Origin of the sequence: Ruminococcus sp. AM42-11 (genome assembly GCF_003480145.1) — a bacterium.
Lineage (GTDB): Bacteria > Bacillota > Clostridia > Lachnospirales > Lachnospiraceae > Blautia_A > Blautia_A faecis.
In genome coordinates, this window is sequence record NZ_QUIO01000033.1 from 1 (window position 1) to 52,284 (window position 52,284).

The 52,284-nt window shown below is 41.5% G+C and carries 25 protein-coding genes, 4 pseudogenes and 1 riboswitch; all 29 genes and pseudogenes read right to left on the minus strand.

All coding sequences use genetic code 11. The features are described from left to right. Window positions 1-170: 170 nt before the first annotated feature. Entirely contained in the window at window positions 171-1,241 is a 1,071-nt protein-coding gene (locus tag DW904_RS16770) for a Gfo/Idh/MocA family oxidoreductase (protein ID WP_118447377.1), read from the minus strand. Continuing rightward, window positions 1,242-2,333: a saccharopine dehydrogenase NADP-binding domain-containing protein gene (locus DW904_RS16775; RefSeq protein WP_117457270.1), complete on the minus strand. Its 1,092-nt coding sequence runs from the start codon at window positions 2,331-2,333 to the stop codon at window positions 1,242-1,244. Between the two features lie 28 nt (window positions 2,334-2,361). Further along, window positions 2,362-6,219 (minus strand): amino acid adenylation domain-containing protein, encoded by a 3,858-nt coding sequence (locus DW904_RS16780; RefSeq protein WP_243110459.1) that lies wholly within the window; start codon window positions 6,217-6,219, stop codon window positions 2,362-2,364. After that, window positions 6,216-7,805 (minus strand): condensation domain-containing protein, encoded by a 1,590-nt coding sequence (locus DW904_RS24145; RefSeq protein ID WP_233441585.1) that lies wholly within the window; start codon window positions 7,803-7,805, stop codon window positions 6,216-6,218. The genes DW904_RS16780 and DW904_RS24145 overlap by 4 nt, the downstream gene beginning before the upstream one ends. A 15-nt stretch (window positions 7,806-7,820) precedes the next feature. Continuing rightward, window positions 7,821-10,919 (minus strand): amino acid adenylation domain-containing protein, encoded by a 3,099-nt coding sequence (locus DW904_RS24150; RefSeq protein WP_243110460.1) that lies wholly within the window; start codon window positions 10,917-10,919, stop codon window positions 7,821-7,823. A gap of 179 nt (window positions 10,920-11,098) precedes the next feature. Then, on the minus strand, window positions 11,099-12,280 hold the full coding sequence (locus DW904_RS24155; RefSeq protein ID WP_243110461.1) for a class I SAM-dependent methyltransferase: 1,182 nt from the start codon (window positions 12,278-12,280) through the stop codon (window positions 11,099-11,101). A gap of 130 nt (window positions 12,281-12,410) precedes the next feature. Next, the gene (locus DW904_RS24160; protein ID WP_243110462.1) at window positions 12,411-15,524 is read right to left on the minus strand and encodes an amino acid adenylation domain-containing protein; all 3,114 of its coding nucleotides are present in this window, start codon (window positions 15,522-15,524) and stop codon (window positions 12,411-12,413) included. A gap of 14 nt (window positions 15,525-15,538) precedes the next feature. Then, window positions 15,539-17,128, minus strand: a complete 1,590-nt coding sequence (locus DW904_RS16790; protein ID WP_118582933.1) for an AMP-binding protein — start codon at window positions 17,126-17,128, stop codon at window positions 15,539-15,541. A 1-nt stretch (window position 17,129) separates the two neighbouring features. Next, window positions 17,130-17,816, minus strand: a complete 687-nt coding sequence (locus DW904_RS16795) for a 4'-phosphopantetheinyl transferase superfamily protein (protein ID WP_118582936.1) — start codon at window positions 17,814-17,816, stop codon at window positions 17,130-17,132. 10 nt (window positions 17,817-17,826) lie between these two features. Further along, a complete protein-coding gene (locus DW904_RS16800; protein ID WP_117457265.1) occupies window positions 17,827-18,552 on the minus strand; it encodes an alpha/beta fold hydrolase in 726 nt (241 codons plus the stop codon). Window positions 18,553-18,649: 97 nt separating this feature from the next. Next, window positions 18,650-19,234, minus strand: a complete 585-nt coding sequence (locus tag DW904_RS16805) for an accessory gene regulator B family protein (protein ID WP_005344227.1) — start codon at window positions 19,232-19,234, stop codon at window positions 18,650-18,652. Beyond that, window positions 19,234-19,392: a cyclic lactone autoinducer peptide gene (locus DW904_RS16810; protein ID WP_005344225.1), complete on the minus strand. Its 159-nt coding sequence runs from the start codon at window positions 19,390-19,392 to the stop codon at window positions 19,234-19,236. The genes DW904_RS16805 and DW904_RS16810 overlap by 1 nt, the downstream gene beginning before the upstream one ends. Window positions 19,393-19,493: 101 nt before the next feature. Next, window positions 19,494-20,789: a sensor histidine kinase gene (locus DW904_RS16815; protein ID WP_005344219.1), complete on the minus strand. Its 1,296-nt coding sequence runs from the start codon at window positions 20,787-20,789 to the stop codon at window positions 19,494-19,496. Further along, on the minus strand, window positions 20,786-21,523 hold the full coding sequence (locus tag DW904_RS16820; RefSeq protein WP_117457264.1) for a LytTR family DNA-binding domain-containing protein: 738 nt from the start codon (window positions 21,521-21,523) through the stop codon (window positions 20,786-20,788). Before DW904_RS16820 ends, DW904_RS16815 begins: the two co-directional genes overlap by 4 nt. Window positions 21,524-21,611: 88 nt before the next feature. After that, window positions 21,612-21,851 (minus strand): helix-turn-helix transcriptional regulator, encoded by a 240-nt coding sequence (locus tag DW904_RS16825; RefSeq protein WP_008688092.1) that lies wholly within the window; start codon window positions 21,849-21,851, stop codon window positions 21,612-21,614. A gap of 393 nt (window positions 21,852-22,244) precedes the next feature. Next, a riboswitch (cyclic di-GMP riboswitch) is annotated at window positions 22,245-22,320 on the minus strand. A gap of 731 nt (window positions 22,321-23,051) precedes the next feature. Beyond that, window positions 23,052-25,790: a YodL domain-containing protein gene (locus tag DW904_RS16840; protein WP_118582939.1), complete on the minus strand. Its 2,739-nt coding sequence runs from the start codon at window positions 25,788-25,790 to the stop codon at window positions 23,052-23,054. A gap of 81 nt (window positions 25,791-25,871) precedes the next feature. Next, window positions 25,872-33,554: a DEAD/DEAH box helicase family protein gene (locus DW904_RS16845; RefSeq protein ID WP_118582942.1), complete on the minus strand. Its 7,683-nt coding sequence runs from the start codon at window positions 33,552-33,554 to the stop codon at window positions 25,872-25,874. A 68-nt stretch (window positions 33,555-33,622) separates the two neighbouring features. Next, window positions 33,623-34,711 carry a DUF5688 family protein gene (locus DW904_RS16850; RefSeq protein ID WP_117457260.1) on the minus strand — a complete coding sequence of 363 codons (1,089 nt, stop codon included), beginning with the start codon at window positions 34,709-34,711 and terminating at the stop codon, window positions 33,623-33,625. A gap of 6 nt (window positions 34,712-34,717) precedes the next feature. After that, window positions 34,718-34,858, minus strand: coding sequence for a hypothetical protein (locus DW904_RS23025; protein WP_008688072.1), 141 nt, complete (start codon window positions 34,856-34,858; stop codon window positions 34,718-34,720). A gap of 88 nt (window positions 34,859-34,946) precedes the next feature. Next, complete coding sequence (locus DW904_RS16855) at window positions 34,947-41,234, minus strand: SpaA isopeptide-forming pilin-related protein (RefSeq protein WP_118582945.1); 6,288 nt, start codon at window positions 41,232-41,234, stop codon at window positions 34,947-34,949. 65 nt (window positions 41,235-41,299) lie between these two features. Next, a complete protein-coding gene (locus DW904_RS16860) occupies window positions 41,300-43,375 on the minus strand; it encodes a DNA topoisomerase 3 (protein WP_118485835.1) in 2,076 nt (691 codons plus the stop codon). Beyond that, window positions 43,376-44,797, minus strand: coding sequence for a CD1107 family mobile element protein (locus DW904_RS16865; protein ID WP_330421645.1), 1,422 nt, complete (start codon window positions 44,795-44,797; stop codon window positions 43,376-43,378). After that, complete coding sequence (locus DW904_RS16870; RefSeq protein ID WP_243006457.1) at window positions 44,760-45,113, minus strand: DUF4315 family protein; 354 nt, start codon at window positions 45,111-45,113, stop codon at window positions 44,760-44,762. Before DW904_RS16870 ends, DW904_RS16865 begins: the two co-directional genes overlap by 38 nt. Then, window positions 45,094-47,865 carry a peptidoglycan DD-metalloendopeptidase family protein gene (locus DW904_RS16875; protein WP_347562182.1) on the minus strand — a complete coding sequence of 924 codons (2,772 nt, stop codon included), beginning with the start codon at window positions 47,863-47,865 and terminating at the stop codon, window positions 45,094-45,096. The genes DW904_RS16870 and DW904_RS16875 overlap by 20 nt, the downstream gene beginning before the upstream one ends. Before the next feature lie 175 nt (window positions 47,866-48,040). Next, a pseudogene (locus tag DW904_RS16885) lies at window positions 48,041-48,325 on the minus strand (conjugal transfer protein TraE); the annotation flags it as partial. 308 nt (window positions 48,326-48,633) lie between these two features. Beyond that, a pseudogene (locus DW904_RS16890) lies at window positions 48,634-50,834 on the minus strand (conjugal transfer protein TraE). Then, window positions 50,716-51,180 carry a PrgI family protein gene (locus DW904_RS16895; RefSeq protein WP_117457256.1) on the minus strand — a complete coding sequence of 155 codons (465 nt, stop codon included), beginning with the start codon at window positions 51,178-51,180 and terminating at the stop codon, window positions 50,716-50,718. Before DW904_RS16895 ends, DW904_RS16890 begins: the two are co-directional and overlap by 119 nt. A 23-nt stretch (window positions 51,181-51,203) precedes the next feature. Next, window positions 51,204-52,072 (minus strand): annotated as a pseudogene (locus DW904_RS16900) (CD0415/CD1112 family protein). 12 nt (window positions 52,073-52,084) lie between these two features. Continuing rightward, a pseudogene (locus DW904_RS25855) lies at window positions 52,085-52,177 on the minus strand (Maff2 family protein); the annotation flags it as partial. Window positions 52,178-52,284: the final 107 nt, after the last annotated feature.

The window sequence follows — 52,284 nt, forward strand, 5'->3', positions numbered from 1 at the left end:
CGACTATTTTTACTTTTTCTACTGGTTCTATCTTACTCTTTCTGAACATGAAAATACCCCCATATAGGACTTTTATATTTCATTGTCCTATATGAGGGTAGCATATCAAAATCCGTTTAACACTTTTGAGGGGACTTCTTGATTCATAAATATCATTACATCTGAATTATTTATTTTACAATCTCCGATATTTTAATAGGTTTGGTCGTGTATGCATGTATAATATTAGCAGATCCTATACTGTTTCCCAAATCTTTCCATGCCTGACAAACAGATATCAAAAATTGGGCATTGCTGTCCATTTTTTTTCCAAGATAGAAGTCTCTATAAAAATCTTCCAAAAATAGTTTTATACTATCAGGCCATGTATCACTGAACATTTCCCTAAAACATTTTCCTTCGTCATTGTGCATTTCTTCATATACTGGGAGATCTAAATATTCATCGTCTGCTTCTAAATGAAACCCACCATCTGCAGCAATACATTTTCGTATACGTGGTTCCCACATAATATCACTATTCGTTCCAATCATAGTTAAATTTCCACATTCCGTGTATAACGATATTTTATGAAATAAAAGTACGCTGTTTTCCGGATCACTTGGATCCATTTGATTTTGAACATTTATACAGATTGGTATATTATATATCGAACCATATATTATACAAAATGGGGAATTCTTGTACGTTTCTTCTACTCTCTCAAATTTCCATGGTCTTAACCCGCCTATCGCTCTTCCCAAAATATCTATAAGCGGGAAAAGCACATGCACACTACATTCCGCATTAATATATTGCACGTCGTTTTTTTCCCTCAATTTTCCTGCAAGAAAAATAAATTGTTTTACATTGGAAAGTTGCGGATAAAAAGTATTTAGTCTATACATGCAGCAGTTCTTCTGAGCAATCTTAATACACATTATGTAATCATCTATATCAATTGGATGTTCCTGTATCACATTTATACCTTTCTCAAGTAATGAATGCACTATTGTGCTTCCTTCTCCATTTACTACAGTTGATTTTATCACAACGCAGACTACATCCACATTTTCTTTCGTAATCTCATCAATATCTGTATATAGAATTACTCCATATTTTTTTGTCCATTGTTTCGACCATTCGCTTCCTCTCGATAGAATCCCTACAAGTTTATATTTACATTTTATTTTATCTATTGCTCTAATATAGAATTGTCCGAATCCAACCCCACAAACAATTATCCGAAGTCTCTTTTCCATTTACAATTCGCCCTCCTCGTAATTCAAATCATGCTCTTGCATCTTTTTATCATTTTCCTTTAATCCAATTAGTATTTCCTCATTTATCAACGAATTCATGACTATTTCTGCATCCAATATTTCAAATGGCCAATATATGCCTTTTTGACATATTCCCGAACATAATGCTTCAGCACAAAATGCTGCGATTCTTCCATTAATTTTATACGAGTCCAAAGCCTCATATCCATAATTCTTTTTCTCAGTAACAGTTTCTATCTCTAGCCAAATTCTATACCACGTTTTGCTCTCTTCTCTTTTGTTTTCTAGTTTTCTTTTTACATTTTCAGCAAGCCTATTGACATACTCATATTCTTGACTAATCATTAACTTCAAGAGTGCTTCTTGTATTATATTCCTATATTCTGAATTCGTTTGTACATTGTACCAATGCAATTCATCAATTCTACTATATTCCGCACTCAAATAAATTTCGTCTGGCAAATATTCCATTATTTCTGCTGTATCCGGAAAAATTAATGGTACTCTTTCTGTTATATTCTCTGTTTTTTTTATTTGTTGATGTGAATAGTATGAATCAATCTTACCGAATTGAGAAAACGTGCTTAAAAGGAAATCAGCACATGCTGAGGCTGTTATATGTTCGTTACCACCGGCAAAAATATTTACTCTCCTGATTTCACTCTCCTGCTGTTCTTTTCTTATCCATACAGGAAGAATCCCCGATAATCCGGGGAAACTTCCTGCACCAATTATCATAGTGCTTTCATAATTGTAGAGTTCTTCTTTATCTATGCCTATGCCAAATGTATCTATATAATCAATGTTATGCTCACACACTACACTTGCTATCTCTCGTGAAAGGTAATATGACGGTCCAGTGCAGTTAATGACAATACTGCAATTTTGGCAAAACTTTATTAGTTCTTTCCTATTCCGCACATCAACTTGAACATATTCTATATCTGTATCCGCATTCATGTTTACTATTTTTCTCTGACCACATTTCAGCGGATATTTTCCTTTTAAATAATTTACCACATATTGCCCAACACCTCCTCCACATCCTAATATTCCAATCAGCTTATTCACGCTTTTATCACTCCTTTCACAAAAATTGCTACAGCCTCTCTTCTTTCAATATTCTTTCAGCCACTTTATCTGCATATGAACCTGTCATGCAGGTCAAATGCTCCCCTTCTATTAACTCAGATGTTATATTTCCCACTGTGGCTTCTTTCCAAAATCTTTCATTATCCGTGGGTTCAACTGGTAAAAAAGAAGAATTTTTATTGCGACAACTTAATACTAACGCATTTCCTACATAAATACCTGCATCATACATAATTACAGCGCTAAAGCTGTGGCAAAACACTTTGTATAAAGTATCTAATCTTTCCTTTGAATAACCAGATGTTTCTCCTTTAGTCGCAGGAAGTGTATTATACAGCTCTAATAAGCGTTCAGCATGTGTCTTCTTTATGAGTTTACCATAGCACTGACTTACAGGTAAAAATTCTCCTTCCAAACTTACTAGTTCTTCATTAGAAACATTATCTCCATATTTTTCACCTAATTCTTTAATTGCTCTTTTCAATAATTCATCCTCTACTGTATGCCCCACTTTATACGTATCTGCTCCAATTATCATTCCAAAAGCTCTTTCCATCAGTAGCTCATTATTTACCATTCTTCTGCTAGGCGTAGTATCAACGCTTATTAACGAATGCACTGTTTTCCCAGCTTCCGTCAAAATCTTAGCAGTTTCAAGTGCTATAAGTCCTCCCATACAATATCCAACCAAATCGTAGACTTCTTTTTCTGTGTCAATTAATATTTTTGCATACTTCTCACCCAAGAATTGTATCAATTTTTCAGGCTTAACAGATAAGTATTCTTCCATATCATTACACTGCAAAGCCAATAAGCTTCCTTCAGTCGAATGTAAAAAGGGAATCACTTGATTATATGGACTTATTGTACCCGTTCCATCATGTATGAGTACTAATGCTTTATTATTGTTTCCCTGTTTCAAAATTATTAAGCTTTCCTGTTTTTCTTTCGTTTCCTCTGACGGTAAACCTTCCATTAGCTTTTTACTAATTCCTTCAATAGTTGGTGATTCAATTAAAGCGATCATTAGCTTATCCCAATCCCACGCTTTTGCCTCTTCTATCTTTTCTTTCATTTTTGCTACAACTTGTGCGACTAAGAGTGAATCTCCACCTATCTCATAAAAGTTTTCATTTTTCCATATTTTTTCTTTTTTCAAAGCATCACACCATATTTGTGCTATTGCTTTTTCTAAATCTGTCGATGGTGCCTCGCCTTGCTCAGTTGTCTGTGTTAATGTTCCATCTAAATGATTTCTAAGAATATTTCTATCTATTTTCCCATTCGCAGTTAGCGGAAATTCCTTCAGTACCTCTATATGAGATGGCAACATATATTCCGGCAAATTATTTGCCATGTAATTTTTAATTTCACTTGGATCAATTCTTCGCCTTTTTGAATTAAATTTACAAACAAAGACCGTTTGTCCTATTACTTTTAACGTGCTATCCTCCTCCGGAAACGCAGCCAACAATTCTATGTCGGATTTCTTGAATAACTTATTCCATTGATCCTGCTGAAGAAAAATCTGTTCATTTTCTGCTCTAAAATCTTCTACTCCATTTAATCCATTCAGAAATTCTATCGATGTCATCAATGCATAATTATTGCCTGTGGCATCTATAATAATTAGATTTCCATTCGGAGCAGCTATTTCCTTAAACTGCCCTAACACTTTTACCTCATTATTCGCATTGTGAAGTACATTATTGCAAAGTATTACATCAAAATATGATGTTGGAATATCTTGTTTCCAATAATCAATATTGATATCATATAAGCCAAATTTTACCCACGGATATTTTTTAAATCGCTCTTGTGCCTCATTTAAAAATGAACGTGAAATGTCCGTAAATAAATATTCTACATTATATATTTTTAGTGCTTCAATTAAATCTATACTCACTCCACCTACACCAGCTCCAATTTCTAATATCCTGAACTGCTTTTGTGGATATTTTTTTGTGAAATGCTTTACAAGTACCAGCATATCTTCAACTACAACCCTATTAGTACACTTACTAACAATATTATCCTTGTACGCTGCTAATGCTACTTTAAAACTTCCTTTTGGGAAAAATAAGTCTATAGGATCCAGTTTTCCTCGCAATAAAGGTAATAAATTTGTACGCGTTTCTCCAAAAAAATTCATCATTAAATCATTATAATGTACCTTAGAATCAACTTTTAACCACTGTTCCCAAGAATGCTCGGCTAAATCTCTTGTTATCTCTTTCTTAATCCTATACTGATTTTTGTCATTCTTTACAACATATCCTTCCGTTTCTAATGCCTTTAGCCATCTTCTAATCAAAGGTTCATAATATTCATGCACCTTTAATGAATTAAATATCTCTTTTATCGGATACCATGTGTTTCGATCCGTAAAAATTTCTACTTTGTAAAAGGTCGCCAGCATATCATAAATTGCAGTCTCATTAGACGCATGTAGCCAGTCAGCAAAATCTAAGATATTTGCCTCAAACAGATTGCTATCTTGGTTGAAGCTTTTGTTTTTATTTTTTATATCATTTATTTCTGCTGTATTATCAACAACACTTTTTTCTATTTTAGGCTGTACGAAAGCACCTATTATATCGTCATTTTCTGTTGCTGTAACAACAATAGATCCCTCTACATCCTCGCACTGATTTATAACAGATTCCACTTCATTCAACTCCACTCGGTGTCCTCTGATTTTTACTTGATAATCTTCTCGCCCTAAAAATTCAATAACACCATCTGTTCTATATCTTCCCATATCACCAGTGTCGTATAAACGTTCTTCTAGCTCTTTATGGAATACAAATTTCCGGCAAGTAAGAGAATCATCTTTAAAATATCCAAGTGCCAAGCCTTTTCCACTTATATAAATCCTTCCTTTTACCCAATCCGGGCATTCTCTCATTTCATCATCCAAAATATAAAATTTTTGATTTGAGAGCGGTATTCCATAAGGAATACTTTTTTCATATACATAATCAGGATTAATTTCATACGCAATCGACCATATACTTGCTTCTGTAGCACCACCTAAACTAATCATCCTCGAATTACCAAATATTTGTTTCATTCTCTTAGGAAGCTGTACAGGAATCCAATCCCCAGAAAGCATAATAAGTCTTAATTTTTCTACCTTGCGTTTTTTCTCTGCTTCCAAATATGATAACAACATTTGCATTTGTGCCGGAACAGAATTCCAAATAGTAATTTGGTTTTCTAAAAGCAGCGTTCCCCATTCCGAAACATTTTTCTCATCGGTTGGCAGCACCAGTTTCCCACCAACTGCAAATATTCCAAAAATATCAAAAACTGATAAATCAAAAGCTAAATTTGAAATTCCCAGCACACTATCATTTTTTGTAATATTATACCGTCTTATCACATCATTAATTGTGTTCATTGCCGATGCATGTGATATGACAACGCCTTTTGGATTTCCTGTAGTACCGGACGTATATATTATGTATGCGGCCTGATTGGTATTTGTATTAAGTACTTCTACTTCCAGAGCATCCGCAACCACCATATCTTCTACATAAATTTTTTCCGCACAATCCAGTAAATCTATGTTTTTATTCGATGTGATAATAAATTTTGCTTGGGCATCTAATTCTATTTTATTTTTTCTATTTCTTGGTTGTCCTATGTCCACAGGTAAATATGTTCCTCCTGCCAAAAGGACTCCTAAAACAGACGCAATCTGCCATATTCCCTTTTTTAACTCAATTGCAACGATATCTGCAGTCTTTATATTTTTTCTAAGGAGCTCCTTTTTTACAGATGTAGCATATTCACCTAGTTCTTTATATGTATACTCTTTACCATTTGAACACAGCGCAATTTTACTAGGATATTTCTTCACACTTTCGCAAAATCCCTCGTGGAGAAGTTGCGGAATATATGGATAGTTGACTTCCTTTTTTTTCTAATTTCTTTCATATCAGAAGGCAATTTGATTACATTTTTATCTGCCAACATATTTTGAGTATCAGTATAAATAAGCATTTCAGAAAATGTTCTAAAAGCCATTTCAATCATTTTTTTAGGGAAAGCCTTTTCTCTAACATCCCAATTTACTAATATTCCTTCTTTATATTCCATTACTTGGCAATCTATTAAAACCTGCGGAGTCTGACTGATTTTATAAATTAAGTTTCCTTTATGATTTGTACTCTCTTTTCGTGAAACCATGCTTAGTGTACTTGTAAACACATATGGAATAATTACTTCTTTTTTCTTTAATCTTGTCATCTCTCTTAACACTTCTATGCCACTATACGACATATGTTCCATGTCATTCCATAACTGTTTTTGTATAAACTGTACTCTCTGTATAAATGACAAATTATAATCTTGACATATCTCCAAAATATTTATTTTTGTGAAATCCCCTATGATGCTATAAATATCTGGATGCACTTGCTCACGATTAGCCATAGTAACGTTAATGCTGAATCGTTTCGAATTTGACCAGTATGCTAATACTTCTGCATAGCATGCTAAAATCAGTCCAGATAAAGTGATATTATTATCATCTGCCAGTTTCTGTAACTCCAAATAGCGTTCTTTTTCAATATAAGTATTTAATTGACGAATAGAGGTATCTTTTAAATCTTCTTTAACCGGTAAATCTGGAGCTTCCGGCATTGTTGAAATTCTCTCTTCCCAATACTGTTTATCTTTTTTCATGGTTTCCGAATACTGTGGATGCTTTTGTCTATTATGCTCATAAACAATTACATCTCTAAAAGACAGTTCTTTCGTAAAAGTCTTCTTTTTATCACCAAAATAATTATCCTCCAATTCGTCAACAATAATATTTATACTCAAGAAATCCGCAATTAACATATCTAGCGAAATGTGTAAAATTGTAACGTCCTCTAATTCAGATATTTCCAAATCAAATAACGGCCACTCTCCAACTTTATATTGTTTCATTACCAATCTATCTCGGATTTCATTTAATTTGTTTTTTCTTTCATCTGGTGAAATATCCTCAATTTTCCATTTTTCTATAGCCGGTACTTCGTAATCCTGTAATATTTGTTGTTCTTTATTATTCTTAATCACTGCATGAAGCATATCGTTATTTTTCACAACATTTTCCCATGCTCTTTCCAATTTTTCTAAATCAAGTTTAGGAAATTCGTATTCTGCATAAATTTTACATCCAATTCCACCATATTGATAAGTTCTGTTTCGTCCTATTACATATGCTACTTGTATATCTGTCATTTCAAACGGCAAAAATCTTTGGGTTTTATCGCATACAACTTGACCCTTGTGTGATTTTAAATAGGTAATAATATCATCTTTGTAAGCCTGTAGTTCTTTTCGCGCATCATCATCAATGATACCTTTCGGGCCACTAAATTGAAGCTTATCTTCATTCAAAAATAATTTCACACCTTTTTCTTGGTATTTTAAAATAATTTTTTCTGCTGTCATTTCTTCTCCTTCTTTCTAAAAAAATCCTTCTTCTATAGAAGTTACAATATTACTTCCACTTTTCTTACTATTATCTTTTACTTTTTTCTGTACAAACTCTGATAATTGTTCTACTATTGGAAACTCCAAAACATCTCTTATCGTGATTTCTATTATATATTTCTCTTTTATTCTATTTGCCAAAGTAATTGCTTTAAGAGAATTTCCTCCACTCGAAAAGAAATCGTCCTTCAAACTTACATCTTGGCATTTCAATACTTCCTTCCATATTTCACTAAATTCTTTCTCCTCCTTTGTCATTGCTCGATTATTAGATTCAAAAGTCTTTTGAAACTCTATTGCCTTTCTTTTAAGTTCCTTTTTATCAATTTTCCCATTTTTCGTTGTGGGCATTTCTAATAGAGCGATGAAGTTTTGTGGAATCATATATTTGGGTAAATAGTCACGCAAATAATTTTGAAAATAGGTCTCGTTTATTTCATAATCCGAAACGTAAAATCCAACAAGTTTATTATCTTTAATATTTACGACCTGACTTATTTTTACACCATGAATCCAATTCATAAAAGTTTCAATTTCGCCCAGTTCTACCCTATACCCATTGATTTTCACCTGATTATCCAGTCTTCCAAGAAATTCAATATTACCGTCATTCCAATACCGTCCCATATCTCCGGTACAATACAGCCGTTCTCCAGTTCTATCTAAGACAACAAATTTTTCCTTTGTTTTTTCTTTATCGTTTAAATATCCCTGTGCAATGCCATCTCCGGCAATATAAAGTGTTCCCGGTACCCAGTCAGGGCAATCTTCCATATTCTGATCCAGAACATAATACTTCTGGTTTGCAAGCGGTTTCCCATACGGAATACTCTTCCAATCTTCCGGCACAACCTCTGGAATCTCGAAATGATTAGACCAGATACTGCCTTCTGTTGCTCCTCCAAGAGCAACAATCTCAACATTCTGGAACAGATTACGGATTCTCCCTGGAAGTGAAACAGGAACCCAGTCACCACTCATCATTACTAACCGCAGCGATTGTGAAGTTACCTGCCTTTGATATTCCTCATATTCTGCCAGCATTTCTACAAAAGCTGGCACGCTGTTCCATACGGTAATATTCTCATGATTCAACCAGTGAATCCAATGCGCTGGATCTTTTCCATATTCCGGATCCGGAAGAACCAATTTCCCACCTGCGCCTAAAATGCCAAAAACATCATAAACAGACAGGTCAAAATGAAGATTGGAGATTCCAAACGCCGTATCCTGTTCTGTAATCTGATAGCGTGCATTGATATCCAGTATCGTATTCACTGCATTATGGTGAGTAATCATTACTCCTTTCGGCATCCCGGTTGTTCCCGACGTATAGATTACATACGCAAGGTCTCCCGCCTTATTCTCCTGTGCTTTGTATTCAGAATCGGTTTTTAATTCAGACACAGAAATACAATCCCACTCGTGCAGCCATTCGGTATCCTGATCATACGCCTGATTCTGCACAAGAATGATTCTTGTTCCACTATCACGGAGAATCTTTTCAACTCGTTCTCTCGGATTATGGATATCTATCGGAAGATATGCGGCTCCGGCAAACATGATTCCATAAACAGCAACTACCTGCTCCCACCCTTTTTCCATAAATACAGCTACCGTCTCTTCTTTTTTTATTCCCATGCTCTGCAACTGCCCGGAAATGTAAAACGCTTCTTCTTTTATCTCCCGATATGTCATCCGCCTGCTGCACGTTACCAGCGCCTCCTTATCCGGAAATTTGTCTGCCGACTCCAAGAATAATCCATCCAACGTTTTCTCTTCAAATTCAGCCGCCGTTTCATTCGCCTGACGCCGTTTTTCTGAAATTTCCGCTGTTACCAGACTTGCCGTTTTTTCCTGCATGATCTCCGGATGAACTGCTAGCGTATGAAGCAGGCCGGTATATGCCCGGAACATCTCATCTAGCATTCCTGGATAAAATAATTCGTCCACGGAATCCCAAAACAAGCATAAACAGCCATCCATTTCAACCACCTGATGATCCAGCCACACCTGCGGCGTCTGTGAAATGTTATAGTTCAGTTTTCCAAGCCACTTTCCTTCATTCCACTGCTCCACGCCAAGACCACTGGTAAACACTACCGGCATAATAGCGCCCCGCATATTTCCAGTCTTTTTCTTTAATTCGCGCTCCAGTTCAACCGCGCCATAAGCTGTATGCTCCAGATCTTCTGTAAGCTGCTTCTGAATTGCCTTTGTCCTTTCCGCAAAATTATTCCCTGCATTCTTTATCTCCAGCAATGTCAGTGTTGTAAAATCTCCAACCAGATTGTTCACTTCCGGATGCAATTGTTTCCGGTCAAACTGCGTCAGATTAAGTGTAAAATCCTTATTACTGCTCCACAAGCGGAGAGTCTCCGCATAAGCACTCATCAAAAGAACAGAAGGCGTTACCTCCAGTCTTCCCGCCGCGTCTTTTACAGACTGCCATTCTTTCTGTGACAGTTTTGCGCTCCGGCGACAGAAACGCTGCTCTGTAATCTGGCTTTCGTTCTTTGCAAGTGGCAGATCCGGTGCGTCCGCAAAAGTCTCCACCCGGTCTTCCCAATATTTTTTATCTTTCTCATAAGCAGAGGTAGACTTTATCTGCTCCAGTCCCAGCACGTAATCCCGGAAAGACAAAGTAATCGACATTTCCGCTTTTCCATTTCGATATACTTCTGCCCACTCATCTAAGAGATGGAACATACTCCAGCCATCAAAGATAATATTGTCAAAACTGATATGGATTCTATGCTTCTGGTCCTCTATTTTAGTGATTCGCACATCAAACAGAGGCCATTCATCTGTCTGAATTACCTGATGAGACATCTCTGCCCGTTTTTCATCCAATGCCTTTTCTTTTTCTGTCACTTCCAATTGTCGGATATCCGTCACGTCAATATGATACTGGGGAGTATTCTCCAGTATGCGCTGCATACCATCCGGCTGGATAATAACACGCATCATCCCGTGCCTCTGTATCAACAGATTCCATGCCGTCTCTGCGCACTCAGTATCAAGGCCGTCTGCATCCAGTTCAAAATAACAGTGTGTTGCAACATTTCCCAATTCATACAATCCGCTTCTGCCAAGCCAGTAAGCATACTGCACATCGGTTAATGGGAACGAATGATATGCTTCCTCCAGATTCGGTTTGATCTGCAGTGTATCTTCTTCTTTCTGTTCGGACTGTTCAATAGCTTTTGCCAGAGATTTTACGGTCAGATTTTCAAAAATCGTACTGATCGTTATTTTGCAGCCGAGGTTGTCTGTACTTCCGAGATCAACCTTGTGGCAATCAGCGAGTCTCCCCCAAGGCTAAAATAATTATCTTCAATTCCGATATTTTCATATCCAAATAATTGTTTCCAGATATCTAAAAGCTTTTCTTCTGTTTCTGTCGTTGCCTTTGAAAATCGGATAACCGCAGTTTCTTCTTTAAAATCTTCCCGCAATTGCTTCCTGTTAATCTTCCCATTGGACAATGTTGGGAGCTGCTCCATGAAATGATAGTTCTGTGGAACCATATACTCCGGCAGTTTTTCTGACAGATATTCCCTTAGTGCTCCATTATGATAGGACAGGACAGACGCCTGCTGTCTGCTGCAGCATATACATCTTCCATATCTCTCTGTCACAGCACAGTCTTCGCCCAATCCTGCCTCTGATAAACATTCTCTCCACAGCAGGCAGTCCGGGGTAACCAGCCCTGCTTCTTTTCTCTTGTCCTGAATATCCGCAAAACCATTTTCCAAAAAAGCCGCTGTAAGTTCCTGAAGGTATGTCCTTACCACAAGGTCAGTCATCAGCAATATTCCGTTTGGCTTCAGTAATTCCGCTACTTTCTTTACCGCATCCGCAGCATCAATATTTCTATGTAAAGCATTTACCGATATCACAACGTCATAACTATGCAAGGACATCTGCTGCTTATCCATGCCTTCTTCCAGATTCAGCATCTCAAACTCGACTCTCTCATATCCCGCAAGTTCTTTCTCTGCTTCCTGCAGAAAATATTTTGAAGAATCCGCATATGTATAAGCCACGCTTACATCTTCCAGTGCATTCAAAAACTGTCTTGTAATTGCAGTGTCCCTTGTACCAATTTCTATAATCTGGAGTGGCTCTTTTCTGCGTTCTTCTGCCAGAAGCCTTAATCCCTGCACCAGTCTTTCCACTGTTTCCTCGCAGCCCGGAATCCTCCGAAGCAGCATATTCGGAGCCAAAGCCGGCTCTTTCTGGTAGAATACGTCCAGCGGGACTTCATTCCCAGTAACCATATGCTTCAGATACGGCTTCAGTTTCTTAAAATACGTTTCCGCATCTCCAGCTTTTTCCGGTACAGCCACTTCCTTCCCGGTACGCGATAGTCTGCCGTCCTCTTCTCTCAGGATTCCTTCCTTCTTTAAAATTTCCAACCATCTTGCCACAGTATTCTTCTGTGTTTCCGTAATGCTCCCTTTTCAAAATTTCCTTTTGCGAAAGAACTTCCTTCTCTGATACAAAAACGCCTAACTCTATGAGTGTCTCCAGCATAAGCTGTACACATCTCTGGTCTGCCTAGGCAAGGAAATTTTTGTATGCTGTCTTCCGTTCCTGCTGCATCTGCCAATTGCTGACATCATCCTTCAGTTCTTTCCAGCCTCCGCCAAAGATATCTGTGCCGTACAAATACGTTGTAACTTTAGAATCTTCCTGTATCGGCGCTCCGATATAAGCAGCCAGCGTTTTATTGCCATGACCATCACTAACTGTATCAACAACTGCATGAGCCACACCCGGAAACTCCTGAATCGCATGTTCAATTTCTCCCAATTCAATCCTGTGTCCACGGATCTTTACCTGATGGTCTTTTCTTCCCAAAAATTCAATTATCTCATCATCCCAGATTCTTCCGAGATCACCGGTCCGATACCATCTTCCATACTGATCTGTGATAAATTTCTGCCCCGTAAGCGCAGAATCTCCCCTATATCCTTTTGCTACACCAAAACCGCCAATCCAGAGTTCGCCTTCTGCCCAGTAAGGGCAATCCCTTCCATACTCATCCACAACACGATATGCCTGATATCTGAGTGGCTTTCCATAGGGAATAGATTTCCAGTTTTTCGGCATCGGCAGGGTAACATTCTGATAATTGGACCAGATACTTGCCTCTGTAGCTCCTCCCATAGCGACAAACTGGCAATCCTCTGTCCATGCCGCAACCCTCTGCGGGAGATCCATCCCAATCCAATCTCCGGAAAGCATAACCGCCCTGATCGGCAGTTTCTGTTTCATGGATTCCGCCCGTATCAAAAGCATATCCAGAAGCACCGGCACTGAATTCCAAACGGTAATCTGATATTTCAACACTTGTTCCAGCCAGTAATCCGCATTCCTTCTCTCCTGCTCTGGAAGCAATACCAATGTTCCTCCTGCGCCTAAAATTCCAAAAACATCATATACCGACAGGTCAAAATCCATAGCTGATACAGCCAGCGCCCGATCTGCACTTGTTACATGGTACTTTTCATTAATATCCTGAACCGTATTCCATGCGCTTTCATGCGCAATCTCTACACCCTTCGGAACACCTGTAGAGCCTGACGTCATGATGATATAGGCGCTGTCCTTCGGCGACACCTCTGGCAGTCTCACATTTTCCTGTCCCTCTTCCATACCTTCCATCACAAGGATTTCCGTACCTTCCGGCCAGTCCAGTTTTTCGGATAATTCCCGATTCGTGACCACATAGCGGACTCCCGTCTTCTCATGGATTAACGCTCTCCGATCTTTAGGCTGGCTTAAGCTGACCGGAAGGTATGAATTTCCGGAAAGCAAAATTCCTAATGCCGCCTCGATCTGTTCTATCCCGCGCGGCAGGGTAAGTGCAACCGGGACGCCCTTAATATCCTTTTCTGAAATTCCTGCCGCCACTGCTGTTGCCCGTGCTTTTAATTCCCCATAGGATACCGATCTTCCGCTTCCCGCATCAATAAGCGCAATATCTTCCGGGCAAACTTCCGCATGGTTCATAACAGCCCAATGCAGGCATTCCACACGCTCCGGCACTCCTGTACGCGCTGTATCTTCAATTTCTCTTTTTCTTTTTTCAGGAAGCACATCAAATCTCTGATTCCAGTCCTTCTTTCCCAATTCATGCAGAAGAATCTCAAAACTCTCCAACATATCCGGGATCATATTCTCCGGGAATAACTCATCCACGCTGTCCCATGTAAGCTGTACGCCATTTTCATCTTCATAACTCTGAAAATCATTCCACACCTGCGGCGTCTGGGAAATCATATAGGAAAACTGCCCCAGTTCATTCCGGAACGTATCATTTACCAACGGCGTTCCCAGATTGCAGGCAAAAACAACCGGCGCCACTGCCGATGCGTCCCCACACATCTGCGCAATGTCTCTCTGTACTTGCACGCCGGAATATGCCGTATACTTCATATCCTCATGAAGCTGCTTCTGAATCCTGTCCAACAATTCCGCAAAAGTCGGATTTTCTTCGCAGTTAATCTCCAGCAATAACAGAGTAGTAAAATCTGCTATTACTTCCTCTAACCCCTGCTGCTCTGTTTTCCGGTTAAAAAACGGAATGTTAATAAGGAAACAATGATTCCTGCTCCATCGTTCCAGAACCACCGCATATGCAGTAAGAAGAACCATTGCCGGAGTTGTCTGGTATTTTTTTGCCCGCATTTGCAAATGATCCCATTCTTCCTTTTCGATTCGCACAATCCTGCGGTTGAACACCGTTTTTTCCACTTCTTGCGGACGTTTTGCCAATGGAAGGTCAGGGCCTTTTGGCAAATGCTCTAAACGATTCTTCCAGTATTTTTCTGCGTTTTTCCGTTCCTCCCCTTCTTCCTGTTTCTGCCGTTCTAGATAGGAAGCAAAATTCCACCCTTTTGATTCTTTCGGCAGGTTTTCCCCTCGGTAAGCAGATGCCAAATCCCTCAATAATATCTGCAGACTCTGTACATCAGCAACCAAAAGTGCCATGTCCACATGAAGGCGTGCCTTATTTTCAGGAAAAAGCGTAAGCTCTATTCCTGCTACTTCGCCTTCCTCAATCTTTAACTTCCGATGGGATAAACGTTCTCTGACAGATACTGCCATTGCCTCTGCTTCCTCAGATGACATCCGGGAAAAATCATGAACCTTTATTTTTTCACAATACGGCTTATCCAGGATTTTCTGTGTTCCATCATCCAAAAAGCAGGCGCGCAGCATAGGATGATGATACTGCAGTACATTCCATGCTTTTTCCAGACGCTCCGGATCTATATTTCCCCCATCAAACTCTAAATACGCATGACAGTCTATTCCTCCAAGAGCCTGTTCTTCATCCCTGCCAACCCAATATGCATACTGTACGTCTGTTAAAGGAAACGGCTGTTTCATATCCTTTTCCGGCGTTATCTTAGATTCTTGCGCCCGTTTTTTGCCCGCTTTTTTCTTCATGCTGCGCTGGATCAGCGCCCACCAGCCTTCAAGGGTAGGATTTTCCATCAATGAACCGAATGAAACCTTAACCCCCTGTTTTCTCCACTGGTTTACCAGACGCATGATTGTCAGGGATGAAAGCCCAAGCTCCAGCAGATTTTCGGAATCCCCCAAATCTCTGGCTACCGGCAGCTTTTGTTTGATCTGTTCCTTTATCTCTATATATTCCATGATTCTGTCTCCTTCTATTTTTCCTGCGCCATCCGTTCTAATGCTTTCTTATCTATTTTTCCTACGCTGGTCAGCGGCCATGTCTCTACCCGTTCTATCTGATCCGGCATTTTATACGCCGCAACGCCTATTTCCCGCAGGAACCTGTGTATTTCCTGCAAATCGATCCCGGCTTCATCATCGGTCACAAGGAATGCACATATCCGGTTTCCAAGGGTTTCATCCGTAACGCCGACAACGGCTGCCTCTTTGATTTTCGAATGCCTGCAAAGATAAGCTTCAATCTCTGAAGGCATGATCTTTTCTCCGGCGCGGTTAATCTGCTCTTTGATCCTCCCGCCCAAACGTAACCTTCCGTCTTTCGTCCACATAGCTTTATCGCCCGTCCGGTAAAATCCGTCCGACGTAAAGCTCTTTTTATTCGCTTCCTCCGCCATATAATAACCATCAATCGTATACGGGCCTCTGGATAATAATTCCCCAAAAACTCCTTCCGGTACGGCCTTATCTTCTTCATCCACAATCTTTACTTCATCCGCAGGAGACACCGGAGTTCCCTGGCATCTTGCGATCAGGGAACCTTCATCCTCCGGGCTAGTAAAGGACAGTAGCCCCTCCGCCGTACCAAATACCTGCATCAGTTTACACGGCCATTCTTCAATGATCTTATCCGCAAGGGAATCTTCCAGCATTGCGCCGCCCACCTGCAAAATCCGCAGGCTGGATATATCATAATCTTCATCCCATTCCAGCATTTCCATGCACACAGTAACCATAGCAGGAACCAATGCCGTTATCGTGACACCTTCCTCTGTAATTGCGTCAAGGATATCATCCGGGCTGGTCGCAGACGCAAGCACAACTTTTCCTCCCACGTCCAGCGTGCCTAAAAGCCCCGGGCAGCATAACGGGAAATTATGAGCTACCGGAAGAGACGCCAGATAAACGTCACTGCTATCCAGACGGCATCTCTTCGCGGACATGCGGGCATTATACATATAATCCGTATGGGTGCGCGGAATCAGTTTCGGAATCCCTGTCGTCCCGCCGGACAGCAAAAGCACCGCCGTTTCATACCCATCCACAGCCGGAAATGCTCCATTTTCTCCATACGTTTCCGCAATCATTCCACTGATATCCCCGGATTCGCTATCTACAAATATATGCCGGATACATGAATATTTCTCTTTCATCGCATTTGCCATCGGCACATATGAAAATCCCAGATATTTCTCCACCACAATATAAGCGGCCGGCTTTGCCAGTTCAATAATTCCTTCCAGTTCCGCCTCCCTGTGGGCCGGCAGCATCATGATTGGCACCGCCCCAATCTTGGAAAGCGCAAAAAACACGATCACAAAAGAAATCCTGTTCGGAAGCTGCACAAGCACTTTGTCTCCCTTTAAAATCCCTTTACGCAGAAAAGCTACCGCAAGACAATCTGCTTTTTGCTTTAATTCCATATAACTGATCTCGTCTTCACTGTCCGTGACCGCAATTCTTTCTCCATATTTTTCCGCCCACCTATCAAGCTGTTCTCCAAATCCACATCTCTCCCAGCCTTCCAGATTCTCATATTTGCCCATATCTTTCTTATAACCCATTTTATCTGTCTCCTTTCTTATGCGCCGCCACATACGCAGCATATCCTTTGATCCTGACCGGATACAGAAACCAGTCCTGATCTTTCTTATCTTTTTCTGCAATTTTCTCGTTTCTGACAGAGAAGAAATCCATTCCTCTTCCTAATCCAATTCCAAGCGCCTTTACATATGCCTCTTTCGCCGCCCAGTACTGGAAAAACAGATCCGGTCCTTCATTTTTTACATCTTCCGCTTCTTCTGCAGTATAAAAATTTTCCGCTATCTCCCTATAGTCCGGGCACTCTGCCATCTCCTGCACATCTACTCCGATATCCATTCCGACAGCGAATACCGCCAGTATGAATTCACCCGAGTGCGAAATGTTAAAATCCACTGTCCGCTTTCCTGCAATCTTTTTATGATAAGGCTTACCCAGTTCATTGACAGAAAAATCAATCGTTTCCATATCTAAGTATCTTTTTAAGAGGATCCGCACGACAACCTTCCCGGCTATATAACGCATCCTGTCTTCAAGAAAACGGAATCTTCCGGCTTGCTCCAATTCCTGCCCACTCAGGATATATTCATGGTTCTTCCAGAAATCTGTCATTTCAGGCCAGCGGATACACCATATATGTATCTCATTTTCACGGATATAAAGTTTGTCTGCTGACAGAAATTCCTTTTCTCCGTATCGTTTAATCTCCATTTTTCATTCTCTAAAGCAGTCTCATGACCTCACTTATTACTTCGTCTTCACAATCCCTCAGATAAAAATGTCCTCCCGGAAATATCCGGTAGTTAAAATCATTGTCCGTATACTTTCCCCATTCCAAGATCGCACTCTCATCCGCTTCGTCGTCCTTTTCTCCGCCAAATGCAGAGATAGGTGTATGCAGCACTACTCCCGCTTTATCATAATACGTTTCATCCATGGTAAAATCCGCCCGCAGCATAGGCAGAAAGAAATCCAACAATTCCTGATTCTCTAGTATCTCTTTTGGCGTCCCTTCAAATCTTCCCAGTTCCCTCTTAAACGCTTCATCCGGAAGATGATAGATTGGCTTCGGTTCCGGAATGCTGGGAATCCGGCTGCCGGAAATAAACAGGTATTTCGCTCTATATCCCTCTGCCTCCAATCGCTTTTCCAGCTCATAGGAGATCTTCCCGCCCATACTGTGCCCCCATAAGGCATACGGTCCGTCCACAGCCTCTCTTACAGCCTCTTCCAGATCATCTAACATAACCGGCATATCTATATACGGTTTCTCCATGATCCGTTCTTCCCTTCCCGGAAGCTGGACTGGACATACCGTTACTTTTCCCTGCATCTTTTTCGCCCACTGATTATAAGCAGACGCGCCGCCTCCTGCAAACGGCAGGCAGAACAAGGTTATTTTCTCTTTGTTGATATTTTCTGTATTTTTTATCAATTTCAAATTCACTTTTATATTCCTCTTGTATCATGTTCTTTTTGTTCTGTTTATCATCCTTTTGCAATACGCTTTTCCCAGGTATTTCTTATTCCTATCATGGATTAGTTCACTCTAACTCTTTATCAAAAAAAATTTTGGTCCATCCTAATATTAAACCAGACGCCAAAACAATATGCGCTACCATAATCCCGTTTACGATCAGGGAATATCCAATCACAGAAAAAACACCTGCTATCGCGCATTCAATAACTAAAATTACCCTCGCGCGCATCCCATAAACTTTTTTCTCTTTCGCATCCAACTTCTTGCTGCTGGCATCTACCGGCGCCATGATAAATATAACGCCAACCGCGACAAACCATATGATCCGCATTTGCCATATTACAGCCGGAGCAGACGCCAGATACAGACTGCATAGAAGGACAAGGATACCGGAAACAGCCATGCAGCCCCCTGCCTTTTCCAAATGAATCCCTCCGGCATACTGCCTTAAAACAGTAAAGGGCAATAAAAAGACTATCATCTCCATCCAATTCCCCGTTATGATGCCAAGTATGACGATGATAAGGTATATTACCACCCTGCCCAGCAGTACGCCGTAAGCATATTCATACAGCCTGCGGTCTTTCTCTTCAAGAATCCCATTCCTGCTTTGTAGTTCAAAAAGCCGACCAGCCATTTTTTTCCACACTAGAATTTCCTCATTTTCTTAACTTCTTCCGGCTCATCTTCCTGATAGTACAGCCAGTTGCACGCCAGATTTGCCGTATACGCCGTCAAGCAGAGTGCAAGACAGTTTACAGCTCCAAGCAGTTTGATTCCCAGGTTTTTTCTGATTATTTTTTTCATAGTTACAAAGCCTCCTTTTTTCCGAAAGTTTACACAAAAATCGCCCTCTTTTCAATTACCGTGGCAAAAACGGTAACTTTTTGGGCGATTTTTGCACGTCCTTATTTGATTGTAAAGATCAGCTTAACAGAGAACTCCCGTTCTCCTGCCTCCACTCGCATAATTCCCGCATACTTTTTGACCAGTTTTCCAACCGTGTGCAGTCCGATCCCGTGACTGTCCGCGTCTCTTTTGGTGCTTATGTACCTGTCCTTGTCCTTTAACAGAGGGACGACATACCCATTGCAAAATTCCATGACAAGGAAATGCCCCGCGTTTCCCATATACATCCTGCATTCCACATATCTGCCATCTTCTGTCTTTTCTGCCGCTTCCAGTGCGTTATCCAAAAGATTCCCTACGATCGAGATCAAATCCAACTCTTCCAGAAAATCCAGTCTGAGATCATTACCCAGGGTAATCCTATAGGATATATCCTTAGATTCTGCAAGAAATTTTCTTTCACATAGGATGCTGTTCAAGATCGGATGCTCACAATATACACTTTTTTGAAGATTCTGAATCCGGACGCCTAAATGTTCCATGATGTCCTTAACCTCTTGATTCTCTCCTTCTTCTATCAAGCCGGCTACTGTACAGATAAATTTATTTATATCGTGTAAGAATGCTCTGTTATCCTCATTAACCTTATTCATATACTGCAGATTGGCAATCTCCGCCCTGCTTTTCTGGTATAGCCGGTCCATCTTCTTCACTTCTTCTGATTTTTCTACAAACCTGTCAAATACTGTGAAAATGAAGATATTCGTCATTAACAGAAGCGAAGCTCCTACCGGAACCATGACCCTGTTCATTCCTTCAAAAGAAGTGTGCGAATAAAACATACATCCTAACATAACGATCGTTGCGGTTGGCAGCATGAGCAGCACTGTAAATGTTTTATTTTCAATCGTCAGATAATCCCTTTTCCTTGTTACCTGATTAATGCATTTAATAAACAGAAATGTCATGGTACTCATCAGCAGGAGTGCTAATGTCTTTTCTGTTTCAGTCCTGAAGCCCTCGGACGCACCAGTCACGCCATATGCATTCGTAAGTGCCGCAAAGAGAAATTCGGGAATAATTGCCAGCACATAATAGCAGCATACCGTAACCAGCTTCTTCCATATATTTCCCCGGAACACAACCATAGACGCGATCATATAGATTACCGGAATCATTACCATATTAAGTATTGAGGATTCCAGGCGGTTGGTTCCGAACATTGCCAGTGCTGCGATACAATATACGAGAAATTTTTCCCAGAATCTTTCTCTTCTGTATGGGAGTATGTTCTTTTCCAAGTCCTCCAACAGATACATCTGAAGAAGACAAATCAAATAATCTCTTATTATCATACCATGCCGTTCCTTTCCCCAAGAAATGTTATCAGTGCGTCGGCAAACTGTCCTTTTCTCGACCTCGAAACATTCAACTGGATTCCAAACGGCAGCAACGCAACGTTCTTTTCCAATCCTTCCACTTTTGCCAAATTCACAATATAGCTGTTGTGTGCATACTCAAATCCCCTTCCGGCCAGACACTCATACAGATCACTTAAAGATTCCTTGCAATGCATCTCTTCTATCTTTCCCTGTCTGGCAATGTATATCGTACAGCCCCTTTTCGCCAGACAGATATATAAAATGTCTTCCGTATGGATGCGCATTATCCTTCCCGCCGATGTAACTGTCACGGAAGAATCTCCACAGCACAATTTCACTTTTAATAAAATCATAGGTATTTCCTTTTTCAGACTTCTGTCATGCAGATCCTTCATGATGTACCGGAACGGTTGTCCAACATTAATGCTGTCAGGAGTCAGTTCAAAACAGCCGGAGCAGAACACCAATATCGCTGCTTCATTATATTCCCTCAGCTTCAGTACTGTTTTATTTCCATCCAATCCAGGCATACGCATATCCATAAAAATCAGATCATGCAAAATATCCGCATCTTCCAATAATTCTTTTCCTGATTCATATTCATAAAACCGTATCTCATTCGAAGACAGAATCCCTTCCGTTTCTATGACCGTCTTTATTTTCTCCCTGTATTCTTTATCATCGTCGCAAATTGCTATTTTACACATATTCATCCTCCAGTGTTAGTTTCTTCTAACCCTCTCCCATAAAAAAACCATCTTGCAGAATCTGAATCCTAAGATTATTTGCCTGTTCCTATAACTCCGGTTCCAAATCTGCAAAGATGGGATCTTCAAAAAATTCCTGTATTGTAATATCCAATCCATCGCATATCTTTTTAATTGTAACTACGCCAGCATTCCTGCTTTGTCCATACAAAATATTTTTCAGTGTTGAAGGCGGGACGCCTGAGCGCACCGCCGCTTCATTCACTGTGATATCTTTCTGCTTAATCAGATCGTTTAACCGATATATGACCGCTGTTTTTATATCCACGGAATCAACCACCTTTTTTTCTTCTATTTTATATAAACCGTCTTTAAAAGGTCGCCCATATATAGTCTTTTTGATCTATGTATGATATTTTTTGACAGTTTTCCTGTTTTTAGAGAAATCTGCAAAAAACCTGTCTTTATCAGACGCAGAAAAGCCCCACGAGAACACATCCGGTCCTGCGCAGGGCTTTTCACTTATCATACTATTTTCCATATTTTTTATTTTCCAATGTGCCGGGCCGGAGCCTCCGTTCTTCTTTCCCACTGTTGCCAGTCATCGTTTTGCCTTTTTCATACTTTTATTTTTCTCATTCTTTCCTGATAAAATCATTATTGTTATGTCTATGAAATAACACCGTAAAAAAACACTGCCAAACAGACAGTGCACCTCATTTTATGCATCTGGCTGCCATTTTACAGGCCCTGTAGCTTTGCGTCCCAGACTTTCATCTGGTTTGCCGATTTCCTTATTATAGCTTTAATCTTATGCAAAAAATTGATTTTACTATACTTTAACGCTCAACTATACACAAGAAAAATTTATCGTTTTAACGCCCGAAAAACAAAAAAGAACAGCCGATACATATACCCGAACTGTTCTTCTACTTCCGAAGTCCACGCAGCATTGACATTACTGTTTCCTGCTCATTTGTACTCAGATCGTTCCATATCCCTAGAACTTCTTTCTGTTTTTCTGTCAGATTCTCTGAATTATCTTCCTGAAAAAACTACGATAATGTCACGCCCAAAGCTGTACATATTTTTCAAGTGTGATCAGCGACGGCAGGTTTTCCTGTGCCATGATTCTTCCCAGTGACGACTGGGAAATTCCCGACAGTTGCGATAATCTGCATTTACTGATATCACGCTTTTCACATAGAGATGTTATTTTATCCGCAATATACTTCTCTATCTACAAGTAACTATTCCTCATTTCCGCTATTACATGTTCTTATTGCACCTGTAATAGCAGAAAAATATTAGTTATCAACTTTGCAAGTATTCATTTCCACAATAGGAAGCATACACATAAAAAAATAAAGATACTTTCCTTTCCGCAAAAGTCATTTTCACTTATATCATTTTTATAATATCACAGCAAGTTACGTTTATCACATAAAAGTTTGAAGCATAATCATTCAAAACAAAAAGCCGAAAGCCACATTGTTATCTGTGACCTCCGACTCCATTCTATCTTATACTACACCATCCTTACACTCAAATCAGCTCCTCTCTCCGGCTCATCTTTTCCCTGTTTTTCCTGGATGATTCTCTTATTGATTTCCAAGCGTTCATGGATCGACGGTTTCTTCTCTTTTCCTGTTATTGCCTTTCTTTCAGCTTTCCCCGCATCCTTAACTGCTATATTTGCTTCACCGCCAGTTCTTGGCACAGCTTCTCTGCTCTCATTTTTCTCTACTACCTGCTGTTCTCGTCTCTCCTTCACACCTTTTTCTTCCAGGCTGCAAAAGCTCTGCAGATACGGCAGTACATGATTCTGCATATCTGTCAGATCTTCCATATACTTCTGATACTCTTCATTGCCTTTTCCTTGCTGGTAGCTGATCCAGCTTTCATCTGTCAATTTCATTTCATTCTGCATCTTTAACTGACTGATGATACCGCCGTTTCCGGTACCAATATCTATCTTACCTTGAAAATGATGCAGCATCTTGTCGCCCTTCTCAGCATAATATACTGTAAAAAACATCTGTGCTGTCATTTTTGGTTCGTTAGTCTTTGGATCACGATCAGCATACCAGACTTTGTCCTGTTCTATGGTTTTGGAATCCAAATCAGATAACTTCTGGCATCTTGGATTCCCCGGTTCACTTTTCTCACAATAATTCACATACACCATTGGTTGCATATCTTTTGGAAGTTCCGGTTCATAGGCTTTTAGCCTTTCAATCAATACACCTGCACGAACAGACAAGTCGCATTCTTCGTCTACAATATCTTTCAAATACGAAATATAGGAATAAATATTCCCGCTTCGCAAATCCAGCATTACTTCCTGTACCGTATTTTCTCCCCTCTCCACATTATCCCGGTACTCATACGGATCAAAAGCTTCTGCAATCTCATCCAGTGCCTCTGCCATCTGTTCTGTGGTCATCTTCTCTGGATACATTGCTTCTCGAACATCCCGCATCGGAACGTACTTATAGTCAGGTAATGCTTCATGAATTTTCTCAATCCCTTCCCGTACCAGTGCAAGTTCTCCATAAAATCGAACATCGTCCATCAGATTTCCAAGTACTGTATTTCCTTTAACGATTGCAAATTCAGCTTCATCATAGTAACTGTCTTCCGGATCACGATAAATAATTCCCATTGAGCATCCAAGATACGCAGTTTTTGGATGCTCCCTGTATTTTTCATAGACTGCAGCTATCTGATTAACATCGGTACTTTTTTCATAAGCTCCCATATCATGGAACTCATCGCATTCTGCCGCAAAGTATTCCAGATATGGTTCTTTCTTCGGTGGCATATTGTTGAGGACGTTATCAATCATGTTATAATTTGCTTCTTCCAGTTCCTCCACCTTTGCCAGTGGCTTATATTCGCCCTGGCTTTTCTGAATCTCTGCCATTACAACTTCATCCATTTCTTCTACTTTCTCCATCAACCGATCATAATCTCCACGGATGCGTTCTCCAGTCCAGCCTTCGTCTTCCAAAAGTTCCTCCGCCGCTTCTTCAATAGAAATTTCATCATTCTCATAAACGCCACCATCCATCAAGCGGAAATCTTCATCGTAAAAGGAATAATCATATCCTTCTTCTGTTCTCTGAATAGCAAAGTAACGTTCTCCTACCTCATATGCCAGTTCACTAAGAAGCTGTTCTTCCAGATTCAGGAAAGAATCCAGCTGTTCAAAACTGATACTGTCTACAAAATGGGCAGTTACCTTTTTCCCGTCATTCAGAACTACGATATCACTGACAGACAGGGAATGCCCACGGAAGTCTTCCGGTCTGTCAATGTTGAACCTTTCAAAAATATCCTCCAGTGACATATTTCCTGATAATTCACCAACATAGACCAGCTTATAATCTTCTTTTTTTATCTGCACACCATGACTTTCAATAAAACTCATATTCATAAATGCATAGTTTTCACCCGGTGAATCATCTCGGATCTGATAAATTCCAAATGTCCTTCTTGTTCCTAACAACAGGTTTGCTTCTTTCAAAGACTGAATCTGTGGATATTTCTGCATTTCCCATTCCAGGTTACGGAAACGCTCCAGTTCTGTCATAGACATCTGATAATGCTCCGGTCCTCGTTCAATTTCCATGCGTTCTGTGACATACATAGGTGATGAAAAATTAGTGATCAGATAGATATCTGCTCCTGCATCGTATAATTTCAGTGCTTCTTCCTGCTCAATGACACTCATAGGCTCCTGAAATGCTCCTAAATTTTCTTCTGCATAATCCAGGTTGTTATCCTTAATCCGTTCCCACATCTGCGATTCCATTCCAAACAAACCGTCGTGTGCCTGTATCATTTCTCTACTCGCATATTCACCTTTAATGCCATCACTGCCAAGGCAATAAATCTTAGAACCCATTCTGTGATAATCCAAGGCTGCTTCTTTTCTAAGTGGCACCATATCTTCTTCCATATATCCATAGTCACGTAATTCCAGCTTACCTATGGTTGGATCCGGCAGTTCCTGAATATCCATTCTTACGTCATCCAACAAATCCTCTACACCTTCTTGATCTGCCCGGCTCACTGCATCTGCCAGATTTCTTACCAAAGCCCTAACTTTCTCTTCCTCGCCGATCAGATTCGCATATTCAAAAATCTGTTCTTTTACATCTGTTGAAAACTCTATATCTCTACGCTCTGCCTGAGCGATCCGTTCCTGCGTATATTCCTGCATTTTCTGTGTTTCTCTACCTGTTATCCTATTTCTTGCCATATAAGTTCCTCCTATATTCTGAAAAATGGCATAACCCACAGAACATTCTTTCTGCCAGATTATGCCATCTTTCCTGTTTATTTATTCCAGACCGAAGTCCCGTTTTCTGTTTTCCTTTCCAGTTTCACTTTCCCGCTGACTCTTTTCTTTATAAATCTGCAGTTTTTCATGGATAGAACCACGTGTCGGTCTTTCTTCTTTCTCATCTGATTCAGATACCTCTGCTTCTGCATCTTCCCGTTCATCCATATTGAGCAAAGCATTTAGCTCTGACAGTCGCTCCAGTTTCTGGTTCAACTCCTCTTCTTTTGGAAATGGCTTTCCCACTTCTTCTTTCGCATTTGCCAGCTGTTCATACACTGTTTCCAGTCTCTGTTGTGCTTCTGAAAGCTTCTCTGGATAACTGTCCAACAGATTGTTGATACGGGTAATATTTCCAAGTACATCTGCTCCAAGATGAACTTTCGAGACAGCCTCATTTTTAACAGATAGAATAAATTCTTTACTCCAGCCATCAAACTGAATCCTCATATTGAATCCCTGATAGTTTCCGATATCCATCGCAGCATCTACTGATTTAATATCTTTACATACCGCCAGAAGTGCTGCTCCTGCCTCTTTCTTTTCTGTGAACACTTTGCCACCAATCTCCATAGTAAACTGCTCTGGATCTGTGATTTTATGCTCAGAATAATGAGCGATGTCTGCCTTGTAGCTGTCAATGATTTCTGTCAGTTTTGCAATCTGTTGTGGAAAATTCCTTGCAATATCATCTTCCAGGCGGTACTGGTTATTCATGTGGTTGGCTTTTAAAAGCTTTAATTTCTCCACATCCACATCTAATGCCATCTTCTCTTTTACTGCCGGATTTCCGGTTGCAAGAGCTTTTACCTCTGCATAGGAAAGTGCCGCTTCGTCCACATCTTCACAGCTTCGCACAGGTGCTTTGCTGGTCATAATCTGAGAAATGAATTTCTGCTTATTCTCGATCAACTGCCACATGTAGCTGTCGAATGTGGATTCTGTTACATACCGGAAGATATGAACCTTTTTATTATGGTTTCCCTGGCGGATGATACGCCCTTCTCTCTGTTCCAAGTCAGATGGTTTCCAGCCAATATCCAGATGATGCAGTGCAATCAGACGATCCTGCACGTTGGTCCCAGCACCCATCTTTGCTGTCGAACCAATCAAAAAACGAACCTGCCCGGATTTCACTTTTCCAAACAACTCCGTCTTCTTTGCTTCTGTATTTGCATCATGAATGAATGCAATCTCTTTTTCCGGTACACCTTTTTCCATCAGTTTCTGCTTCAAGTCGTCATAAACATTGAAACTGCCATCACCTTTCGGTGTGCTCAAGTCACAAAAAATCAGCTGTGCCGATTTCTGTGCTGCTGTGTCTTTCCAGATCTCATAGCTTTTCTCTGCACAGACTGATATTTTGCTTTCTGGATTATCTGGCAATAATTCGTTCACCAAACGCTGATCCAATGCTAATTTTCTTCCATCATTGGTAATTTTCAGCATATTATCAACCGAGGCATCTACCCCTCCGTTTCTGACAACTTCTGCACGTTCCCCCAGACTTTCTACGATTTCTTTCTGCTGTTCCGTTGGTTTCAGCACCACTGTTTCATATTCTGCTTCCGGCACAGGAAGTTTTAACTGATCGGAAGTCTTGATATCTGCAATCTCCTTAAACATATTCATCAGTTCCGGAATATTATAAAACCGTGCAAATCTTGATTTTGCACGGTAGCCTGTTCCTTCCGGTGCAAGCTCAATGCTCGTGACTACCTCGCCAAAGGTGGAGGCCCAGGAATCAAACAGTCCAAGTCCCATATTTTGTAATTTACTGTTCTGCAGATACCTCTGCATAACATATAATTCCGTCATGCTGTTGCTGATCGGTGTGCCCGTAGCAAAGGTAATGCCTTTTCCTCCGGTAATCTCGTCCAGATACTGACATTTATTGAACATATCTGCAGATTTCTGTGCTTCGTTCTGTGCAATTCCAGCTACGTTCCTCATTTTTGTATAGAGAAATGCATTTTTATAGCTGTGTGCTTCATCTACATACAAGTGATCCACTCCCAGTTCTTCAAACGTAACCACCTGATCTTTTTTCTCTTTCTGATTCAGTTTTTCCAGCCTTGTCTGCAGTGTTTTTCTTGTCTTTTCAATCTGTTTGACGGTATAACGTCCACCATCCTGTTCATACCTTGCACTCTGGATTGCCATTTCCAGATCATCAATCTGCCTCTGAAGCATGGCTTCCTGTTTCTCATCAGAGATTGGAATACGTTCAAACTGGGAATGACCAATAATAACAGCATCGTAATTTCCCATAGCGATTCTGGCACAGAACTTCTTTCGGTTTGCTGGTTCAAAATCTTTCTTGGTTGCTACCAAAATATTTGCTCCTGGATATAACTGAAGGAACTCCGCTCCCCACTGTTCTGTCAAATGGTTTGGCACAACAAAGAGATTCTTTTGTGATAATCCCAGACGTTTGCTCTCCATTGCCGCCGCTACCATTTCGTAAGTCTTCCCAGCTCCTACTACATGTGCCAAAAGCACATTATCACCGTATAACTGATGTGCGACTGCATTTTTCTGATGCGGACGAAGCTCTATTTCCGGGTTCATTCCTGGGAAAGTCAAATGACTTCCATCATATTCACGGGGACGGATACTATTGAAACGCTCATTGTACACGCTTACCAGCCTTTCTCTCCTCTGCTGATCCTTGAAAATCCAATCTTGGAATGCGGCTTTCAAGGCATCCTGCTTTTGTGATGCCAACATAGTTTCTTTTTTATTCAAAACTCGCACTTCATCCCCATTGTCATTTACGACCTTATCATAGATTCTAACATCTTTTAGATTCAAGGTATCTTCCAGAATCCGGTAGGCATTTGCTCTCTCCGTTCCATACGTTGCATAGGCAAACGCATTTCTTGGACTGTCGGCGTTCTTTCCTGTAATCCTCCACTCACCATTTACCTCAGAGAATTTTACCTGTATTTCCTTCTGTGCAAGATACCTCGGCGTATGAAGCAGTTCCACCATAAACTCCTGATAATCCGAAGGTTCAATCCAGGTGGCTCCAATACGCACTTCAATCTCCGATGCTTCCAGATCTCTCGGCTGAACTGCCTCCAATGCACGGACATTCGGTGTGAATTCTGGATGATTCTCTGCAAAAGTTCTCGCTGTATTTAATTTATCTCTGACGTTTCCAGACAGATATTCATCTCCGCTTTCCCACTGGTCTGTCACTGGATTTTTGAAGATAACTCCAACCAGCTCTTCTGTGATTTTCTCTTCGGTCTTTCCGGTCAACTGTGCCATATATGGAAGATCTACTTTAGCCTTTTCATTTAGGGACAGAGCAAGTGCTTCTGTGGCTGTCTCCACACTTGTCACAGCGACCGCCTTTTTAATGGTTCGTTTGGTGAACATGTCCGCTTTCCGCTTCAATGTTCCATCTTCATTCAAGTCTTCCAGGGAACACAGCAGACAATAAGAAGAGTCATCAGAAAATGCCCGTTTGTTAGCATTACTTCCAATAACTCCATACTTTGCTGTGTAGGTATCATACACCTGATTCAGTTTTTTCTGCTGTTTCTGGATTTCTTCGTCTGTGACAAATTCTTCCATCTGCATGGCGATCAGTTCACGAACGGTATCACGGATTGCAACCATGCCTTTTACACGTTCTGCAGTGGCTGCAGGCATTTTCACCTGATTCATCAAAGAATTGACACGGTAATATACCTGATCATCTACCACTGTATAGCTGTAATTTCGGACATTCGGATCTGCCGGAATACTCTCTGGCATCTCATCCAGTTCTGCCTCTATATCTACTGCCGCTACCATGCTTCCCCTGATGTGTTTTACAGCTTCTTGTAACTGTAATTCCAGATCAGCTCCTTCCATTGGAGCACAGGTTGTTTCCATACCATACGGACCGGACACTTCTTTCATCTCACCGAGAATCAATCCCGGATGCTGAACAAAATACTTGTTAATGGTAATCCCATTTGCATCACTCTCCAAATTCACCCAGTCTGGCATCTCTTTTGTGAAACTCTCACGCTTCTGGAAAAACAAAATATCAGCACTGACTTCTGTTCCTGCATTTGCCTTAAAAGCTGTGTTCGGCAGTCGGATTGCCCCAAGCAGGTCTGCACGCTCTGCCAAATATTTCCGGACTTCCGGTGATGCCTTGTCCATAGTTCCCTTTGTTGTGATCAACGCAGCTACACCACCTGGACGTAACTGATCTATAGTCTTGGCAAGAAAGTAATCATGAATCATAAAATTGTAGCGGTCATACTGACGGTCATTGACCTTATATGCACCGAATGGCACATTTCCGATTGCCACGTCAAAGAAATCATTGGGATAATCCGTCTTCTCAAAGCCTTTGATCTGGATATTGGCATCTGGATAGAGAAGTTTAGCAATTCTGCCACTGATGCTGTCCAGTTCCACTCCATAGAGTTTGGACTGGTTTAGATTCTCTGGAAGCTTTCCAAAGAAGTTCCCGACTCCCATAGATGGCTCCAGGATATTTCCCTTTGTAAATCCCAGATTCTCCAACACCTGATACATACTTTCAATCACAATCGGCTGTGTATAATGAGCATTTAATGTGGAAGCTCTGGCTGCAGCATATTCTTCCGGTGTAAGGACGGTCTTTAATTCCAGATATTCTGTCTCCCATGCAGATTTTGTCTCATCAAATGCATCTGCAAGACCTCCCCAGCCGACGTACCTGGATAAGATTTCCTGTTCCTCTGGTGTCGCATTGCGGTTCTCATCCTCACATTTTTTTAACAGCTGAATAGCCATAATATTGGCTCGGAATTTCTCCTTCGATGTTCCCTGTCCAAGTTCATCATCTGTGATATGGAAGTTCGTTGCTGGAATCAGTTCTGCTATTCCGTTAATCTCTTCCAATGATTCTTTTTCTTCTGATACCTCAACTTCTCCCGACAGTTCTTTTTCTTTTTTATCATAATCTGTCCACACACGTTTAGAAATAGCAGTAAAATAGGAAGACTCTTCCTCCATGATTTCTTCCTTGATTTCCCGTAATTTATCTAAGGTATCCGCATTTACTGTTTTGTTGTGATAATGATAATAAAGTACTTCTTGTCCAAGTTTTACATCCAGACGTTCCAATTCTTGTGTTGACATTCGCTCCCAAATATCATCTTTTTCCGTATGAATCGTGAAACCTTCTCCATCATCATGATATTCTAATGTGTATTGAAGTCGATTCTCTTCTCCCTTAACTTTGCAAGCAAAATCATAGATTTTTGTTCTGGTACCGGACATATATTCTGAATCAACTAGTCGCAGATCCGTTATATCTTCCGCTGTAAAAGTATCCTGTTCCAGCTGTTCTCCTAACATCTGCTGTGCTTCTTCCAGGTCTGCCAGTCTTTGTGCTTCCTGTCGCTCTTCGTACTTTTCCATTTCTTCCGGTGACAAATAATCATCTGTGCGGATTAACTGACGAACACGTTCTGCAACCTTATTCCACTTTAATAAAACTTCTACCTCTGAATTGCCAATCTTCCCTTTTCCGAGCTTTAATCCTTTTGCATCGTGGGATGCGTCAGAAGCATCTGCTCCTGGTATTCCGGGTGAAGAACCACCTGTTCCATATTCATTTTTCAGGAACTCAGCTGCATCTTTCATATCATGATGTTCCATGAAATACTCATAGATTCGGTTACGTCCTCCTGCAGTAATGCCGCCTCTTCTTAACACTGCGTCAATTTCATCCTGTGTGATAAAGGATAGTGCCGGACGTTCGACCGTAAATTTCTGGTCTACCCAGGAACGCTCCCTCTGAAGATCCTGAAAGCGTTGGAAATATTCCGGATTATGCTGAATCTCCCAGCGGTGATAATCTCCCGGATTCTCATCCATATATTTCTGCAGCCATTCAAAACGATAGACAATCGCATCTGCTTCCTCTTGATCTGTCCATGCTCCACTCACTACATCCTGCCAGTCTGAATATGATTGTTTCTTTTCCCAGTTTCTGCAAGTATCCCGAAAATGAAGTGCAAGAAGATTGGTCATTTCTTCCTGCTCCTGTTCAATGGCATTATTGGAAATCAAATTATCCACGTAATTTCCATCCTCATACATATCCCGAATTCTGTTCGCTGCTTCTTCCCACGTAACCATGCGGTCAAAGTTTCTTCTGGCAGAGTCCCCTCGCCGGATACGGATACCATCATTGTCATACCAGATACTGATTTTCTGATCATCTATGGTAAATCCTTTGCCACCAGTTCCATATTCATCTTTCAGAAAACTCCGCATTTCTTCATTATCCAGACCTTCAATCAGTCTTGCTGTAATATGAAACAGTGTATTTTTCTGTCCGCTTCCCGTGCGGAGAATATCATTTACCACTTCATCGGAAATAAGAAAAGCGGCAGGCTGTTCTAATGCAGCTGCCGCTTTTCTTATTTCCCCTAACTGTTCCTCTTCTGTTGGGAACAGGCTTAACTGTAAATAATCTCCTGAATCACCAGTTCCTCTGCCTGTGCTTTGATCTGGTTCATGTGTCTGGTCCACGCCATTGTGTCTGCCATCTTGTCCGGTGCCGGATCTTTCTCCAGAAGTTCGTTCATCAGGTTGTCTACTCTCTGTCTTGCCTGACTGTCGATCTCCATCAGATGACTGTCCAGACGGTTCTGCAGTGTCAGAATGTTGAACCTCGCCACCTTGTGATTTCTCAGATACTCTTTCCTCATCATTCCATATTTCCCGATCGTTCCTCTCGTCTCTTCCAGGCTGATATTTGGAATCTGATACTCTCCGTTCTGGCTGTAAGTGATCTCTCTCATTGACTATTTCCTCCTTATTTTCATCTTTATTGCTAACATTCTTTTTGATACTTTCACGAATTAACGTGTTAAATTCATTATAAACTACTTCTTTTTCTTTTGCAACCGTTTTCAGGTCATTTTCCAGATCCTTCAGCACATATCGTCCAATCTGCATCAGGACTGGTCTGCTGATCTCGTTGACTGCACTTCCCAGATGTCCTAATACTTTCAGCTGATTGAAGTCCGTAATATGCCGAAAATCCTCTGCATCCAGATATTCCTGTACATCCAGTCCACACCTGTTTAGTAATACATACCAGACACTATTGGTCATCAGTTCCCGGAATTCTACTTCCTGATTCTGTTCGTCCAGTTCTTCCAAAAATGTCCCTGTCACATCCAGTCTCAGTTCTTCCAATGCATCTGGAAGCCATTCCTGCATACTCTCCTTCGCTGCCTGATGCAGACTTTCAGCAAGCCCTCCTTCTGTATCTTCCAGTGATAACTGCTCCTGCAGATAATCTGCAACCAGTTGTTCACCTTCCATTGGAAGATTCCATAACTGTGGATCTTTTCCCAGATTCCGCACTTTATAAGTGTCCTGCACATCAAATACATACCGAAGTTTTGTTTTTGGTCCGGAAGTATTGTCAATCAAGGCAATCCCCTTGGATCCCTTTTTTATCCAGCGGTACATCTTCTGATTCCAGATTTCCATGGATGCTACGGCAGTTGCTTCCGGTCGCTGTGCATAAATTAAAAGCTGTTCTGGAAAAGTGTATTTGTACAGTCTGGATGAAGTGTTTAGGAACCGCATCCATTCCTGCGGACTGGCAGCTACATCTTTTGCCACCTCTTCCGTCAGCTGTTCCATTGCATATAATTTATTTGCCATGTGCTACTCCTTTTCATAAAATCAGGGACTGCTTAGTACAGTCCCCTTAAAATCATCGTTGTTTCTCTTTATAATGCTGCGGCAAGATCTTTTGACTTATTCTTTGGCACTTTGTCTGCCTCTTTTGCCTTGATCTCTGCCTTGGCTTTTTCCAGTCTTCCATGGATTCCACCTTTTACTTCCGCTTTTTCGGCTGCTTTTTCTTTCTCCAAACGTGCTTCCCTACGCTCAGCATTTTCCATTACTGCGGTCTTTTTATCACAGAACTGAACCTTATCCGAAAGCTGTTCCTGTCTTTCCACCTGTGTCTCATTGACTTCCTGTACCATCGCATTTAATTCCGGAACCTGAAAAATGCCGTTATCAGGAAGAATCAGCACTTCATGAATGGAAGATGGGATGACAAAGTAATCACTTCCCAGGCATTCCCCAATCTGTTTACGAATATCTTCCTGCAGTAACAGGGAAGCTCCATTCATCTTAGCTTTGTTTGTCAGACAGAACATTGGGTTTTCCATGGCTTCCATATCCATTTTTTCATTCAGCAGGTTTTCTGGTTCTTCACCAAAAATCATAGATTTGATAATCTCATTCATATCCATAAGTGTGACACCACGTTTTCGGTCTGCCACCATCGCATTCGCTTGAATCTGTTCGGCAGATACTCCCCACTCGTTCATCAGAGAAACAGTTACCGGAATACTGCTGATCCCTTCTCCATTTTCCTCCAGATTTACTGCATAATAAGCTGCAAAATCTCCGTGTTCTGTGACTACTTTATCTGCAAGAAGATCGGTATTCCATTCCTTATCACAAATTCTCATCTGTAATTTGTCCTTCATCTTTTCATAATCCAGAATATCTGGAACTCCCATATCAAAAAATTCTGCTTTTCCCTGTGCCTCAATACGCATATCAGCCACATCGCCAACACAAGAGTCTACATCTTTTCCATGGATATATTCCTGGTAGAGGGAATCCAGATAGACTGTCGGTACGATTCTCTGATCTCCGTTTGGAATCGTAATACCTGTCAACTTCAAACCGTTGTTTTTTTCTACTTCCTGAAGTTTAATTTCTGCGTCCTTATAAGACTCTGGCAGATACTCCTTTACATTGTCTTTGACATATTCATAAAATTCTTTTCTGTTCATCATACGCTTTTACCCCTTTCTGATCATGTGATGGTTCATTCTTTTTCTGCTGACCATCTGCTCGGCTTTCTTCTGATAAGCCATCATTCTCTTTACTGTTTTCTCCTGGTTTTTTCGTGCTTCCTGTCTTTTTTCCATTGCTTTCATCATAGTTTTCTGTTCCTTTCTGTGATTTTTTTGTATGAAAAAGGGAGCCTCACATAGAAGCTCCCAATCATAACCGTTGGTTTTAGTTTCCTTATTTCCTTTTCCTGCTGATATAAAGTCCTGCCATACCTCCTGTGGAGATTACAAGAAGCAAGATTGGCAGCCAGATATTCGTGCTGTCACCTGTTTTCGGTGCGTTTGATACCTTTGTCTCTTCATTGGACTGTGGTATATCCGGTGTGTTCGGTGTTTCTGGAACTTCCGGTTTCTCATTTGTCAGATTAAAGGTAACTTCTACAACCGGTGTACTGTCATCTGCATAGGCAAATGTCACTTCATGCTTGGTCTGATCCAGTGTGTATCCGTCCAGTGTTTTTGTTTCCACCAGATAATACTTGATTGCTGTATCATATTTGCCGTTCTTAAATGTGGCAATCTCATACAGCTTACTTTCTGCATGACCGGCAGCGTCTGTCTTTAAGGTTTCCAGTACCTTTCCTTTGCTGTCACGGAGTTCAAATTCTACCCCTTTCAGCAGTTCTCCTGATGATTTATCTGTCTTATTGAGAATCACTTTTCCCTTGGCAGTGTCATCTTTCATAGCTACTTTCTGGATCTCTCCAGTATCCTTTACTTCAAAACTAACATCCGATGTCAGAAGATATCCTTTCGGTGCCTGCTCTTCACGTAAGGTATATTTACCGATTGGAAGTTTTTCGATATAGTGTGCTTCCTCTGTGGAAGTCCAGCTCTCTACTACCTGATCATCCTCATCGAGAATTGTCAGTTTCGCACCTGGAATCTCAGTTTCTCCTGTGATATCAGTCTTACTGATCTCTACTTTTGTCACATCATCTTTCATCTCATGCTTCTGAACCTCTGCTGTATTCTCTACTGTGAAAGTAATACTTTCTGCAGTGACATATCCATCTGCCGGTTTTGTCTCTGTCATGGTGTATTTCTTACCAACAACCAGTTCTTTGATCACATGGGATTCTTCCGTAGAAGTCCATTCATCTACTGTATTGCCATCTGAATCCGTTACTTTCAGGTGTGCACCTGGAAGTTCTTTACCTGTTGTCAGGTCTGTTTTGGACAGCTCCACTGTGGTTGGCTGATTTTCAAAAGTAAAGTCGTAGCTTACTTCTGCCTGGTCTTCTCCGGCATATTCAAAGGTAAATTCCTGTACTTCTTCTGTTGTAACAAATCCGTCCGGCGCAAAGATTTCTTTCACATAGTATTTTCCATCTACCGGAAGATCTGCCGTAAAAGTAATCTGTCCTTTTTCATCCGTTACTCGCTGCTCGATCAGACTGTCTTTCTCAAGGAGTACCTCGCCCTTTGCATTTTTGATATCTTCACTGGTGTAAAGACCGAAGACACCACCTGCAAGGACACGGTCTGTATCTTTTTCTTTCTTCACAACCGTAACCTTTACTTTCTGACGGGCATTCTGCCATTTCTCATCATAAGTAATGACTGGTGTGTCCTGATCACGGTAGGAAAGATCAACATATCTCGGCTCTTTATCCAGCACATAACCATGGGCTGTTTTTACTTCCTTCACATAGTACTTGCCAGCCGGTAGATCTCCCATCTGTGCAATACCATTGGAATCCGTAGTAATGGTTCCTACTTTTTCATCTGCTTTGAAATAATCTTCACTGACACCATCTGCCGCTTTGATATCTTCCGCAGCAAATACATCGAAAGTTACATCTGTAAGACTTCCAGTTACATATTCAAAGAGATGCTCCACAGTACCTTTTACATTGTCCAGAAGTGTCACTTTATCCAAAAACTCTCCATTTTTGTTGATGATCAGAAGTCCTGTCGGTACTTCATCTTTCATCTCTACTTTCTGAATATCTGCGGTATCTTCCAGCGTGAACTTCACATCCGTTGCTTTCAGATAACCATAAGGTGCCATTTCCTCACGAAGTGTGTATTCCTCTCCAACTGTCAGTCGTTTGATCACATGTGGCTGATCTTTTACAGAAATCCACTGATCCACAACATTTCCTTCTTTATCAAGAACGGTGAGTTTTGCCCCATCCAGTTCCACACCTGTTGTTACATCAGATTTCGTGATTTCTACTGTTGTCGGCTGGTTCTTTTTCACTGTTTTCAGTTTTACTGTCTTCACATCCTGTCCCTGGTAAGAAGCATCCAGATTCAGAATTTCATCAGAGGATACAAATCCCGCCGGTGCTTTTAACTCTTTCACATAATACTGTCCAAGTGGCAGATCCAGCGTACATGCTGCAAGACCATCATTATCAGAAGTCATTTTCTGTAAGAGTGTATCTGCTTTCACAATCACTTTTCCATCTGCCTTGATATCCTCTTTGTTATAGATACCAAAGACAGCCCCTGCTACGGTTGTACCATTTTCTGCATCCTGTTTTTCTACCTGGATTACAACTTTCTGGCGGTCATCGCCAACAGTCACTTCCTGTTCGATTACAGGTGTATCCTGATCTGCATAGACAAATGCGACATCCGATCTGTCATGGTTCAGGACAAATCCTTCCGGTGCAGTCTTTTCTACTACATAGTAAGAACCAAGCGGCAGATTATCAGCAACTGCTTTTCCGTCTTCCCCGGTCGTTACCGTTGTTACCAGTGCATCTTTTGCATAGATCAGCTGTCTGTTTCCGTTTTCATCTTTCTGATAATCCGGTGTATAGATATTTTCAGCTGCATAGACATGAAATGATGCACCCTTCAGGTATCTTTCTTCATAAACAAAGTCCTTTTTAAATCCGGTCAGCATCTCACCTTTTTTATAGATCGTCAGCTTTCCTTTTACCGGATGGTTCTCGTAGTCTACCGTAATAATGGCATCTCCGCTCTCAGAATCCATCTGGTATGCTGTATTTGCATCCACCGCAATCTCTACATAGTTCTTATTGATTGTGTACCCTTCCGGTGCGTTGACTTCCTCAATCCGGTAATGTCCGATCTTCAGATTCTTCGGCATGATCAGATATCCCTGGCTGTCCGTAAAATAGGACTTGTGAGTAGTTGTCACTGGGTAAGTTGTTACCTGCTCCACATACTTCTTGTTGTCCAGGTCATATACCTTAAATTCTGTTCCTGCAATCAGGACGGATTTCTTTGTTTCATCGTCTTTTTTCACGATTTTCAGTTTTGCCTTAAACTCTTCATCCAGAAGCACTCGCCAGATCTGTGGCTCATTTGGATGATGCTCTGTGATATTCACTTCAAAATCATCAACTGGCTTGTAATTGTGCGGTGTTGTTGTCTCACGCACGATATAGCTTCCAAATGATAATGGAATACTGCAGGCATAACCTTTTTCATCTGTGAAAATCTCAGTTGCTCCATTTTCTCCACTCACTACAGGTTTTGCAGAATCAAAGTCGTAGCTTCCATCTGCTTTCTTTGTAAGGGAAGATTTCAGATAAACTGTGAATCCCGCTCCGGATAACAGATCTGCATCGGTCTTTCCATTGTTGGCTGCTTTGATGATCTGAAATGGCTGCTTGATGACCTGCTCACTGGAAGTGCATTCTCTTTTTACTTCTGCTGTCATATCTCCTTCATAACTACACGTAAGATCATGCTCTTCTGTATCTGCCAGGTATCCGGTCGGCGGTGTAATCTCTTTGATATAATATTTGCCAAGATACAAGCCATTTACAGAAGCCTGTCCTTTGTCATCTGTTGTAAGAGAAGCTACCTGTTCTCCTGCTTTATAAATAGTTCCGGTTGCTCCGTCCGGATGCACGATATCTTCACGGGCATACAGTCCATAAACTGCACTTTTCAATGTGGCATCTCCCTGCGGTACTGCTTTTCCTGTCTCTTTATCCACTTTATAAAGATTGATCTTTGCTGTCACACGGTCATTGCTGAAAGTATGGGCAAAAGATACGGTTGCTTCTTTATCATTAGTGTAAGAAAACTTGAACGTATACACATCTTCTGTATTTCTTACATAGCCTTCCGGTGCCTGATCTTCTTTTACAGAATAGGAGTATCCAATCGGCAGGTCTGCTGTGAATTTGGCAGTTCCGTCTGCACCAGTAGTTGCTTTCTCAATCAGCGTTCCTTTTTTCACAACAACGGTTCCGTCTGCATTTCTGATATCATCGGATGCATACAGAGCAAAAATACCGCCTTTCAGTGGTTTCTTGGCGTCTTTATCCTGTTTTACTACGGAAACATCTGCTTTCTGTCTCTCGTTGTTAAAAGTCACATCTGCAAATACAACTTCTTTATTCTGACCAGCATAAGTCAGAGTCACTGACTTTTCTTCGCTGCCGTTATAGAAAGAGTCCGGTGCTTTTGTTTCTTTTACCACGTAGGTTCCAAGATGCAGGTTTTTCAGTGTGACAGAACCATTCTCACCTGTTGTCAGGTTTTCTTTTACAAGGTCACCTTTGCTGTACACTTTTGTGCCATAAGCTGTTACGATATCTGCCCCGGCATATACGTTATACACTGCATTTTTCTGTCTGCGGTTTTCATACTGAAATACCGTTCCATTTTCACTGACATCTGCTCCTGTCAGAACCTGTCCTTCTTTATAAATGGTAAGCTCTGCCAGCTGTTCTTTATTTTCCACGGTTACAGCTGAGGTCTTACTTGCTAGCAGTTTTACATTTGTTGCCGTTGCATTTACTACATATCCCTGTGGTGCTGTGATCTCTTTCAGATAAACAGTATCCTGTGTCTTGATGATCGTAACAGAAGATTTTCCATTCTTATCTGTTGCCGGCATCTGAGTGATCAGCTTTGTACAAGCCTCATCGCTGTATACACCGAATACTGCACCTGCAAGATTAACATCCACTGTATCGTCTTTCTTTACGATTTCGATCGTAGCCTGTTCAATCCAGGACACCTTTAAGCTTACATATTTTTCATCAGCGACACCTTCTCCAAACACAAATGCCAAGTCCTGAACACTTGCATTCGTAGTCAGTTTATATGCTGAATAATCTTTTGTAATACTACCCTTCATTTTTGCAGAAAAAGTAGCACTTACATCTTTTGTCTGTGTCAGAGGCGCTGAAAGATAAAACGTGGTTCCTCCTCCAATTGTTACGCTTGCACCTGCCGCACTTACATTTCCAGTAGATACATTATGGAGCTTCACTCCCTTTGGTAAGTCCATTGTGATTTTCTGCTGGGAAGATGCATTGAACTTAATGTTCTCCGTTCTCTGAACATTTCCATCTACATAAGCTTTTACATTCGGTTTGGAAAATGACATCGCTACATCTGGTATTTCCGGCTTATTTACACAATAACTATAGAGTTCTTTTGCCAAAGCCTCGCCTGTAGCATTTGTTCCATAGAATGCATCACTGCTTCCATTGGCATATGATGCAGCCATGTGAATAATGATGAATCTTTTTCCTTCTGAGAAATCCGTGTGTTTATTCGCAAAAAAGCTTTCGCTCCCTGCGGCATCTGTGCCGTAATAACACACTTTTGCTAACGCCTGATTGTCTCCAATTTTTGTGATTGTATAATTTCCAGATCCTGGTCCTGGTTTTGCCGGCTGTACACAATACGCAGTTGCTCTGACGCTTCCGTAGCTGATATAGTACGGCTCTGTCAGATAGGTTCCAAGATTATAATCTGCATATCTATACAGAGGTCCTTTTTCGATTGTTACCTGCTGTGTACTTCTTGCTGAATAAGCCGAAACTGCTTCAAATGTTGCAATCTCTCCCTCTTCCATAGAATCAAGATCCACACCTTTGTCTCCTGCCTGTTCCAAAACATCGTGAAGCTCTAACCCTGATTCTTCATCATAGGTATCCTGATTCTGTGCCTGCTCTACTAAATCATCAAATTCATCAGCATCAATATCGGTAATTTCCGAGTCTGATTCTGACTCCTCCGCTTCCTCTGTCTGCTGTTCACTGCCAGCTGTTTCGGATTCGGTTACTGCTTCACTCCCTGCAGTTTCTGTCTGCGTTTCTGTTTCTTTCTCACGCACAATCAGCTTTCGGCTGATCTGATACTTCGGATGCTCCTGATTTACCGGTTCCACATAATAGACCGCTTTGTAAGTGTCCGCATGATCTGTCGTAAAATCCTCATCCTTGTCGTTCTTTGCTTCCCCGAATGTGACTTTGACCTTGTTATCATCCTTGATTTCCAGTCCTGTGTAATCTGATTTCACATCAAATACACTGCCTGTTTCGATTTCATAATCTTTGGCAGTCACCACCTCATCTTCATCCAGAAGGTCTTTCACTTCCTCATAAAGTGGCGGTTTTTCCTCTGGCTGAATCTCCGCTGCATATGCAGTCATCGGAGATAACACGGTACTAAGCATTGTCATGCCTGCCAGCAAGCCAGATACTACTTTTCTAAAATTACCTTTTTTCTTCATGCTAAAGTCCTCTCTTTCATAATAATTGTATTAAAACAGACAGTCCTTGGACTGCCTGCAATACACTACTTATCGTTGTGAAAAATCAGATTGAACTGCACATTCCCCTCGCCGGGATCAACCATTTCCACAGTTGCTTCATACTGTCTCCCTGTTTTTCTGGATACCAGATCCTTATAATGGATTTTTCCTTTAGACAGGAACTTCTTTGCTGCCGCCTTATCCATCTTTTTCCCCTGGCTTGCAAGGAATTTATCATTCTTCCACAAGGTAAAAGCACAGTTCCGGTCAGAACAGTAAAAGTTTACTTTTCCTTCCCTGACATCAGCTCCACAGCGGGGACATTTGCCAATGACTTCTCCTTTTGCCTTTCCCTGAAACTGCCCTTTCTTTTCTTCTGAAATACCCTGATATCTGGCAACCAGTTCCTGCATCAGCTCTGTAATCCCATTTAGGAATTCATCTGCTGTCTCTGTATTCTGGGCAATGTGATTCAATGCCATTTCCCACTCTGCTGTCATCTTCGGGGATTTAATCTCATCCGGCAGAACCGTAATCAGTATATTGCCATCATCTGTCGGCACCAGATTTTTCTTTTCCCTTTTCACAAAACCAGACTGAATCAGTTTTTCAATGATGGCTGCCCTTGTTGCCGGAGTACCAAGTCCTTTCTTTTCCGTATCTTCGGTCAGTTCTTCATTTCCTGCACGTTCCATCGCAGAAAGCAGGGTATCTTCTGTATACTGTTTCGGTGGCTGTGTAAAATGCTCCGATACAAAAGAATCACAAGGGCCGTAATGCTTGCCATCCCAGATATCCAGCTCCGGCTCTTCTTTCTCAATCTTTACGCCAAAGAACTGTTTCCATTTATTTTCGATTGCCTTGAATCCTTCCTGCTTTGTTTTCTTTGCCGTGAGATAAAACGTATGATAATTACAGGTAATCTGGCATTTATGACTCTCATAAATATAAGGATCTGCAGTTGCTGTCAGCACCCTGGCACTGATCAGATACAAAATCTTGCGGTTTCGCTCTTTCAGTTCACCAATATCTGCTTTGACTACTTCCATGGTTGGGATAATCGCATGGTGATCAGATACTTTCTTTGAATTTAATACCTTACTAACGTCCGACTGATATTCCAGGCCTTCAGCATAAGGCATTTTCCCAAGTAACATCTGAATCAGAGTTTCTGTGCTTTCTCCCATCTCATCTGTCAGATACTGGCTGTCTGTTCTCGGATAAGTGACAAGCTTCTGCTCATACATCTCCTGCACGGCATCCAATGTCTGCTGTGCGGTATAGCCAAACATTCTGTTAGCTTCCCTCTGCAGGGTGGTCAGATCATAAAGCTTCGGAGGGCGGACTGTTTTCTCTTTCACATCATCCTTTTCCACTTCGCACATCCGCTCCAGGCAGTCCGCAGCCACTTTATCTGCATCCTCTTTTTTCTGAAAATGCTCTGTAACTGCATCCATATCGTCAAACTTGATATGAGCCATATAATATTTTTCTTTGGTAAATTCCTTGATCTTCTGATTTCGATCCACAATCATGGCAAGTGTTGGTGTCTGCACTCTTCCGACTTTCAGATTCTGGTTATACAGAACGGAAAAAAGACGGCTCGCATTGATTCCCACCAGCCAGTCTGCCTTTGCCCTGCAAAGTGCTGACTGATAGAGACTGTCATAACACGAACCGTCTTTTAATGACGCAAATCCATCTTTAATTGCCTGTTCCTCCATGGAAGAGATCCAGAGCCGCTTCATCGGCTTTTTGCATCCTGCCTGCTCATACACCAGACGAAAGATTAACTCTCCTTCACGTCCTGCATCAGTAGCACAGATCACTTCATCTATATTGGAATCTCTCATCAGTTTTTTCAAGATTCCGTACTGCTTCTTTGTTCCATCCAAAACCTTGTGTCTCCAGCATTCCGGCACAATCGGCAGATCTTCATATCTCCATTTTTTATATTTTTCATCGTATTCCGATGCATCGCATAATCCAACCAGATGTCCTACGCACCAGGAAACGATATAACCGTTTCCCTCCACGTAGCCATCTTTTCTTGTTCTGGCTCCAAGCACGGAAGCCAGTGCCATCGCAACCGATGGCTTTTCTGCAATCACTAATTTCATTTACTCCTGCTCCTCTTCTTCATCTTCCAGTACATCATCATTAAAATCTTCATCTCTCAGGATTTCCGGTTCTGCACTTTCTTCCTGCTCATCTGCATCGTCTACTTCCCGTTTTTCTGACTCTGAATCTTCGGATTCATCTTCATCCTCTTCCATCTCATCTTCGTCATCATATTCATGCTTTGGTTTATAGACTTTGAAATAATATCCTCCTGCCGCAGCTCCGACTGCAACCAGTGCAATCAAAAGATACGTTCCGAATGGACTTTTATCTTCTGGCATCTGGATTTCATCCTCTACCTTATCTTTCTCAGCTGACTCTGTCGTTTCCGGTTTTTCTTCCTCTGCTTTTTTCTCTGGTTCTGCATAAACCGTATCCACTTCCGGAAGTGTCACTGAATCAGAAAGTGTGAAGTTCATCAGATCTTTCTCACTGACTTCGGTAAGGAAATACACATTATCCTGAGATTTTGAATTGTCAATAATCAGATAGAAAATCTTACCACTCTTAGTTGAAATGGTATAAAACTCTTTTGTGCCTTCCGTGGCTGTTTTAGTAACAGAATCTGCTGTCTCGCCTTCTTTATTAAGCTGTTCCTCAATACCTGTTACTGTTCGATCATCCACGGTTCCTTTTGCATCTGTCGGCTCAGAAGCCTGTGCATCCTGCGGAAGCGGTGAAGTCGTTGTTTTCTCAGTCCCCGTTGCATCTGCACTGGTCGTAGTTGCCATTGCGCCATTACTGTCACTGGATGTTTTCTGTTTCTCTGCCTGCTTCTTTGCCCATTCATAATAAGGATTCTGCAGTACATACTTCTCAGAAGTATTTCCGGCACCATCTGTTACCGTGATTTCAATCTGTTTTGTTATAAAATCTTTCTGTGTCAGTTGCACTCTCAGCATTCCATCCTTCAGATCTGTATAAGTGGTGCCATTAACTGTTACCGCAGTAATCCCTGATACTGTATCATTCCCCTGAATCGTCAGCACACCATCTGTCAGGGAAGCAGAGAGTGTCGGTTTTTCCGTGTCATAACACTTAATAGAGCGATTCTGCTCATAGACCTTCCCCTCACCATCTGTCACACGCACATACACTGTCTGATTTCCAGTGATCGTGATAGTTCCGCTTCCGGTTACATCCTGCCAGTTTCCATCTTTTCCTGCTTTTGCTTCAATCTTTGCTATTGAGAAACCTTCCGGCATATGACTGGCATCTACCGTAACAGCAATGCTTGTTTCTCCCTGTTTCCATCCATCCGGTTTCTCAATCGTAATCGCAGGTGTGGTATTCTCAGCTGCATAAGCAGTCTGTGTCTGCAACATAGGCGATGTCAGGCAAAGAATCGTTGTTGCCGCAAGCAATCCTTTTTTTACGCTATTTTTAGATTTCTTCTGTTTCATCTTCTCTAAATTCATCATCAGACCTTGTTTCCTCCTTCTGTATTTCTACCCTGCCGGGCAGTTCATTTTTCATTCTCTTTTTGAAAGCTTCCAATTCTGGAATGCTCATATCCATTGCACGGATAATTCTTACAATTTCCAGATTTTCCGCTTCTGTTTTTGCAATCTCCGCAGCCTTGAACCGCTTTAAATCTGCTTCATATCTGGCTTTGGATGCTTCCATTTTTTCCTTGGCTTTCTCATAATCCGCCGTTGCTTTTTCAAGACTTTTCATCGCTTCTCCTTTCCGGACGGCTGTTACACCGCCCTTTTCCTTACCATCGTCCAAATCCATAAAAATGGCTCTGCCAATAAGGTGAATTGATGGACGTGTACTGCACTGGATGACCGCAATGGATCATCTGACCATTACCCACATAAATTCCAATGTGCGTTACCGGAACTCCTGCATCATAAGTGCCTGTAAAAAAGATCAAATCTCCCGGCTGTGCTTCTGACTGAGATACCGGCGTGCAGATGTCATACAGTCCCTGTGCAGTCAATCTTCCTGTATTCCTTACACCAGAGTTTGTCAGGCAGTAACTTACAAATCCAGAACAATCAAATCCACTTGGAGAATATCCACCCCACACATACGGTGTTCCTAGATATCTCGCTGCTTCGTTCAACAAACGCTGTGCCGCTTCACTGGTGTATTCATTGCCGCCAAAGCCTGCCCCTTCTCCAGTTTCCAGATAAAAGATCGGGTTTAAGCGCTCTCCATTTTTCAAAAGTTCAATATGAAGATGGCTTCCTGTAGAATTTCCAGTATTTCCTACAAGACCTATCTCATCACCTTTCGTGACGGATACACCTGCAGATACACTCCGGCTGCTTAAATGTGCATACCGCAGTTCATAGCCTTTACTGTCCTTGATCACAACATAATTGCCATAGCTGTCGTTATAAGCAGAAGTTGTAACCGTTCCGGTCAGCCCTGCCATTACTTTTGTTCCCTCCGGCGCTCCGATATCCATACCATTATGAAGCTGATTTGCTCCTGAAATTGGATGAATCCGATATCCATAATAGCTTGTCACACTGGAATACCAGTTAAAATCAACCGGTGTCGCAAACATCTGTAAATTACCTTTCGTATCGTTATAGGCACTGAACAGTTCTTTCTGGAAAAATCCCAGCCTGTCCTGACAGATCGACATCAGATTTCCGCTGTTTAAGGTGACATTCAGCACATCTACATCTCTTGTCCTGGTCACTTCCACTTCCTGGCTTCCATTATCATCTGCCAGATAGCATTCCCAGGTCTTATGACCATGTGCGGATGCTGCCGCATGACTGTCATAATAGACATCAAACTGTACACCGTATCTTGCGAAAGCTCCGGTATCTTCTACCGTATATTCGACTCCATTCATGACCACCTTTGTTCCCATTGGAACAAACGGATTGGAAGCATCTACTGCTAAGGTATGATTGGCTGTTGGATATGCTCCACTGGCAGTCGGTCCTCCACTCCAAATACCACAACAGATTGGACAGTTACAATATCCGCTTGTTACAACCTGTCCCAAAGATTCTCCAACTCTTACAGTTGCTGTCTCTGTCACAGTCTCATTGACTGCTTCTGTTTCTAACCGATACTGCAATGCAAAAAGAGCATCCAGTTCTGGCTTTACCTGTTCAAAGGTAAATTCTTCATACTTTGCTGACAAATAACTGATCAGGATAAACGGATCATGCTCAATAGGTCCGATGTTATATCGGTATTCCTCATGTCCCGGTTCTTCAGATTCCATGTTGTTGATCCGCTCCTGCAGATTAGCTTCCAGCTGTGTGTAATACAGTTCCGCTTCCCGGATTGCCTGATCCGATGACAGATAACTGGTTCCGGTATAAGTGATCACATTTTGTAAAAACACTGCAGAACAAGACGTGACATTCGTTATGATCAGAAACATCAATCCGATCAGAACTGCTACACTGATATACACCTTCCGGTTTTCTTTAAAGAAGTTGGTGACCTTACCGCCAATCTTCTTAATATAATCAATCGTACCTTTTGTAGCTGTTCCTACTGTCTGTTCACTTCGCTTCGCTTTGGCATAATCCCGTTTGATCTGTTGCTTCTGAATCTGTTTTTTCAGTTTCTTCTGCTCCTGACGGGTTGCCGCCTGTGTCTGTTTCTCTTCCTGTCTTTCAAGTCTGCTTCTTTTTCTGGATGCCCTCTGTTTCCTGCGTCTGGCACTTCTCTGTTCCAGCCGGTAAACACCTTCGCCGCTTTCTTCTAACTTATGGGCACCTTCTACCGCCGCATTATCGTCTTCATTTTTGCTGATCTCACGGTGCAATGCTGCGGAAGTTGCACTTCCTGCTTTCTTGGCAACAGAAGTTTTTTCTGTTTTCACAGATTCCCCTTCGCCAAACTTCAAGCGGGATTTCTTCTTTCCAGGAGCTTCCCCTTCATTTGCCCGATAGACCTGTGCCTTCTTGGAATGCTGCTTAGCTTCCTTTTTCTTTTTTGCTTCCTCATAAGAAAACCTTTTGGCTTTTTCCTTCTGTTTTTGATGGCGGAAATTGACTCCATCCGTATCCATCTGGTTCAATTTCTCCATATCTTTGTCATTTTTCACAGAAGCACCAGTTTCCTCATAAGCAAATTTCAAACGCTGTTTTTGTTTTGGCTTTTTGCTGCCGCCGGTCTGATTTCTCCGGCTGTCTCCTCTGTTTTCTGATAAATCAGCACGTTTTTCTTTCAGTCTCCCTGACTGTCCGGCTTCAGATTTTTCTGCAAGTCTGGATTCTTTTTCGACTTCAGCACGAATCCTTTTCCGGTTTTGCTGCTTTCTATTTTGTCCAAAATCCTCACTTTGCTTCTCTGTCCGTATCAGTTCCGGTGCATCTCTGGATTTTTGCACAGAAGGACGAATATTTTTCCCACTCCGTTCAGACTGGCGGGAAGACTTATCCACAAGGCTTAATTCTTTTTCCCCCTGTTTTCCTCCCATCTGCACATCACTGGCACGGTTACTGACACGAACAGAAGATTTATCCGTCAGGTTTTCTTCCACCAGACCATCCTTGGTCATCTTCTGGACTTTCTTATCCCTGACTTTCATTCTCTGTTCTGCCACTACTTACTCCTCCTTCTTCGGATACCCTTTCCCTGCCTGTAATAAACAGAGAAAAGCGATGCCAAAAACAGCACCGCCACTAAAAGTTAATACATATGAAATTGCTCGTAACATTGTTTTCTCCTTTGATTTAACCTGCTTCAGAAGTTTCCTCCAAGCGGGTTGTCATGATTTTATAGAGGGAATTCTTCGGAAATCTGTCTACGAATGGGATAATGACATTTCCATAGAACAGAAGTCCTTCACCCTCATTACTGTTGGTTACATAGGACAGCTGGGTTGGTGAGATATTCAGCTGTTTTGCCAGAATCTGCCTGTCTCCGGAAGCCTGGTTGAGCATATAAATAAAATCTGAATTTTCAAATATATTCTCAATTTCCCTGGAAGACAGCAAATCCTTGATATTCTGTGTTATCTGATTGTTATTATCAGGCGGCTTTTTATCCACCTCTCTGGGGCTTTCGCCCATTTTCATCAGCGTGTCATTTCACGCTCAGCATAGCATATCTTTTTACCACGATTATATCGTACCGGCTGGCAATGCGGCCTCTTGGAGCTGTTATATTCTGCTTATGCAGGTTCAAGCTCTATGCGTTGCGTGTGGCTATTCTATTATGAATAGCCTTCCACTCGGATTAGGTCGCTACCCCTTTCCCGTTTTTTTCCGCATTGATACTTCTGACTTACTTGCCGGTTTCAGTCAGAACGGCGATAGTTTGCACTTTAAGCGACTAACAAGTAACAAACCAGTTCACCAGTTGGAATACCTCCCCATTTACGGAACCGCTTCCAAATTTCCACACTGTAAGCTGCTGTCTGCTCTTCTTTTAATAGAAGATGGAATTCATCCACATAGTAACGAGTAGATTTATGAGCGGAACGATTGATAGTCACTCGGTTCCATACCTGGTCCTGCACAATCAACATCCCGATCTTTTTCAGCTGTTTTCCAAGCTCTTTGATATCAAACAAACGATACGATTGTTGATATCTACATTTGTGCGATGATTAAATACATTCAGGGAGCCTGTAACATAAATCTCCAATGAAGTTGCAAGACGCTGTGCTTCCGGCTCTTCCTGTTTCCGCAACAGATTATATAAATCCTCCAGGATTGGCATCTTCTCCGGCACTGGATCGGCAAGATATTCCTGATATACTAACCGTACACAGCGGTCAATGATGGTCTTTTCTACCGGCTCCAGTCCGTTCTTTCCTCCAACAATCAGCTCACACAAAGACAGAATAAAATCTGCTTTCAGTGACAGTGGATTATCTTCCTCGGAATAGTTCAGGTTCAGATCCATTGGATTGATATACTGGTCAGATACTGGCGAAACCCGAACTACCTGCCCATGCAGTGCCTGCACAAGTGCCGAATATTCGGCTTCTGGATCGCAGACGATGATATCATCTTCTGTGATCAGGAAGCAGTTTGTAATTTCTCTCTTTGCTGAGAAGGACTTACCGGAACCTGGTGTACCAAGAATCAGTCCATTCGGGTTCTTCAAACGTTTCCGATCAACCATGATCATGTTGTTGGATAATGCATTCAATCCATAATAAAGAGCTTCCCCTTCCTGAAACAGTTCCTGTGTCGTAAATGGCACGAAAATCGCTGTTGAAGATGTGGTAAGCCCTCTCTGAATTTCAATTCGATTGACTCCCAGTGGAATACAGGACATGAGTGCTGCTTCCTGCTGATAATCCAGTTGTTTTAAAGAACAGTTATATTTCTGTGCAATTCCCTGCACCTGGAAAATATTGTTATCCAGTTTCTGACGCTTCCTTGCGGTATTCATCACCAGAACCGTTACAAGGAACATCCTCTCATTTCTAGACTGCAGATCTTCCAACAGGTTCTTCGCCTCTTCTCCATAAGTCACAAGGTCCGATGGAAGCACGTCCATATCATAACCGGAACGTACTGCTCGCTTCTGCTCTTCAATCTTCATCTTATCCAGATCTGAAATCTTACTCTTGATCATCTTGATCGCAGAACTCTGGTCAATGGACTGGATATGAATGTTAACATTGATGCTGTCATCCACATCCAGGAAGTCTGCAAGCATCCGGTCTGTCAGCTCCGGTGCAAGAATCTGCAGGTAACTCACACTCCCCATCGTTCTTCCCATCAAAAATGTCTGATTCTTGGAAAAGTTAAAGGAAGTCGGTGCAATAAAATCTTTGGTCTTTAATCCGGTTTCCGGCAGCATCTTATACTGGAACTTAAATGGTTCGATCCGATCCTGGTTGAACACATGATACATAATCTCCAGCCTTTCCAAACCATTCAGGGAATGTGCCTGTGCTCCCAGAACCTTAAAATTGTTTAAGATATCTGTTTCGATTCTTTCAAGCCTCGGTCTTGCCACCTTCAGGTTTTCTGCTTCGATTCCAAAAGTGATATACTTTGTCTTCACCAGACCATTATTTCCTTTGGAAAGCTGATTTTTCAGCATTGTTCGGTACTCTTCACGAATGGCATTGAAGTCATCGTTCTGATCCGGAATATCAATACTTTTTTCAAATTCTGCCACATCCACCTGCTGATTGATAAAGGACAGCTGCACACTGATGGAAGAATCAAAGTAATTTAAGAAATCACAGTAATTTTCAAATATCGTGGTTTTATCCTCATTTAAAGCAAGCTGATAGTTGATGTCATAAAACTGAATCGTCTTAGAGAAAAAGGTCTTTGTCACCTGGCAGATACCATCCTGCAGCATCCGAATATACGGAATACTCTGCTGTGCAGTTGTAGGAATGTTTTTCTGTTTCCTGCGGTCCCGTTCCTGCTTCTTCCTACGCTTTTCCTGTTCTCTTTCTTTTCTGCTTTTTTTGTTTCTTCTTTCCTGACGGTTTCTTTTTTCCGCTAGGGACAGACGCTCCTGCTGAGCCTCCTGCTTTGTCTTTTTTGCCATCCGGCACACCCTCCTTTTTTACAAGGGTGGAAATCTCCTGATAAAAATTTTCTGTCTTATATGGTCTTACTGCCGGACAGATAAACTTCTGTCGAATGATATTTGCCACCACTTTTTCAAATGGAAGCCCGTCTTTTTCATACATTGCCATGAAGAAAAATGGAAGCATGATCGTTACCATCAGGATGGCTGCGATACTGGAACCGATTGGTTTTCTCATGAACAGATAAAACGGAATTCCCACTACTGCGGCAAGTGAAAAGAAAATCAACTGCCGTTTTGTCAGATTTAACGCTACTTTTGTTTTGACCTTGGTAAGATCTTTTGGTACTGGTACATACGCCATGGTATGCGCTCCTTTCCTGCCCGTTAGTGGGCATTAAATATCGATTTGCTAAGGCTTCCGGTCTTGAATAATGAAAATGCAAGAATCACGGTATAAGCCGCTACTGAAAACATTGCTGCATGAAGGTCACTGGATATGGTCATTGCATTTACTAAAACTGCATAAATTCCCACACAGACCATCATGAAGAATCCCTGAAATGCCAGTGCGAACAAGCCTTTTAAATAGTTGTTTCCGATATTGCCCCATTCCTTATTGGTCATAGTGGCAAACGGAATTGGTGCTATGGAAGTGTAAAGGTAAATCTCAATCATCCTGCCATACAAGATTACCGTAATGATAATTGACAGAATGTGCATGGTAACACTGATCAACATCGTTTCCATGGATAGCAGGAACAAATCCCCTAACTCCATATCCTCCAGGGCATCCACAATCCGTGTAATTGCTTCTGTTGCATCCACCGCAGTGTTTCCTGATATCACCCCGGCGGCATTGTTGACCACATGCTGGCCAACATCAAAGACCGCCATCGTGATATTGAACGTATTTGTCACCAGATAAATGGCTACATACGCTTTGAAGATCCAGAGGAAAATGTTATAAGTCTCAAATTCATGGAAATTGTTTTTCTGTGTTACCATCGTGATCAATTCATAGCACAGGACAAAGGTGATGATCAGTCCCGCAATGGGGACAATCACCGTTTGGGATATATTCTGAATCAGATTAAAATCCCTGCATTCCATCCCTGCGGTGTCTGTCCCACCTGCCCGGCTATGGTTCCCACCTGCTCATTGACAGACGTGAACATGTTATCCAAACTTGACTTGATAAGCCCGATCAGGATATCCTTTATCGCTTCCGTAATTCTCTCAATGATGGTGTTCATCTACCACTCCTCTTAAGAGAACAATGTTGCCAGCTGTGGAATCAGGGTAGTTCCCAGCAGCATGATTCCGGCACCAGCCATCAGCTGTTTGATGCCCTGGCTCTTTACTGATGTGCGATAAAGAAGTAATAGAAGTGTAAAAAATTTTGCCGTTCCTATCCGGCACTTGCGCATTGTGTCGGATAGGTCGGGCGGTTATTCGGGCAAGTCCA

Coding starts and splice junctions, on each gene's coding strand:
- DW904_RS16840 (WP_118582939.1), bottom strand. CDS start 25,790: ATGGCAAGAAATAGGATAACAGGTAGAGAAACACAGAAAATGCAGGAA.
- DW904_RS16770 (WP_118447377.1), bottom strand. CDS start 1,241: ATGGAAAAGAGACTTCGGATAATTGTTTGTGGGGTTGGATTCGGACAA.
- DW904_RS16850 (WP_117457260.1), bottom strand. CDS start 34,711: ATGATGAACAGAAAAGAATTTTATGAATATGTCAAAGACAATGTAAAG.
- DW904_RS16845 (WP_118582942.1), bottom strand. CDS start 33,554: ATGGCAAATAAATTATATGCAATGGAACAGCTGACGGAAGAGGTGGCA.
- DW904_RS16870 (WP_243006457.1), bottom strand. CDS start 45,113: ATGGATTTGGACGATGGTAAGGAAAAGGGCGGTGTAACAGCCGTCCGG.
- DW904_RS16855 (WP_118582945.1), bottom strand. CDS start 41,234: ATGAAGAAAAAAGGTAATTTTAGAAAAGTAGTATCTGGCTTGCTGGCA.
- DW904_RS24160 (WP_243110462.1), bottom strand. CDS start 15,524: ATGGAATATATAGAGATAAAGGAACAGATCAAACAAAAGCTGCCGGTA.
- DW904_RS16795 (WP_118582936.1), bottom strand. CDS start 17,816: ATGGAGATTAAACGATACGGAGAAAAGGAATTTCTGTCAGCAGACAAA.
- DW904_RS16875 (WP_347562182.1), bottom strand. CDS start 47,865: ATGACCAAGGATGGTCTGGTGGAAGAAAACCTGACGGATAAATCTTCT.
- DW904_RS16815 (WP_005344219.1), bottom strand. CDS start 20,789: ATGATAATAAGAGATTATTTGATTTGTCTTCTTCAGATGTATCTGTTG.
- DW904_RS24145 (WP_233441585.1), bottom strand. CDS start 7,805: ATGACAGCAGAAAAAATTATTTTAAAATACCAAGAAAAAGGTGTGAAA.
- DW904_RS16820 (WP_117457264.1), bottom strand. CDS start 21,523: ATGTGTAAAATAGCAATTTGCGACGATGATAAAGAATACAGGGAGAAA.
- DW904_RS16790 (WP_118582933.1), bottom strand. CDS start 17,128: ATGGGTTATAAGAAAGATATGGGCAAATATGAGAATCTGGAAGGCTGG.
- DW904_RS16865 (WP_330421645.1), bottom strand. CDS start 44,797: ATGATGAATTTAGAGAAGATGAAACAGAAGAAATCTAAAAATAGCGTA.
- DW904_RS23025 (WP_008688072.1), bottom strand. CDS start 34,858: ATGATGAAAGCAATGGAAAAAAGACAGGAAGCACGAAAAAACCAGGAG.
- DW904_RS16810 (WP_005344225.1), bottom strand. CDS start 19,392: ATGAAAAAAATAATCAGAAAAAACCTGGGAATCAAACTGCTTGGAGCT.
- DW904_RS16895 (WP_117457256.1), bottom strand. CDS start 51,180: ATGGCGTATGTACCAGTACCAAAAGATCTTACCAAGGTCAAAACAAAA.
- DW904_RS16860 (WP_118485835.1), bottom strand. CDS start 43,375: ATGAAATTAGTGATTGCAGAAAAGCCATCGGTTGCGATGGCACTGGCT.